The 56,233-nt window shown below is 73.2% G+C and carries 50 protein-coding genes and 1 pseudogene; 35 read left to right on the top strand and 16 right to left on the bottom strand.

What is annotated here, in order from left to right; genetic code table 11:
* Positions 1-168: 168 nt before the first annotated feature.
* Complete coding sequence (locus tag ACIBAI_RS27740; protein ID WP_399038427.1) at positions 169-1,848, bottom strand: fumarate hydratase; 1,680 nt, start codon at positions 1,846-1,848, stop codon at positions 169-171.
* Positions 1,849-1,982: 134 nt separating this feature from the next.
* On the opposite strand from ACIBAI_RS27740, the gene ACIBAI_RS27735 reads away from it, so the two are divergent.
* Both ACIBAI_RS27735 and ACIBAI_RS27730 read left to right on the top strand, forming a co-directional pair.
* On the top strand, positions 1,983-2,657 hold the full coding sequence (locus ACIBAI_RS27735; protein ID WP_399038425.1) for a DUF1707 domain-containing protein: 675 nt from the start codon (positions 1,983-1,985) through the stop codon (positions 2,655-2,657).
* A 173-nt stretch (positions 2,658-2,830) separates the two neighbouring features.
* Positions 2,831-3,208 (top strand): WhiB family transcriptional regulator, encoded by a 378-nt coding sequence (locus ACIBAI_RS27730; protein ID WP_344605735.1) that lies wholly within the window; start codon positions 2,831-2,833, stop codon positions 3,206-3,208.
* 69 nt (positions 3,209-3,277) lie between these two features.
* On the opposite strand, the gene glpX is transcribed toward ACIBAI_RS27730, so the two are convergent.
* Positions 3,278-4,312, bottom strand: a complete 1,035-nt coding sequence (glpX, locus tag ACIBAI_RS27725; protein ID WP_399038423.1) for a class II fructose-bisphosphatase — start codon at positions 4,310-4,312, stop codon at positions 3,278-3,280.
* Positions 4,313-4,439: 127 nt separating this feature from the next.
* Between glpX and ACIBAI_RS27720 the strand changes: the two genes are divergently transcribed.
* The gene (locus ACIBAI_RS27720; protein ID WP_399038421.1) at positions 4,440-4,964 is read left to right on the top strand and encodes a DUF4245 domain-containing protein; all 525 of its coding nucleotides are present in this window, start codon (positions 4,440-4,442) and stop codon (positions 4,962-4,964) included.
* A gap of 102 nt (positions 4,965-5,066) precedes the next feature.
* Here the strand turns inward: ACIBAI_RS27720 and ACIBAI_RS27715 are convergent, their stop codons facing one another.
* The 3 genes from ACIBAI_RS27715 to xseA form a co-directional block, all read right to left on the bottom strand.
* Positions 5,067-5,657 carry a malonic semialdehyde reductase gene (locus tag ACIBAI_RS27715; protein WP_399038419.1) on the bottom strand — a complete coding sequence of 197 codons (591 nt, stop codon included), beginning with the start codon at positions 5,655-5,657 and terminating at the stop codon, positions 5,067-5,069.
* 119 nt (positions 5,658-5,776) lie between these two features.
* A complete protein-coding gene (locus ACIBAI_RS27710; protein ID WP_399038417.1) occupies positions 5,777-6,031 on the bottom strand; it encodes an exodeoxyribonuclease VII small subunit in 255 nt (84 codons plus the stop codon).
* Between the two features lie 9 nt (positions 6,032-6,040).
* Positions 6,041-7,249, bottom strand: coding sequence for an exodeoxyribonuclease VII large subunit (gene xseA, locus ACIBAI_RS27705; protein ID WP_399038415.1), 1,209 nt, complete (start codon positions 7,247-7,249; stop codon positions 6,041-6,043).
* Positions 7,250-7,416: 167 nt separating this feature from the next.
* Between xseA and ACIBAI_RS27700 the strand changes: the two genes are divergently transcribed.
* Complete coding sequence (locus ACIBAI_RS27700) at positions 7,417-8,442, top strand: 4-hydroxy-3-methylbut-2-enyl diphosphate reductase (RefSeq protein ID WP_399038413.1); 1,026 nt, start codon at positions 7,417-7,419, stop codon at positions 8,440-8,442.
* Between the two features lie 29 nt (positions 8,443-8,471).
* Positions 8,472-9,218: a polyphosphate--glucose phosphotransferase gene (gene ppgK / locus ACIBAI_RS27695; protein ID WP_399038412.1), complete on the top strand. Its 747-nt coding sequence runs from the start codon at positions 8,472-8,474 to the stop codon at positions 9,216-9,218.
* A gap of 74 nt (positions 9,219-9,292) precedes the next feature.
* Here the strand turns inward: ppgK and ACIBAI_RS27690 are convergent, their stop codons facing one another.
* Positions 9,293-9,871, bottom strand: a complete 579-nt coding sequence (locus ACIBAI_RS27690) for a DUF6542 domain-containing protein (protein WP_399038410.1) — start codon at positions 9,869-9,871, stop codon at positions 9,293-9,295.
* 480 nt (positions 9,872-10,351) lie between these two features.
* Between ACIBAI_RS27690 and ychF the strand changes: the two genes are divergently transcribed.
* Positions 10,352-11,440 (top strand): redox-regulated ATPase YchF, encoded by a 1,089-nt coding sequence (ychF, locus tag ACIBAI_RS27685; RefSeq protein WP_399038408.1) that lies wholly within the window; start codon positions 10,352-10,354, stop codon positions 11,438-11,440.
* 444 nt (positions 11,441-11,884) lie between these two features.
* Here ychF and ACIBAI_RS27680 read toward each other — a convergent pair whose 3' ends face one another.
* Positions 11,885-12,646 (bottom strand): SDR family NAD(P)-dependent oxidoreductase, encoded by a 762-nt coding sequence (locus tag ACIBAI_RS27680; protein WP_399038406.1) that lies wholly within the window; start codon positions 12,644-12,646, stop codon positions 11,885-11,887.
* Entirely contained in the window at positions 12,643-13,065 is a 423-nt protein-coding gene (locus ACIBAI_RS27675; RefSeq protein WP_399038404.1) for a VOC family protein, read from the bottom strand. The genes ACIBAI_RS27680 and ACIBAI_RS27675 overlap by 4 nt, the downstream gene beginning before the upstream one ends.
* A 144-nt stretch (positions 13,066-13,209) precedes the next feature.
* On the opposite strand from ACIBAI_RS27675, the gene ACIBAI_RS27670 reads away from it, so the two are divergent.
* The 3 genes from ACIBAI_RS27670 (at position 13,210) to ACIBAI_RS27660 (ending at position 16,217) form a co-directional block, all read left to right on the top strand.
* A complete protein-coding gene (locus tag ACIBAI_RS27670) occupies positions 13,210-13,920 on the top strand; it encodes a GntR family transcriptional regulator (protein WP_399038402.1) in 711 nt (236 codons plus the stop codon).
* 268 nt (positions 13,921-14,188) lie between these two features.
* Complete coding sequence (locus tag ACIBAI_RS27665; protein ID WP_399038400.1) at positions 14,189-15,070, top strand: helix-turn-helix transcriptional regulator; 882 nt, start codon at positions 14,189-14,191, stop codon at positions 15,068-15,070.
* A 259-nt stretch (positions 15,071-15,329) separates the two neighbouring features.
* Positions 15,330-16,217, top strand: coding sequence for a helix-turn-helix transcriptional regulator (locus ACIBAI_RS27660; protein WP_399038399.1), 888 nt, complete (start codon positions 15,330-15,332; stop codon positions 16,215-16,217).
* Positions 16,218-16,674: 457 nt separating this feature from the next.
* Here ACIBAI_RS27660 and ACIBAI_RS27655 read toward each other — a convergent pair whose 3' ends face one another.
* Positions 16,675-16,974 carry an Atu4866 domain-containing protein gene (locus ACIBAI_RS27655; protein WP_399038397.1) on the bottom strand — a complete coding sequence of 100 codons (300 nt, stop codon included), beginning with the start codon at positions 16,972-16,974 and terminating at the stop codon, positions 16,675-16,677.
* Between the two features lie 451 nt (positions 16,975-17,425).
* Between ACIBAI_RS27655 and ACIBAI_RS27650 the strand changes: the two genes are divergently transcribed.
* The 3 genes from ACIBAI_RS27650 to ACIBAI_RS27640 all read left to right on the top strand — a co-directional run bounded on the left by ACIBAI_RS27650 (position 17,426) and on the right by ACIBAI_RS27640 (position 21,424).
* The gene (locus ACIBAI_RS27650) at positions 17,426-18,235 is read left to right on the top strand and encodes an Atu4866 domain-containing protein (RefSeq protein ID WP_399038395.1); all 810 of its coding nucleotides are present in this window, start codon (positions 17,426-17,428) and stop codon (positions 18,233-18,235) included.
* Positions 18,236-18,446: 211 nt separating this feature from the next.
* The gene (locus ACIBAI_RS27645; RefSeq protein ID WP_399038394.1) at positions 18,447-19,838 is read left to right on the top strand and encodes an amidohydrolase family protein; all 1,392 of its coding nucleotides are present in this window, start codon (positions 18,447-18,449) and stop codon (positions 19,836-19,838) included.
* 122 nt (positions 19,839-19,960) lie between these two features.
* Positions 19,961-21,424: an MFS transporter gene (locus ACIBAI_RS27640; protein ID WP_399038392.1), complete on the top strand. Its 1,464-nt coding sequence runs from the start codon at positions 19,961-19,963 to the stop codon at positions 21,422-21,424.
* On the opposite strand, the gene ACIBAI_RS27635 is transcribed toward ACIBAI_RS27640, so the two are convergent.
* Positions 21,363-21,674, bottom strand: a complete 312-nt coding sequence (locus tag ACIBAI_RS27635; protein WP_399038391.1) for a hypothetical protein — start codon at positions 21,672-21,674, stop codon at positions 21,363-21,365. The two genes, ACIBAI_RS27640 and ACIBAI_RS27635, sit on opposite strands and share 62 nt — an antisense overlap.
* A 389-nt stretch (positions 21,675-22,063) precedes the next feature.
* On the opposite strand from ACIBAI_RS27635, the gene ACIBAI_RS27630 reads away from it, so the two are divergent.
* The 7 genes from ACIBAI_RS27630 (at position 22,064) to ACIBAI_RS27600 (ending at position 29,219) form a co-directional block, all read left to right on the top strand.
* The gene (locus tag ACIBAI_RS27630) at positions 22,064-23,104 is read left to right on the top strand and encodes a GlxA family transcriptional regulator (RefSeq protein ID WP_399038389.1); all 1,041 of its coding nucleotides are present in this window, start codon (positions 22,064-22,066) and stop codon (positions 23,102-23,104) included.
* Positions 23,105-23,168: 64 nt separating this feature from the next.
* Positions 23,169-24,086 (top strand): aldo/keto reductase, encoded by a 918-nt coding sequence (locus tag ACIBAI_RS27625; RefSeq protein ID WP_399038388.1) that lies wholly within the window; start codon positions 23,169-23,171, stop codon positions 24,084-24,086.
* 379 nt (positions 24,087-24,465) lie between these two features.
* A complete protein-coding gene (locus tag ACIBAI_RS27620) occupies positions 24,466-24,933 on the top strand; it encodes a cupin domain-containing protein (protein WP_399038386.1) in 468 nt (155 codons plus the stop codon).
* Positions 24,934-25,181: 248 nt separating this feature from the next.
* Positions 25,182-25,430, top strand: coding sequence for a beta/gamma crystallin domain-containing protein (locus tag ACIBAI_RS27615; protein ID WP_399038384.1), 249 nt, complete (start codon positions 25,182-25,184; stop codon positions 25,428-25,430).
* Positions 25,431-25,920: 490 nt separating this feature from the next.
* On the top strand, positions 25,921-28,164 hold the full coding sequence (locus tag ACIBAI_RS27610) for a histidine kinase (RefSeq protein WP_399038382.1): 2,244 nt from the start codon (positions 25,921-25,923) through the stop codon (positions 28,162-28,164).
* Entirely contained in the window at positions 28,161-28,856 is a 696-nt protein-coding gene (locus ACIBAI_RS27605; protein ID WP_399038381.1) for a response regulator, read from the top strand. The genes ACIBAI_RS27610 and ACIBAI_RS27605 overlap by 4 nt, the downstream gene beginning before the upstream one ends.
* A 39-nt stretch (positions 28,857-28,895) precedes the next feature.
* Positions 28,896-29,219, top strand: a complete 324-nt coding sequence (locus ACIBAI_RS27600; protein WP_399038379.1) for an SCO4225 family membrane protein — start codon at positions 28,896-28,898, stop codon at positions 29,217-29,219.
* Between the two features lie 198 nt (positions 29,220-29,417).
* Here the strand turns inward: ACIBAI_RS27600 and ACIBAI_RS27595 are convergent, their stop codons facing one another.
* Positions 29,418-30,425 carry a ScbA/BarX family gamma-butyrolactone biosynthesis protein gene (locus tag ACIBAI_RS27595; protein WP_399038377.1) on the bottom strand — a complete coding sequence of 336 codons (1,008 nt, stop codon included), beginning with the start codon at positions 30,423-30,425 and terminating at the stop codon, positions 29,418-29,420.
* A 700-nt stretch (positions 30,426-31,125) separates the two neighbouring features.
* Between ACIBAI_RS27595 and ACIBAI_RS27590 the strand changes: the two genes are divergently transcribed.
* The 9 genes and pseudogenes from ACIBAI_RS27590 to ACIBAI_RS27550 all read left to right on the top strand — a co-directional run bounded on the left by ACIBAI_RS27590 (position 31,126) and on the right by ACIBAI_RS27550 (position 39,915).
* Positions 31,126-31,854, top strand: coding sequence for an HAD family phosphatase (locus tag ACIBAI_RS27590; protein ID WP_399038375.1), 729 nt, complete (start codon positions 31,126-31,128; stop codon positions 31,852-31,854).
* Entirely contained in the window at positions 31,844-32,614 is a 771-nt protein-coding gene (locus ACIBAI_RS27585; RefSeq protein WP_399038373.1) for an SDR family NAD(P)-dependent oxidoreductase, read from the top strand. The genes ACIBAI_RS27590 and ACIBAI_RS27585 overlap by 11 nt, the downstream gene beginning before the upstream one ends.
* Before the next feature lie 99 nt (positions 32,615-32,713).
* Positions 32,714-33,382, top strand: coding sequence for a ScbR family autoregulator-binding transcription factor (locus ACIBAI_RS27580; RefSeq protein WP_399038371.1), 669 nt, complete (start codon positions 32,714-32,716; stop codon positions 33,380-33,382).
* Between the two features lie 208 nt (positions 33,383-33,590).
* Positions 33,591-34,211, top strand: coding sequence for a ScbR family autoregulator-binding transcription factor (locus tag ACIBAI_RS27575; RefSeq protein ID WP_399038369.1), 621 nt, complete (start codon positions 33,591-33,593; stop codon positions 34,209-34,211).
* A 281-nt stretch (positions 34,212-34,492) separates the two neighbouring features.
* A complete protein-coding gene (locus ACIBAI_RS27570) occupies positions 34,493-35,245 on the top strand; it encodes a GntR family transcriptional regulator (RefSeq protein WP_399038367.1) in 753 nt (250 codons plus the stop codon).
* A gap of 280 nt (positions 35,246-35,525) precedes the next feature.
* A pseudogene (locus ACIBAI_RS27565) lies at positions 35,526-35,765 on the top strand (SPOR domain-containing protein); the annotation flags it as partial.
* A gap of 55 nt (positions 35,766-35,820) precedes the next feature.
* Positions 35,821-36,264 (top strand): (deoxy)nucleoside triphosphate pyrophosphohydrolase, encoded by a 444-nt coding sequence (locus ACIBAI_RS27560; protein ID WP_399038365.1) that lies wholly within the window; start codon positions 35,821-35,823, stop codon positions 36,262-36,264.
* 234 nt (positions 36,265-36,498) lie between these two features.
* On the top strand, positions 36,499-36,906 hold the full coding sequence (locus ACIBAI_RS27555; RefSeq protein WP_399038429.1) for an ATP-binding protein: 408 nt from the start codon (positions 36,499-36,501) through the stop codon (positions 36,904-36,906).
* Between the two features lie 369 nt (positions 36,907-37,275).
* Positions 37,276-39,915 (top strand): SpoIIE family protein phosphatase, encoded by a 2,640-nt coding sequence (locus ACIBAI_RS27550; RefSeq protein ID WP_399038364.1) that lies wholly within the window; start codon positions 37,276-37,278, stop codon positions 39,913-39,915.
* 53 nt (positions 39,916-39,968) lie between these two features.
* Here the strand turns inward: ACIBAI_RS27550 and ACIBAI_RS27545 are convergent, their stop codons facing one another.
* The 5 genes from ACIBAI_RS27545 to ACIBAI_RS27525 all read right to left on the bottom strand — a co-directional run bounded on the left by ACIBAI_RS27545 (position 39,969) and on the right by ACIBAI_RS27525 (position 45,550).
* The gene (locus tag ACIBAI_RS27545) at positions 39,969-41,546 is read right to left on the bottom strand and encodes a hypothetical protein (RefSeq protein WP_399038362.1); all 1,578 of its coding nucleotides are present in this window, start codon (positions 41,544-41,546) and stop codon (positions 39,969-39,971) included.
* A gap of 127 nt (positions 41,547-41,673) precedes the next feature.
* Positions 41,674-42,450: a succinate dehydrogenase/fumarate reductase iron-sulfur subunit gene (locus ACIBAI_RS27540; RefSeq protein ID WP_399038360.1), complete on the bottom strand. Its 777-nt coding sequence runs from the start codon at positions 42,448-42,450 to the stop codon at positions 41,674-41,676.
* A complete protein-coding gene (locus tag ACIBAI_RS27535) occupies positions 42,447-44,381 on the bottom strand; it encodes a fumarate reductase/succinate dehydrogenase flavoprotein subunit (protein ID WP_399038359.1) in 1,935 nt (644 codons plus the stop codon). The genes ACIBAI_RS27540 and ACIBAI_RS27535 overlap by 4 nt, the downstream gene beginning before the upstream one ends.
* 17 nt (positions 44,382-44,398) lie before the next feature.
* A complete protein-coding gene (locus tag ACIBAI_RS27530) occupies positions 44,399-45,235 on the bottom strand; it encodes a hypothetical protein (protein ID WP_399038357.1) in 837 nt (278 codons plus the stop codon).
* Positions 45,236-45,259: 24 nt separating this feature from the next.
* On the bottom strand, positions 45,260-45,550 hold the full coding sequence (locus tag ACIBAI_RS27525; protein WP_399038355.1) for a hypothetical protein: 291 nt from the start codon (positions 45,548-45,550) through the stop codon (positions 45,260-45,262).
* 288 nt (positions 45,551-45,838) lie between these two features.
* Between ACIBAI_RS27525 and ACIBAI_RS27520 the strand changes: the two genes are divergently transcribed.
* From ACIBAI_RS27520 to ACIBAI_RS27490, 7 genes are all read left to right on the top strand, one after another.
* Entirely contained in the window at positions 45,839-48,016 is a 2,178-nt protein-coding gene (locus ACIBAI_RS27520) for an ABC transporter substrate-binding protein (RefSeq protein ID WP_399038354.1), read from the top strand.
* A gap of 267 nt (positions 48,017-48,283) precedes the next feature.
* Positions 48,284-50,191, top strand: coding sequence for a translational GTPase TypA (gene typA, locus ACIBAI_RS27515; RefSeq protein ID WP_399038428.1), 1,908 nt, complete (start codon positions 48,284-48,286; stop codon positions 50,189-50,191).
* 769 nt (positions 50,192-50,960) lie between these two features.
* On the top strand, positions 50,961-52,583 hold the full coding sequence (locus ACIBAI_RS27510) for an ABC transporter substrate-binding protein (RefSeq protein ID WP_399038353.1): 1,623 nt from the start codon (positions 50,961-50,963) through the stop codon (positions 52,581-52,583).
* Positions 52,584-52,746: 163 nt separating this feature from the next.
* The gene (locus ACIBAI_RS27505; RefSeq protein WP_344605810.1) at positions 52,747-53,679 is read left to right on the top strand and encodes an ABC transporter permease; all 933 of its coding nucleotides are present in this window, start codon (positions 52,747-52,749) and stop codon (positions 53,677-53,679) included.
* Positions 53,672-54,607: an ABC transporter permease gene (locus tag ACIBAI_RS27500; protein WP_399038351.1), complete on the top strand. Its 936-nt coding sequence runs from the start codon at positions 53,672-53,674 to the stop codon at positions 54,605-54,607. The genes ACIBAI_RS27505 and ACIBAI_RS27500 overlap by 8 nt, the downstream gene beginning before the upstream one ends.
* Positions 54,608-54,618: 11 nt before the next feature.
* A complete protein-coding gene (locus ACIBAI_RS27495; protein ID WP_344605814.1) occupies positions 54,619-55,677 on the top strand; it encodes an ABC transporter ATP-binding protein in 1,059 nt (352 codons plus the stop codon).
* On the top strand, positions 55,670-56,233 hold a 564-nt coding region (locus ACIBAI_RS27490; RefSeq protein WP_399038349.1), incomplete at its 3' end, for an ATP-binding cassette domain-containing protein. The genes ACIBAI_RS27495 and ACIBAI_RS27490, both read left to right, overlap by 8 nt.

Below are 56,233 nucleotides of genomic sequence, written 5' to 3'. Positions count from 1 at the left end.
CCCGGCCTCACCCCCCCGCCCCGGCCCCCCCCCCCCCCCCCGGGGGCTTGCCGGGCGGGCCGGGGCGGCCCCGGCGGCGCGCCCCCCCCCGCGGGGGCGGGGGGCCGGGGGGGCGGGGGCCCCCGGCCGGTGCCTCCGGCCGGGGCCCCGCCGGGCCGGGAGCGCCGCTCACGCGAGCCCGGGACCGCGCACCGGGATCGAGGTGAAGGTCGGCTGCGGGGCGGGGTCCTGGAAGAAGTCGTTGCCCTTGTCGTCCACGACGATGAACGCCGGGAAGTCCTCGACCTCGATCTTCCAGACGGCCTCCATGCCGAGCTCCTCGTACTCGACGACCTCGACCTTCTTGATGCAGTCCTGGGCGAGGCGGGCGGCCGGGCCGCCGATGGAGCCGAGGTAGAAGCCGCCGTGCCGGGCGCAGGCCTCGGTGACCTGCTTGCTGCGGTTGCCCTTGGCGAGCATCACCTTGGAGCCGCCCGCCGCCTGGAACTGCTCGACGTAGGAGTCCATGCGGCCGGCCGTGGTGGGCCCGAAGGAACCGGAGGCGTAGCCCTCGGGGGTCTTGGCCGGGCCGGCGTAGTACACCGGGTGGTCCTTCAGGTACTGCGGCATCTCCTCGCCGCGGTCCAGCCGCTCCTTGATCTTGGCGTGCGCGATGTCGCGGGCGACGACGAGCGGGCCGGTGAGCGACAGGCGGGTCTTGACCGGGTACTTGGTCAGCTCGGCGAGGATGGCGTCCATCGGCTGGTTGAGGTCGACGCGGACGACGTCGCCGTCCGACTCCAGCTGCTCGTCCGTGGTGTCCGGCAGGAAGCGCGCCGGGTCCTTCTCCAGCCGCTCCAGGAAGACGCCCTCGGCGGTGATCTTCGCGACGGCCTGGCGGTCGGCGGAGCAGGAGACGGCGAGGGCCACCGGGCAGGACGCGCCGTGCCGGGGCAGGCGGATCACGCGCACGTCGTGGCAGAAGTACTTGCCGCCGAACTGCGCGCCGATGCCGATCCTCTGGGTGAGCTCGAAGACCTTCTCCTCCAGCTCCTTGTCCCGGAAGCCGTGGCCGAGCGGCGAGCCCTCGGTCGGCATGTTGTCCAGGTAGTGCGCGGAGGCGTACTTGGCGGTCTTCAGCGCGTACTCGGCGCTGGTGCCGCCGACGACGATCGCCAGGTGGTACGGCGGGCAGGCGGCCGTGCCCAGCGAGCGGATCTTCTCCTCCAGGAACCTCATCATGGAGGCCTCGTTCAGGACGGCCTTCGTCTCCTGGTAGAGGAAGCTCTTGTTGGCGCTGCCGCCGCCCTTGGCCATGAACAGGAACTTGTAGGCGTCGCCGTCGGTCGCGTACAGCTCGATCTGGGCGGGGAGGTTGGAGCCGGTGTTCCTCTCCTCCCACATGGTCAGGGGAGCCATCTGCGAGTAGCGCAGGTTGAGCTTGGTGTATGCGTCGTAGATGCCGCGGGACAGGGCCTCCTCGTCGCGGCCGGCGGTCAGCACGTTCTGCCCGCGCTTGCCCATGACGATCGCGGTGCCGGTGTCCTGGCACATGGGGAGCACGCCCGCCGCCGCGATGTTCGCGTTCTTCAGCAGGTCCAGCGCGACGAACTTGTCGTTGGCGCTCGCCTCCGGGTCGTCGACGATGCGCCGCAGCTGCGCCAGGTGCGCGGGGCGCAGGTAGTGCTGGATGTCGTGGATGGCCTCCTCGGCCAGCTTGCGCAGCGCCTCCGGCTCCACCTTCAGGAACGTCCGCCCGTCCGGCCCCTCGACCGTGGAGACACCCTCGGAGGTCACCAGCCGGTACGGGGTGGTGTCCTCTCCCGTGGGGAGCAGATCGGTGTACGCGAACTCAGGCATCTCGCCCATTCCTCACTCGACAGACGGCGACCGCCTCCTCCGGCGGGCGCCCACCAGCGTAGAACCTGCCCGCGGCGGCGTATTTGTGAGGTTGTCCTCAGTGGGTCTGGTCGCGATCTATCGCGTTTCGGTACGCTGCCGTCGTGGACCTTCAGAAGCAGACTCCGCCCGCCGCCTCCGAGCTGCGCGCCTCCGACGCCGACCGCGACCGCGTCGCCGACATCCTGCGCGAGGCCCTCGCCGAGGGCCGGCTGACCGCCGAGGAGCACGCCGAGCGGGTCGAGGGGGTGCTGAGCGCCAAGACCGTCGGCGAGCTGGACGTCCACATACGGGACCTGCCCGCCGCGCACGCCCCGCGCCCCGCCCCGGCCCCCGGCCGCCCCCCGGCCGGCGTGATCCCCGCGGACCCCGACGACACCGTGGTGGCGGTCCTCAGCAACGCCGTCCGCAGGGGCCGCTGGCGCCCGGGGCGCCGGATCCACGTGTACGCGGTCTTCGGCAGTGTGGAGATCGACCTCAGCGAGGCGCTCTTCGAGCACCGGCAGGTCGTCGTCAAGGTGTTCTCGGTCCTCGGCAACGTTGAGGTCCGCGTCCCGGAGAACGTCTCGCTGCGCGGCATGGGCGGCGGCGTGCTCGGCAACTTCGAGGTGCACACGCTGGATTCGGCCGAACCCGAGGCCCCCGTCGTCTACATCGACGGCTGGGCGGTGCTGGGCAACGTGGAGGCGCGGCCCCGGCGGGGCCGGATCGTCGCGGACATCCTCGACCGGGTCCAGCGCACGGTCGACAGGGGTTTGCGCAAGCGCCTCGACCGTTGACGGTTGTTAATTCGATCATTTACGGAAACATCCGGTGGTGATCCGGTCAGCCGATGGGGGTGCCCGGCGGCCGCCGGGACCGGCGGTCGGAAACTCAGTGCATAGGCGCGCGTACAGCGGGTAGGGCTTGCTGCATCGTCTCTCGCTCGCGAAGCCGTCGTCAGGAGTAGACCGTGCTGCAACCGCCGCATTCGTCCCTGCAGGTAGCTGCCGTTCCGGCCCAGCGGGTGCCAGCGCGAGACCGGGACCAGGACGCCCCGTGGCACACCGAGGCGGTGTGCCGGCGCGACGAGGCCGGCCTGTTCTTCGCGCCCTCCAAAGAACCCACCGCCGCCCGGCTCTCGCGCGAGGAGGCGGCCAAGCGCGTCTGCGCGCGCTGTCCGGTGATGGTCGAGTGCCGCGAGCACGCCCTCCTGCAGCCCGAGCCGTACGGCGTCTGGGGCGGCCTCACCGCCGCCGAACGCCGCGTGGTCCTCGCCCGGCGCCGTCGCCGCGACGTGGAACTGAAGAAGGCGGCCCGGGCGGCGGGCCGCATAGCCGCGGCGGGCTGATCCGCCCCGGCCCGAGGCGGGGCGCCCCCGTTGCACCGCAGGCGCCCCGTCGCCGCGCGGCCGCCGGCGCTACTTGGCCCGGTCGAAGTCGATCGCGCTGTACGCCCGCAGCTTGCTCAGGCGGTGCTCGGAGTCGATCCGCCGCACCGTCCCCGACTTGGACCGCATCACGATGGACGAGGTCGTGGCGGTCTCCGACCGGTACCGCACCCCGCGCAGCAGCTCACCGTCGGTGATGCCGGTCGCGGCGAAGAAGACGTTGTCGCCGGAGACCAGGTCGTCGGTGGTCAGCACCCGGTCCAGGTCGTGCCCGGCGTCGATCGCCCGCTGCCGCTCCGCGTCGTCCTTGGGCCACAGCTTGCCCTGGATGGTGCCGCCCAGGCACTTCACGGCGCAGGCCGAGATGATGCCCTCCGGCGTGCCGCCGATGCCCAGCAGCAGGTCGATGCCGGTGTCCTCGCGCAGCGCCAGGATGGAGCCGGCCACGTCGCCGTCGGAGATCAGCTTGATCCGGGCGCCGGTCTCCCGGACCTCCTCGATGAGGCCCTCGTGGCGCGGCCGGTCGAGGATGCAGACCGTGACGCCCTCGGGCGTGGACCGCTTGGCCTTGGCGACCCGGCGGATGTTCACGGACACCGGCGCGTCGATGTCCACGAAGTCGGCCGCCTCCGGCCCGGTCACCAGCTTGTCCATGTAGAACACGGCCGACGGGTCGAACATCGACCCGCGCTCCGCGGCGGCCAGCACCGCGATCGCGTTCGGCATGCCCTTGGCGGTCAGCGTGGTGCCGTCGATCGGGTCGACGGCGATGTCGCACTCGGCTCCGGTCCCGTCGCCGACGCGCTCCCCGTTGAAGAGCATCGGGGCCTCGTCCTTCTCCCCCTCGCCGATGACGACGACGCCGTTCATCGAGACGGTCGAGACGAGGGTCCGCATGGCGCGCACCGCGGCACCGTCGGCGCCGTTCTTGTCGCCGCGCCCGACCCAGCGGCCCGCGGCCATCGCCGCGGCTTCGGTCACCCGGACGAGTTCGAGGGCGAGGTTGCGGTCGGGAGCCTCGGAGGGGACGTCGAGCTCGGACGGCAAGTGGTGGTGCTCGGTCATCGGAGCGCACCTTTCTGTACGACGACGGCCGGATGAGGGTGTTGTCGTCCGACTCTATCGCCGGGCAGACAAAATGAGCAGGGGACCCCACGGATGAGCGCTCCGGCGACCTGCGACGATAGAGAGCGTGGCAGGCACGAACGGCAAGCAGAAGACGGCGCGGGACATGGTCCTCTCCATGGTGGTCATCGTGCTCGTGGGGCTGGTGATGTACCTCTTCATCCCGCACGACGACCGGGCCCCCGACCTCAAGCGGGTCGACTACCGCGTCGAGCTGCTCACCGCGCGCCGCGCCGCCCCCTACCCGGTGGCCGCGCCCGAGGGCCTGGCCCGGGACTGGAAGGCGACCTCCGTCCGCTTCCGCGGCGACGAGCACGACGCCTGGCACCTGGGCTTCCACGCCCCCGACGGCGAGTACGTGGCGGTCGAGCAGTCCACGCAGAAGCCGGCCGCGTTCATCGAGGAGGCGAGCCAGGGCGCCCGGGAGACCGACGTCACCCAGGAGCTCGGCGGCCGCACGTGGAAGCGGTACGAGGGCGGCCGCTACGACGCCCTGGTGCTGCAGGACACGGACGACTCCACGACGGTGGTGACGGGCACGGCGTCGTTCGACCGGCTGGCGGCGATGGCGGCGGCGCTGAAGCTGGAGTGAGCGCGCCCCGCCCCCGGCGCACGGACACGACGAAGGCCTCCGGCGATGTGCCGGAGGCCTTCGTCGTGCGCGGGGCCCGGGGCGTCCCGGGCCCGGGGCGTCTCAGACGGTGGTGACGACCTGCTCGTAGGCCAGGCGCGGGGAGCGCGGGTACCAGGCGTCCGGGCCCGGCTTGCCGATGTTGACGATCATCAGCGGGGTGTGGTCGTCGTCCAGGAACTCCTTGCGGACGCCCTCGAAGTCGAAGCCGGTCATCGGCCCGGCGGCGAGGCCGGCGGCGCGGACGCCGACGATGAAGTACGCGGCCTGGAGCGCGGCGTTCAGCGTGGCGGCGCTCTCCCGGGCCGGGCGCTCGGCGAAGAAGGCGTCCTTGGCCTCGGGGAAGTGCGGGAAGAGGTGCGGCAGCTCCTCGTGGAACTCGTTGTCCGCGGACAGGATCGCGACCAGCGGGGCGGCGGCGGTCTTCGCCCGGTTGCCCTCGGCCAGGTGCCCGACCAGGCGCTCGCGGGCCTCGGGGGAGCGGACCAGCGTGATGCGCAGCGGGGACTGGTTGAAGGCGGTGGGGCCGTACTTGACCAGGTCGTAGATCGCCTGCACCTGCTCGTCGGTCACCGGCTCGTCGGTGAAGGTGTTCGCGGTGCGCGCCTCGCGGAACAGCAGGTCCTGGGCGGCGGGGTCAAGAACGAGGGACATGGAGCAACCTTCGTCAGGGATCGACTTTGCGTTCCCGACGATACGCCGAAGAAGTTCAAGCTTCAATCAAAAGGGGGGTGTGGTGATCCGCTTCACAGCCCGCGCGGCCGGACCGCGGCCTACTCCCCGTCCTCGTCCCCGGCGTCCGCCGTCTCCTCCTCGGCCAGCGCCGCGTCCAGCCGGGCCCGCGCCCCGTCCAGCCGGCGCCGGCAGATCCGGGCCAGCTCCTCGCCCCGCTCCCACAGCGCGAGCGCCTCCTCCAGCGTCGTACCGCCGGCCTCCAGCCGCCGCACGACCTCGATCAGCTCGTCCCGCGCCTGCTCGTACCCGAGCGCCTCGGCCACGGCCGCCGTCTGCTCCACCTCGCTGGTCATCCCCTCACCCTATGCGTCGACTCGTACGGAGAACTCGCCCTCGGCGACCCGGGCGCGCAGCGCCTCGCCGGCCGCCACCTCGCCGGGGGCGCGGACCGCCTGGCCGTCGGCCCGCTGCAGCACGGCGTACCCCCGCCGCAGGGTCGCGGCCGGAGAGAGGGCCACCACGCGCGCGTGCGTGTGCGTCAGCTCGGAGTCGGCGCGGTCGAGCGCGTGCCGCAGGGAGCGCCGGCCCCGGTCGAGCAGGGACGCCACCTGCTCGGCCCGCTCGTCGACCATCCGGTGCGGGTCCTCCATCGAGGGCCGGGCGAGCGCGTGGGCCAGGCCCCGCTCCTCCCGCTCGACCAGCGCCTCCACGCAGCGCCGCGCGCGGTCCCGCAGCAGCCGTACCCGCTCGTACTCCTCGCCGACGTCCGGCACGACCTTCTTGGCGGCGTCGGTGGGCGTCGAGGCGCGCAGGTCGGCCACGTGGTCCAGCAGCGGGTTGTCCGGCTCGTGCCCGATCGCGGACACCACGGGCGTACGGCAGGCCGCCACGGCCCGCACGAGCTGCTCGTCGGAGAACGGCAGCAGGTCCTCCACGCTGCCGCCGCCGCGCGCCACGATGATCACGTCCACGGCGTCGAGCTCGTCGAGCTCCTTGACGGCCTGCACGACCTGCGGCACGGCGTGCACGCCCTGCACGGCGACGTTGCGCACCTCGAAGCGGACGGCGGGCCAGCGGCGCCGGGCGTTCTCCAGCACGTCCCGCTCGGCGGCCGAGGCGCGACCGCAGACCAGGCCGATCAGCCGCGGCAGGAAGGGCAGCGGCTTCTTGCGCTCCGGCGCGAACAGCCCCTCGCGCGCGAGGGCCTTCTTCAGCTGTTCCAGCCGCGCGAGGAGCTCCCCGACGCCCACGGGCTTGATCTCGGCGGCCCGCAGCGACAGCTGCCCGCGCGGGGCGTACCACTCCGGCTTGGCGTGGACGACGACCCGGGTGCCCTCGCCGACGACGTCGGCCACCGCGTCGAACACCTGCCGGTAGCAGGTGACGCTGACGGAGACGTCGTACGACGGGTCCCGCAGCGTCAGGAACACCACCCCGGCGCCCGGCCGCCGCGACAGCTGCGTGATCTGCCCCTCGACCCAGACCGCGCCGAGCCGGTCGATCCACCCGCCGATCAGCCGCGACACCTCGCCGACGGGCAGCGGGGACTCGGGGGACGTGTTGACAGCCATGCGCCCGAGCGTAACGGCCGCCGCCGACAACGGGACCCGCGCCGGCCCGCCCCGCGCGGCGCGGATCATCCGCCCCGCGCGGGCCGGCACCCGTGCGGGGCGGCCCGCCGCCCGCCTCCCCGGAGCGCCGCGGCACGCGATCTTCGACCCCCCGACGCGGCCTTACGATGGGTGCCATGACCGCTTCGTCTGGCCGCCGTGTCCTGCTCGCCGCCCCCCGGGGCTACTGCGCGGGTGTGGACCGCGCCGTGATCGCCGTCGAGAAAGCCCTGGAGCAGTACGGGGCTCCCGTCTACGTCCGGCACGAGATCGTCCACAACAAGTACGTCGTGCAGACCCTGGAGAAGAAGGGCGCCGTCTTCGTCGAGCGGACGGAGGAGGTGCCGCCGGGCAACATCGTGATGTTCTCGGCGCACGGCGTGGCCCCCGTCGTCCACGAGGAGGCCAGGCGCGGCCGGCTCGCCACCATCGACGCGACCTGCCCCCTGGTCACCAAGGTCCACAAGGAGGCCGTCCGCTTCGCCAAGGAGGACTACGACATCCTCCTGATCGGCCACGAGGGCCACGAGGAGGTCATCGGCACCTCCGGCGAGGCCCCCGACCACATCCAGCTGGTCGACGGCCCCGAGGACGTCGCCAAGGTGGAGGTGCGCGACCCCTCCAAGGTGGTCTGGCTCTCCCAGACCACCCTCTCCGTCGACGAGACCATGGAGACCGTCGACGCCCTGAAGGAGAAGTTCCCGCAGCTGGTCTCCCCGCCCAGCGACGACATCTGCTACGCCACGCAGAACCGCCAGCTCGCGGTGAAGCAGATGGGTGCCGAGGCCGACCTGGTCATCGTCGTCGGCTCCCGGAACTCCTCCAACTCCAAGCGGCTGGTCGAGGTCGCCAAGCTCGCGGGCGCCCGCGCGGCGTATCTCGTGGACTTCGCCGACGAGATCGACGAGGCCTGGCTGGAGGGCGTGGCCACGGTCGGCGTCACCTCGGGCGCCTCGGTGCCGGAGGTCCTGGTCGAGCAGGTGCTGGAGTGGCTCGCGCAGCGCGGCTTCGAGGACGTCGAGATCGTGAAGGCCGCCGAGGAGTCGATCACCTTCTCGCTGCCCAAGGAACTGCGCCGCGACCTGCGCGAGGAGGCGGCGGCCCTGGTGGCGGAGCGCGGCGGAAGCGGCTCCGGGCCGGCATCCGCGGAGTGACCGCCGAGCGTACGTCGTACCGTGGGGCCATGCAGATCTTCGGCGTGGACATCGGCGGATCCGGGATCAAGGGCGCTCCCGTGGACCTGGACAGGGGCGACCTCGCGCAGGAGCGCCACAAGGTGCTCACCCCGCACCCGGCCACGCCGGACGCGGTGGCCGACGGCGTGCGCGAGGTCGTCGGGCACTTCGGCTGGACGGGGCCGGTCGGGCTGACGTTCCCGGGCGTGGTGACCGGCGGCGCCCTGATCCGTACGGCGGCGAACGTCGACAAGAGCTGGGTCGACAAGGACGCGCGGGCGCTGTTCGCCGAGCGCCTGGGCGGCCTGCCGGTCACGGTGGTCAACGACGCGGACGCGGCGGGCGTCGCCGAGATGCACTTCGGCGCGGGACGCGGCAGGCGGGGCACGGTCGTCGTCCTCACCTTCGGCACCGGCATCGGCAGCGCCGTCTTCGTCGACGGCACCCTCGTCCCCAACACCGAGCTGGGCCACCTGGAGCTGGACGGGCACGAGGCGGAGAAGCGCGCCTCCAGCAAGGTCAAGGAGGACCGCGACCTGACGTGGGAGCAGTGGGCGCACCGCGTCCAGCGGTACCTCGCCCACGTCGAGATGCTCTTCTCCCCGGAGCTGTTCATCATCGGCGGCGGCGTCAGCCGCAAGGCCCACAAGTTCCTGCCCCACATCGAGGGCATCGAGGCGGAGATCGTCCCGGCGCAGCTGCAGAACAACGCGGGGATCGTGGGGGCGGCCATGCGGGCGGCCGAGAGGGAGTAGGAGGCCGGGGCCCGGGGCCGGGGCGGGACCGCCGGCCCGGGAGCCCGGGGGGACACGGGCGGCGCGGGCGGGGCTCAGGCCGCCGGGCGCTTCCCGGCGGCCCGGCGCCTGACCAGCCGGATCCTGCGGACGAGCACGATCGCGCCCGTGACCAGGGTTCCCCCGTACAGCCATCCGGCCTCGGTGGCCAGCGCGGTGACGAACCCCATCAGCCGGCCGCCGGCCCCGTCCCCGCTCCCGGCCACGGGCAGCAGCCCCACGGCGAAGGCGATCGGCGCCACCACGGGCGCGGCCGCCAGGTCCCCCCGGCGCACCCACACCGCGGTCAGCACGCACACCGGCAGGAACAGCACCCCGTACGCCGTCGGCGACGCCCCGAACAGCACCCGGTCGAGCACACCGAGCACGCACATCGCCACCGCGCAGAACAGAGCCGCGCCCAGCCCGGTCAGCCGCGGGCCGGGCATCCGCCGTCCGGCCCGCGCCACGGACGGCCCGGACCGCCGCCGCACCACCGGCAGACGGGACGCCGCGCCCTCACGCGCCGCACCGCCGCGCGCCGCGCCCTCACGCGCCGCACCGCCGGGCGACGCCTCGCCGCGGGTCACCGGCCCGGCCGCCCGCGCGGACCGCTCGGGGCGCGGGGGCCGCACGAGCCGCCCGGCTCCGCGTCCGGCGGCACCGCCTCCGCCCCCACGCCCGGTCACACCGCCGCTCACGCCCCCGGCCCCGGCGCTCCTCCGCACGGCCGAGCCGCCCGCGCCCTTCCCCGGCGAGCCGTCTCCCCCGGCGCCCCGCCCCGCCGGGCCGCTCCCCGCCGGGCCGCTCCCCGCCGGGGGACCGCCCGTCCCCCTTCCGGCGCCGCCGGTGTCCGTCCGCCGCCCCTGCGGAGGCAGCGGGGGCCTGCCACGTCGCGGTCCGTACTGTGCGGGTCGCGTCCTGTGCTGTTGCTCCATCGGACCAACTTAGGTCGGTCAATATGCCCAATCGGCTCTCGGACACGCCGTCGCGCGAAGCTCGCGGAGCCCGTCCCGGCATCCGGCACCGTGCCGGGCCGGGCGCGGGCACCCCGTAGACTGGTGGATCGGCCCCCGTCCGGGCCCTCCGCATCCTCACGTACGGGAAGTCGCAACGTGTCGCTCACGATCGGAATCGTCGGTCTGCCGAATGTCGGCAAGTCGACCCTGTTCAACGCCCTGACCAAGAACGACGTGCTGGCGGCCAACTACCCGTTCGCCACCATCGAGCCGAACGTCGGCGTGGTCGGCGTCCCCGACGCCCGGCTCGCCAAGCTGGCCGAGATCTTCAAGTCGGAGCGGATCCTCCCCGCGACGGTCGACTTCGTCGACATCGCGGGCATCGTCCGCGGCGCGTCCGAGGGCGAGGGCCTGGGCAACAAGTTCCTGGCGAACATCCGCGAGTCCGACGCGATCTGCCAGGTCATCCGCGCCTTCAAGGACGAGAACGTCGTCCACGTCGACGGCAAGGTCTCGCCCAAGGACGACATCGAGACGATCAACACCGAGCTGATCCTCGCCGACCTCCAGACGATCGAGAAGGTCCTGCCCCGGCTCCAGAAGGAGTCGCGGATCAAGAAGGACGTGGCACCGAAGGTCAAGGCCGTCGAGGAGGCCAAGGAGATCCTGGAGAAGGGCGACACCCTCTTCGCCCACGGCGTCGTCCAGGGCAGCGAGCGCGCCGAGCTCCTGCACGACCTGCACCTGCTGACCACCAAGCCGTTCCTCTACGTCTTCAACGTCGACGAGGACGAACTCGTCGACGAGGACTTCAAGAACGAGCAGCGCGCCCTGGTCGCCCCCGCCGAGGCGATCTTCCTCAACGCCAAGCTGGAGGCCGACCTCGCCGAGCTCGACGAGGACGAGGCCCTGGAGCTGCTGCAGTCCGTCGGCCAGGACGAGCCGGGCCTGGCGACCCTGGCCCGCGTCGGCTTCGACACCCTCGGCCTGCAGACCTACCTGACGGCCGGCCCCAAGGAGTCCCGCGCCTGGACCATCAAGAAGGGCGCCACCGCCCCCGAGGCCGCCGGTGTCATCCACACCGACTTCCAGAAGGGCTTCATCAAGGCCGAGGTCATCTCCTTCGACGACCTGGTGGAGGCCGGCTCGGTCGCCGAGGCCCGCGCCAAGGGCAAGGCGCGCATGGAGGGCAAGGACTACGTGATGCAGGACGGGGACGTGGTGGAGTTCCGCTTCAACGTGTAGCGGGTGACGTGGCGCCACGTCGCTGACCCGGCAGACACGCAGCTCGCAAGGGGTCTGACTCTTCGGGGGCAGACCCCTTGATCTTTACCGTGCTGGACAGGTGCGGGATTCTCCGACCTCCCGTCATCCGTCGTCGCCCCCCCTCTCCGTACCGTGCCGGATTCGTGCCGGATGCCGACGGACCGAGCGGACACACGAGCCCGCGTGCCGTGCGCCGGGGAGCCGACCCGGCCGGCCGGGCATCCGGCGCGCGTTCCTCACCTGGCCTCCGCCCGTTGCGGAAACGAATCTCCGCCCGCCCGGCGTTGTCGGTCCCCGATGCGTCGGCGGGAGGCCGCCGAGCCGGCGCGGAGCGCGGTGCCGGCGGTGTCGCCGATGCGTTCCTCCGGGTCCCCGGCCGAACCCGGCGTGCGGCTTCCACCGCACCGGGACCGGGCCCTCGGGTCAGGTGCGCAGGTGGGACGCGCCGTTGAGGTCGACGACGGTTCCCGAGGCCCACGCCGCGGCCGGGGACGCGAGGAAACGCACAGCGGCGGCGATCTCCTCCGGGGTGCCGACCCGCCCGAACGGGCTTTCCGCGCGCAGGCGCTCGCCCTCGGGGCCGGACAGTTTCGCCGTCTGCCGTTCGGTGGCCACGAATCCGGGCGCGACGGAGGTGACCGCGATGCCGTGCGGGGCCAGTGCCACGGCCAGCGACTGGCCGAGGGCGTGCAGCGCCGCCTTGGTCGCCCCGTAGGCGGGGAAATCCGGTTCGCCCCGGAACGCGCCGCGCGAGCCGATGTTCACGATCGCACCGCCGGCGCCCCGGCCGACGAGGTGGCGGGCCGTGGCCCAGCTCAAGTCGGCCGCGCCCAGGAGGTTGACGTCCACCATCCGCCGCCAGACCTGCTGCCAGTGCGCCAGGGGAGTCTGCGCGATCGGATGCCGGGTGTCCGCCGCGGGCGCCACGGCGGCGTTGTTCACCAGCACGTCCACCGCGCCGAGCGCGGCCACCGCCTCGGCCACGACCCGCTCGGCCGCGCCGGGTTCGCCCAGGTCGGCCTGGATCAGCGTGTGTCCGGTGCCGGGCAGTTCCCGCAGCGTCCGTTCGGCGTCCGCGCGGCGGCCCGCGTACTGCACCGCGACCCGGTCGCCGTCGGCGGCGAAGGCCTTCGCGACGGCGCGGCCGATGCCCCGCGATCCGCCGGTGACCAGTACGCCCCTCATCGGGCGAACACCATCGACTCGTCACGGAAGGACTTGAACTCCAGAGCGTTGCCCGCGGGATCACGGAAGAACATGGTCCACTGCTCACCGGGCTCACCGGGAAAGCGAAGATGCGGCTCGATGTCGAATCGCACCCCGGCGGCTCGCAACCGCTCGGCGAACCGGTGGAAGTGCCGCTCGTCCAGCAGCAGACCGAAGTGCGGGATCGGCACCTGGTGCTGCCCCACCGAGCTCGTGCCGGCCGGCCGCGGCGCCGTCGGCACGAGGTGGGTCACCAGCTGGTGGCCCTCGAGGTTCCAGTCCACCCAGTGGTCGGTGCTGCGTCCCTCGGGCAGGCCCAGCACCTGTCCGTAGAAGCCGCGGGCGGCGACCAGGTCGTCGACCGGGATGGCCAGGTGGACGGCGGGTCGGTGCGACATCGGGGGTCCCCTCCCGTGGGCTGCGGTGACCGCAGCAGCGTGACCGAGGCGATGTCCCAATGTCAACATTAGGATATGTATCCCGACGGGCTCCGGACGGTGCGGGCTGGCGCCGACGATTGTCCGGATGTCAACCTTGGTTCCATGTCATCCGCACTGCCGAGGGCAGCCAGACGCGGGCTGGCCGACGAAGCCGCCGACCTGGTGCGCGCGGCCATCTTCGCCGGCCATTTCCCGCCCGGCGCCGCACTGCGCGAAGTGGAGCTGGCCGAACACCTCCAGGTCAGCCGTGGTTCGGTCCGGGAAGGGCTGGCCCGGCTGGAGCGCGAGGGGCTGGTGCGCGGCGGCTGGCACCGCAGCACCACCGTCATCGAGGTGACGGCCGAGGACGTCCAGGAGGTCTACGCGCTGCGGGCCGCGCTGGACCGCCTGGCCGCGACCACCGCGCGGCGGGCCGCGAGCGCGGAGCACCTGTCCGAGCTGGATCGGCTGGTGGCGGAGATGACGGCCGAGATCGCCGACGGCGGCGACGCCCACCGGCTGGTGGCGCTGGACATCGCCTTCCACGACCAGATCTACCGCGCCGCCGGGAACGGCAGGCTCATCACCGCCTGGGAGGCGATCCGCTCCCAGGTGCACCTGTTCCAGCTGCGCCGCGTCGACGCCGCCTACGACCACTACCGCGCGCGCGTCGTCGGCGAGCACCGCGAACTGGCCGCTCTCCTGCGCTCCGGCGACAGCCGGACACTCGCCCGCCGGGCCGAGGAGCACGTGGACTGCGCACGACGCAGCCTGCTGGCCGGCTTGCCGGCCCGCGCGGTGACGGAGCGGGCCGAGGCGTCCGGCCACCGCTGAGGGCGCCGTGCACTCGCGCAGCTGTCGGCGCAGACGGGCCGCCCGCGCGCCCGCGACACGGCCGAGGAGGACCCTTCCGGCCCGGCCCGTGCGCCCGGGAGCGACCACGGTCCGAGGGCGATCCGGGTCGTGCCGGCCGACCGGCCCAGGGGGCGGAACCAGTCCCGGACCGACCGGGCCGCGGTTGTCCAGGGTGCGCTGTTCCCAGGTGAAACGCGCCCCCTTTCACCCGTAGGACAGGGCGGTGCGCGGCTCTAGCCTCACACGCATGGACACCGACAAGGATCTCGCCGTCGAGAACGCGCTGGGGGGTTTCCTCCGTGCGCGGCGTGCCCGCCTGCGCCCCGAGGACGTGGGCATTCCCGTATCCGGCCGCCGCAGGGTGCCCGGTCTGCGCCGCGAAGAGGTGGCCGCGCTCGCGGGGGTGAGTTCCGACTACTACACGCGTCTGGAACAGGGCCGCGAACGCCACCCCTCCCAGCAGCTGCTCGAGGCCGTGGCGCGGGCGCTGCGGCTGGACGACGAAGCGGTGGCCCACCTGTACCGGGTGGCCGGCCCCACCACCCGCCGGACGCGCCGCGCCGCGCGCGTCGAACGCGTCGCCCCGCACCTGCGGCGGCTGCTCGGCACGTGGAGCGACACGCCCGCCCTCGTCCTGAGCCCCGCATTGGACCTCCTGGCCCGCAACCGGCTCGCGAGCGCCCTCTACGCCGATTTCGCCCAAGCCGACAATCTGCTGCGCATGACGTTCCTGGACCCGGTCGCGCGGCGCTTCCACCGGGACTGGGACCGGGCCGCCCGGTCGGCCGTGGCCACACTGCGGCGGGCGGCCGGCATCGACCCCGACGACCCGCGGCTGAGCGAGATCGTCGGCGAACTGTCCCTGAAGAGCGACGACTTCTGCGCGCTGTGGGCGCGCCACGACGTGCGCACCAAGACGAGGGAGGCCAAGCTCTTCCACCACTCCCAGGTCGGCGACCTGGAACTGCACTACGAGTCCTTCACCGTCAACAGTGCCCGCACCCAGCAGCTCGTCGTCTACCAGGCCGAGCCGGGCACCCCCTCCGCCGACGCCCTCGCCCTGCTCGGCTCCCTCAGCGCCGGTCCCGTGTCCGCACGGGACGCGGCGTCGGGCGCCGTCTCCGGCTGAGGGAGGGCCGGCAGGGTGGTCGAGCGGCGCAGCCCCTGCTGGACGCGGCGGTCGCACCAACCCGCGTGGGCGCCGGCGCGCCGTCCCCGACGGACCCGGCCTCCTTCCGGATCCGGCGGGCCGGTGAGACCGCCGGCAAGGGGGCCCGGTGACCGGGGACCGCGGCGGGCCGAGGGCTTCGAGCCGTGGGACCGCCCTCCGTGCCAGGGCGGGGCAGCGCCCGCTGCGCCGGTGACGGGACAACGTCTAGGTTGGGGTCATGAGCGACAGCACTCCCTTGGGTGAATACCTCAGGGCACGGCGTGAAGCCCTCAAACCGCAGGACGTGGGCCTGCCGGCGTACGGGCGCAGGCGGGTGCCGGGGCTGCGCCGCGAGGAGGTCGCCATGCTCGCGGGCGTGAGCTCCGACTACTACATGCGCCTGGAGCAGGGCCGGGAGGCCGGCCCGTCGCCCCAGACGATCGACGCGATCGCCGCCGCCCTCCGCCTCGACGACGAGGCACACGACCACCTGCGCAGACTCACCCGGACATCCCGGGAGCGCCGCAGCGCTCCCGCCGGTCACGACAGGATCCATCCCCAGCTTCTGCAGCTGATCGACAGCTGGCCCGGCACCCCCGCCTTCATCCTGGGACCGGCCCTGGACGTCCTGGCGCACAACGCGCTCGCCGCGGCCCTGCACAGCGGATTCCAGCGGTTCGACAACCTGGCCCGCATGGTCTTCCTGGACCCGGCCGGGCGTACCTTCTACCGGGACTGGGACAAGGCCGCCGGCTCGTGCGCGGCCGAGCTGCGCGCGGCCTACGGGCACGACCCCGACTCCCCGCGGATCACCGAGGTCGTCGACACGCTCTGCGCGAAGAGCGCGGAGTTCGCCGGGCTGTGGGCACGACACGAGGTGCGGGGCAAGACCCAGCAGGCGAAGCACCTCGCACATCCCGAAGTGGGCGCTCTGGAGATCCAGTTCTCGGCCTTCACCGTCGGCGGTGCCCCGCATCAGCAGCTGGTCGTCTACCAGGCCGAGCCGGCGAGCCCCACCGCGGCCGCCTTCGCCGAACTCCGGTCCGGCGTCCGAGCAGGGGAATCCGCACAGATGGTGCGGGAGGAGTCCGGTCCGGCTCCCGGCGGCACCCGACCTGCCGTGTGACCCGCCCGTGGAAGCGGCACGCGGGCGCCCGGGGGAGCGTCCCGCTGTCCGCGCGGGCCGATGGCACCGCCCGGTGCGGGAGGAGGCGGGGACGGCGAGCGGCTCGGGCACGGCCGGCGGCCGAACGCACGACGACCCCGCGGACGTCGATGCCGGCGGGGGGAGCGACGGCCGAGGGCGGCCGGCGTCGCGACGGCCGAGGCCGCGGCCGTGATCCTGCCGCGCGGACCGGCGGCGCGCGGACCGGGGAGCTCGGGAACGGCCCGGCCGAGGGGGCCCGGCGGCAGACGACTCCGGCCGGCGCCGCGGCTTCGCCCCGTGTTCTCCCGCCCCTGCCCACGGGCATCCTCGTGATGGCCCATCCCGCGGGACGGGCGCGCTCACCGCGACGTCGGCCGCCCGCTCCGGGCACCGGTGCCCGGAGCGGGCGGCCTCGACGGGGAGTCCGTGCGCCCTGTCAGCCGCGCGACACCATGCCTTTCCGGCGGACGCGCGGGTCGCCCTCGCGGTAGAGCACCAGGTGCTCGTGGAAGAGAACGCCGTCGCGGATGTCGCCGGTGGCGGTGAAGCCGGTGTCGTCGACGTAGTCGATGTGGCTGCCGGTGACGGTGTACCGGCCGGTGTAGGCGCTCCGGCGCTCTCCGCGGGCCTCGTCGTAGCGGCCGTCCGGCAGCAGTTCCTGGCGGATGAAGCCGTCCGCGGTCACCCACACGCCGACGTACGGGTGCGGGTCGCGGGGCATGTCGTTGCTGGTCATGGCTCCACTCTTGGACCCGCGACGGGAGGAAGCCAGGCCGTCCCCTCCCCAGGTGCGGGCTTCCCGGGGGCCGTGCACCCACGATCGCGAGCGGGACGGCGCGGCGGCACGAGGGGACCGGCCGGACGGGCCCCCGGACGCGGTGAACCCGGAACGTGCCAGGGCCGCGGCCGTGGACCGCCGGGACCTCGCCACCGCCGAGCGCCGGCTCCCGCTCGTCGCTCCCGCGCCGGCAGGGCCGTTCCGCGGGGGCCGCCGCGGGCAGCGGGGCCGACCATGGGTGCCGCGCACCCGGGAACGCAGCGGCCTGGTTCCGGTTCCGCGGGGCGACGAGTCTGGTGGTCGTGCAGTTGCCGCGACCGCCGAGCAGCTGCCCCGCTCGCATCGCCGCCCGCCCGGTTCGCCGGGCCGGCCGACGAGCCGTACCCCCGGACTCCCCTCGAGGAACACCATGACCATCACCGACACCGACACCGACACCGACACCGACACCGGCACCGGCACCGGCACCGACACCGGCACCGGCACCGTGAGCTGGAACCGCAAGGCCCTCGACGAGATCGTCTCGAACGACGGCGGCCGTCCGGTCCTGTTCACCAACGCCCGGATCATGACGATGGACCCGCTGATCGGGACCATGACCGGTGCCGACATCCTGTTCGTCGGTTCCCTGATCGTGGGCGTCGGCCCCGCCATCGTCACCGCGGCACAGGACGACAACGCCATCGTCGTCGACTGCACGGGCACGACCGTCGTGCCCGCCGTCGTGGACACTGTCGCCCTGGCCGGCGGACGCGGCCGACGCTCGGACCACGTCGCGACGCTCACCCCGGGCAACACCGCCGACTTCCTGGTGGTGCCCGACGAACTCGCCGCCGATGTGCCCGGCGCGGTGGCCACCCTCCTGTCCCGCCCGGAGCAGGTCCGCGCCCTGGTCGCGGCCGGCCGGCCCGTCCTGTGGGCGGGCACCGACGCCCCCGGCCGGGTCACCGCCCCCGAGACGGGCATCCCCGCCGCACCGGACCTGACCGGCAGCCCCCGGCTCGGCGTCTGGATCGACCGGGAGGACTTCCTGCACCAGGAACTCACCGCCGACGGCCGCTACGACGAGACACGGGGCGGTCGCCGCCACGCCTACCAGGGCCGGTTCTGGATCGACGGCGACCGCATCGACTACCTGGACGACCTCGGCTTCTGGGCCTACGGGGAGTTCAGGGGCGACGAACTGCACCACGCGGGCTACGTCATGAAGCTGGGCTGACCGCCGGCCCGCACGGCGCCCGGCCGCCGTGCGGGCCACGGACGACCGGCTCGAAGACCGTGCCCGTACCCGCCCCGACCCCGGATGCGCGGCACCCGGGGAACGGCGCCCTGGTTGCCGTGGCCGGGCCGGCCGGGACCGGGAACCGAGCAGCGCCGGCGCCGCCGGCAGCCCGCCACCTCCTCCCCGACGCACGGAAAGCGGATCCCCCATGAACGTCAACGACACCACCGACGCGGCCGTCCTCGACCAGCTCCGGCGCCGCCCCGCGGCCGAGCGGCGCATCCTGTTCACCGGCGCGACCATCGTCACCATGGACCCCGGCCTCGGCGTCCTGCACAACGCCGACCTGCTCGTCGAGGGCGACACCATCACCGCCGTCGGCCCCCGCCTCGACGCCGGCGACGCCGTGGCCGTCGACGCCACCGGCACCGTCCTCAGCCCGGGCTTCGTCGACACCCACCGGCACGCCTGGGAGACCCAGCTGCGCCGGATCATGCCGGACGTCGACGACCTCGGCGCCTACGTCATGTCCACCCTGGCCGGCTACGCCACCGTCTACCGGCCCCAGGACATGTACACCGGCACCAGGCTGGCCGCCCTCACCGCGCTCGACAGCGGCATCACGACCATGCTCGACTTCTCCCACAACTCCCGCACCCCCGAGCACTCCGACGCCGCCGTCGAGGCTCTGCGCGACACCGGCATCCGGGGCGTGCACGCCTCCATGGGCCCGCACTTCGGCGACTGGGACAAGCAGTGGCCCGGCGACCTGGCCCGCCTCAAGGAGCGGTACTTCAGCAGCGACGACCAGCTGCTGACCCTGCGCCTGGCGACGCTCGCCACCGACGAGATCGCCGGACCGGCGCTCGCCTACGGCCCCGAACTCGCCCGCGTCGCCAGGGACCTGGGCATCGGAGTGAGCGTGGACGCGGTCTTCGGCACGGCCTCCTCCGAGGCGGTCCTGCGCTGGGCCGAGGACGGCCTCCTCGGCCCCGACGTCACCCTCATCCACGCCACCGGACTCACCCGCGAGGCGTGGAAGGCGATGGGGGAGACCGGCACCACCGTGGCGCTCGCCCCCACCTCCGACGCCCAGATCGGGCTGGAGACCGCGATCCCCGCCGTCGACGAGGCCCTGTCCGTCGGCATCCGCCCCGGCCTGAGCATCGACGTCGAGGTGGCGCTGGCCAGCGACATGTTCACGCAGATGCGCTCCCTGCACGCCATCCAGCGGATGCGGGCCGTCAACGCCGCCCACGGCACCGACCGGCAGCCCCGCCGCATCACCACCCACGACGTCCTCGACTTCGCCACCCTCCAGGGCGCCCGCACCAACGGCCTGGACGCCGTCACCGGCTCGCTCACCCCGGGCAAGAAGGCCGACCTGCTGGTCGTCCAGGCCGAGGACCTCAACAACATGCCGCTCAACGACCCCATCGGCACCGTCGTGCTGGGCTCCGACGCCCGCAACATCAGCGCCGTCCTCGTGGGCGGCGAGCCCCGCAAGTGGAACGGCCACGTCCTCGACGTCGACCTGCCCGCCCTGCGCCGCGAGGTCCACGCCTCGCGCGAGTACGTGCTGAACACCCCGGCCGCCTGAGCACCACCCACCGCCGCCCCCGGCCGGCCTCCCCCCGGCCGGGGGCGTTCCCGTCCCCGGCACGTGCCATCGGCCGATCACGCCGCGCACACGGGGCCACCAGACGTCCTCTCGGAGTTCCCATGTCCCACCCCACCGCCACGCCCGGGCACACAACGGGCAGCAGCACGCCCGACCGGCCGCCGGGCTGGGCTCCGGCCGTGCCGGCCACCGTCCTGCTGACCGCGCTCGGCGTCCTGATGGTCGGCCAGATGTACACCGTTCTGGCACTGCTGCACCCCATGGCCGCCGCGCTCGGCACCACACCCGGGCAGGCCACCTGGACGGCGACCGCGTTCGGCCTCGCCTACGCCGCCGGATTCCTCCTCGCCGGCCCGCTCTGCGACCGCTACGGACCACGCGCCGTGATCACCGCAGGGCTCGTGGCCGCCACGGCGGCCACCGCCGCGGTCGGCGCCGCCCCCGACCTCCCCACGGCCATCACTCTGCGCGGCCTGCAGGGACTGACCGCCGCGACCTTCGCCCCCTCCGCGCTCTCCTACGTCGCCCGGCACATCGCGCCACAGCGCCGCGGCACTTCCCTCACCTGCATCACCAGCGGCATGCTCGCCGCCGCCGTCCTCATGCAGATCGGCGCCCAGGCCGTCGCGGCCGGCATCGGCTGGCGCGCGGTCTTCTGGCTCGGCGCCGCCCTGATGGCCCTGAGCCTGATCCCGGTGCGCCGGATACTGCTGCCCACCCCGCGTCACGGCGCCGACGGCGGACTGCTGCAGGCGTTCGCGGCGATGCCACGACTGCTGCGCCGCCCCCAGACGGGCGCCCTGTGCCTGGCCACCGTCGCCCTGATGGCCGCCTTCGTCGCCCTCTACACGGCGGTGGCCATCGCCGGCCCACCGGGTATCGCCGGCCACGCCACCGCCATCCTCGCCCTGCGAGCCGGCGCACTGCCCGCCCTGATCGCCGTCCCCCTGCTCGCCCCCGTGCTCCAACGGCTCCGCGCGCCCCTGCGCGCGCTCCTCGCCTTCGCCCTGGCCGCGCTCACCGTCGCCGCCGGCTCCTTCCTCGGCGGCCACACGGCGGCGCTGGCCGTCGCCCTGCTGCTGTTCGTGGCCGCCGTCGCCGCGGCGGCACCCGCCGTCGTCGAGACCATCAACGCCACCGCCCCCCACGCGCGCGGCGCGGCGGTCGCCCTCTACGGATGCAGCATGTTCATCGGCGCCAGCCTGGGCCCGCAGCTCACCGGTGCTCTCACCCGGACCGGCTTCGGCGGCATCCTGCTCGTCATCGCCGTGATGCTCGCCCTGGGCGCCCTCCTGACCCTGCCGGCCCTGCGCCACCAGCGCGAGCCCGCACCCCCGCCCGCGACCCGGCACCCGGCGCACAGGCCGCCGGAGCCGCAGGCCGCGACCGGGGCCGGTGCCGGTACGGCGACGCCGGGACGAGGGCCCGGGAGACGCGGTGACGCGCGGGCTGCTCCCACCGGTCTGACGGGGCCGCAGGTGGTGCGGTGGAGCGGACGGACGCTCACACGTCGAAGTCCTGGTGGTAGGAGTGCCGGTCGGCGCGGGTGCCCTGGAAGGTCCTGACCCGCCGGAGGGCCGACGCGGCGAGCGCGGCGAACAGGAGGCCGATGCTCATCAGGAAGGCCCACTCGGCCCACACGGCGCCGGCCCCGGCCGGCTCGAGCACCGAGAACAGCTTCGCGCCCACCGGGTAGGAGACCGCGCACACGACGACGAGGTGCCAGAACGACAGGGTCTTGAGCGGCTTGGACCATGCGGTGACGGCGAGGGCCAGAGCGGCGGTCAGGGCGACTGCGGCATCGATTCGTTCCATGCGCCGATCCTTTCGCGCGGAACCCGCCGTGATGTCGGCCACCAGGAGGAACCTCGTCTGGACCGCAAGTTGCAGACCGACGGTACGACGCCGGGACCGGCCCCGGGCGGACGCCCGGACCCGTCCGCCCGTCGGTGACATCGGCTCCCCGGAAGCGGTCACCGGGATCCGCCCGTCCGCCCGCAGCGGTCCGCGCCGCCGAACGTGGTCCCACGCGGCGGCCACCACCGGATCCGCCGTCTCTCCTTCGTGCGCCGCGATCCGCGGCCGGGCCGAGCGGGCCCGCGGGCCGCCGTACGGAGCGCCTGCCGGGCACGGGACGTCTCCGGCCCGGGCGGGGCACGGCGCCCGCGGGGCCCACCGCCCTCCGTCGACGGGAGGAATTCCAGTTGCAGAAGAATGACCTGATGCTTCATCCCCCGCTCACCTCCACCAACCAGGCGAGCCCGCATCGCGTGGCAGTCCTCGGTCATGACGGTGTCGGAGCGTTCGAGGTCGCTCTGGCCGTGCAGGCGTTCGCAGCGGCGAACGATCACGCGCGTGACGCGCTGTACGAAGTCGCTGTGGTCGGACCTGAACGTGCCCTTGTCACGCGTACGGGATACGCCACGAGTTTCCGTCTCGTCCCCGACCGGCCCCTGTCCTGGGCGGAGTCGGCGCACACCCTGGTCGTGCCCGCCTACCCCGAGCAACCGCACACGCCGGCCGCACTCATCGAGACGATCCGACGCGCACACGCCGGGGGTACGCGCGTCGTGTCCCTGTGCCTGGGAACCTTCCTCGTCGCGGCTGCGGGCCTGCTCGACGGTTTCAGGGCCACGACGCACTGGCACTGGGCCGACGAACTCGCGGCGCTGCACCCGAGGGTACGGGTGGAGCCGGAGAGCCTGTTCGTCGAGGACGGCGGCCTCTTCACCTCGGGAGGCGGAACAGCGGCCCTGGACCTGGTGCTGCACCTGATCGAGCAGGACCACGGGTCGGCGCTCGCAGCGGAGATCGCACGGTTCATGGTCGTCCCGCTCCGCCGCGATGGTGATCAGACGCAGTACGCGAGATGGCAGGTGCCCGGCCGGACGCGCTCCCTGCAGGACACCCTGCGGTGGGCGGAGGAGCATCTCGACGAGGCGTCCACGGTCGCCGCACTCGCGGAGCACGCATGCATGAGTACGCGCACGTTCACACGTCGATTCCGCGATGTGGTCGGCATCTCGCCGATGGAATGGCTGCAACGCGCCAAGGTGCGCCGGGCACAGGAGCTGCTGCAGCGCACCACCTGGACCGTGGACCGGATCGCCGAAGCCAGCGGCTTCGGTTCGGAGGCGGCGCTCCGCTACCACTTCACCCGGCTCACGGAGATGCCGCCCGGCCGCTACCGCCGCACGTTCGGCACCGCGCGCGGCCGGCGCCCCGAAACGGCCGGAGTGGCGTGATGTTCAACTTTTGCGTCCGTCGTTGCGTAGCCCGTGCCGGACCAGCGCGTTGATCATGAACAACATGAACGACGTACAGAAGCGGGCCGAGCGGTCCGGCACCGTCCGGATCGGCGACCGTACGGTTCACCGCATGTCCTTCGGCGCGATGCGTCTCGCCGGCAGGGACGTCTGGGGACCGCCCGCCGACCGCGCGAACGCGGTTCGCGTCGCGCGTCGTGCGGTCGAACTCGGCGTCGACCACATCGACACCGCGGACTCCTACGCCTTCGGCGTGACCGAGGAGATCCTGCGTGAGGCCCTGCACCCCTATCCCGACGATCTGCTGATCGCGACCAAGGCGGGCCAGGCTCAGGTGCGGCCGGGGGTGTGGGAGCCCCTCGGACGCCCCGCGTACCTGCGCCAGCAGTGCGAGGCGAGCCTGCGGCGCCTCGGTCGGGAGCGGATAGATCTCTTCTACCTGCACCGTGTCGATCCGCGGGTGCCGTTCGACGAGCAGGTGGGGACGATGCGGGAACTCCAGGACGAGGGGAAGATCGCGCACTTCGGACTGTCGAGTGTCACCGTCGACCAGATCGAGTCCGCACGGAAGATCATCGATGTGGCGGCCGTGCAGAACATGTTCAACGTGGTGGCCCGTGCGGGCGAGGACGTGCTCGAACACTGCGAACGGGAACGGATCCCGTTCGTCGCGTGGTTTCCGATCATGAGCGGTGACCTGGCCCGCGCCGACCACCTCGTCGCCGAGGTGGCGGCAGACCTGGACGCGACGCCCGCACAGGTCGCTCTCGCCTGGTTGCTGGCCCGGTCACCTGTGATCTGCCCCATTCCCGGCACCTCCTCGATCGCGCATCTCGAGGAGAACGTCGCCGCGTCCACGCTGCGACTCTCCGCTGAGCACCTCTCCCGCCTCGCCTCGTCGCAGTTGACCGACGACGAGCTCGCGGCGCTTGCCGCAGTCGGCTCCGCCCCGAAGAGCTGAGCGCGGACGCCCGCTCCGGCCGCTTCGCCATGCCGCCCGACGGGTTCACCGGAGCGGAGAACCCCGCCACCGAGTTCGTCACCTCCGCCGGCGCGGCACGCCGGCGGGGCCGGGGCAGCGCCGGTACGCGCCTCACCGTCGGGAGCACCGGTCACGCCATGCCGTCCCGCACCGTCCTGCGGTGCACAGGCACGGCGAGCCCTCGAAGCGGCCGGATGCGGAACGCCGCCCCCTTGCCCCGGTGACGGCCGGGACCGACCCGGCCACGGGGGCTCGGCCGCGCGGTGACGGGCCCGCCGTCCGCACGCCGGCCGCACCCTCGTCCCATCAGCCGGGCGGAGCACAGCACTACCAGCCACCCGACAGGAAAGAACGGTTCATGTCCTTACCTCCCCTGTACGTACCGCCGGAGGGCGGGTCGTCGGTGTTCCTCGTCGGAGACACCTACACCACGCTGCTCGGCGCCGCCGACACCGGCGGAGAGCTCTCCCTGGCCGAGGCCGTCGTTCCGGCCGACGCCGGCCCCCCGCCGCACACGCACCACGGTGAGTCCGAGACGTTCGTCCTCCTCGACGGCACCCTCCGCGTGACCGCCGGGGACGAGGAGTTCGACGTCGAGCCCGGAGGGGTCGTCCACGTCCCCAAGGGTGTTCGCCACTCCTTCCGCAACACCAGCCCGGGCCACCCCGCCCGCATGTACTTCCTCTACGTCCCCGGCGGCATGGACGGCATGTTCCAGGAGATCGGCCGCCCCGGTGTCCGGGGCCGAGTCGGTCCTCCCCCCGACCCGGCCGATGTGGCCGCCATGGCGGAGGTGGCCGGGAAGTACGGCTACACCCTCGGCTGACCAACGGCCCCCGCCGGGGCGCCCGGTCCCGCTCCCGACCCGGCCCGTTCCATCACCCGGCACACCCGGTCGATGCCGGTCCCTGCCTGCCGCGGGGAGCGAGGTCCGTGATTCGGGCACTGCGGTGCAGTGCTTTTCCATCGATGCGAAGGAGCTTCGTCATGAAGCGCGTCACTCTGCGTATGTCGCTCGCCGTGGTCACCGCGGGGGTGCTGGCGGCTCTTGTGCCTGCGGGTCCCGCCGCCGCAATGAACAGGACCGACTGCGGGAACCGAGACGATTTCGTGAAGATCTGGTACAACCACGGCAGCCAGGTCGCCTGCTTCGCCAATGCGGGTGTCCAGGACGTCCACTTCCCCAACACCGTCAAGGTCTCGTCCGGCAACAACAGCATCCGCATGGTTCTGGGCGGGGAGGTCCTCACCATGCCCAAGTGGGCGACCAAGCGGGATGTCGACGGCTCCGCCAAGCTGCTGAGCCGTCTGCGCATCTTCTGATCGAAGAGCCCAGGACGGTGCGCCGACCTGCCCGGCCGCAGCCCGTCCCGCTTCACCCCGCCGGCTTGACGCGCGTTGTGCAGGGCAGGGGGAGCGGGACCGGCCGGTGACCGACGGTGCTGTCGTCGCGATTCGGGAAAGGTCCCCGGCCTGGAAGAAACGGGCCAGGGGCCTCTACCGGTACGGAGCGAGAAGAACCGGCGGCGAGGACGGCCGGCTCGTGCGAAGCCGACCGCGGATTCATGACCGGCCCGCGTCTGCAACCCGGGTCAGAGATCCGCAATCCAGGCCAGAGATCTGCAACCCGGGTTGGAGAACGGATTCCGCCCTGAGCCGGAGTCAGGCCGCAGCAATGGGGCCATAGCCTCGACGTGTCATGAAACAAATCGATGACCGGACGATTCCGGCCCTGTTGATATGCGTCCAGGCCGCAGTGTGGCCCGGGGCAGCGCTCGTGTACGGGAAGGTCCCGTCCGGGTCCGACCTTCTCGTGGCCGCTCTGGTGGCCGGGCCGGTGGCGGCCGTCCTCGCCCTGCGACGCGCCCGCCCGGTGACCGCGCTCGTCGTCGTCGCCGCCGCCTGCGCCATGGGCGCCGGGCCGCTTCCCGCCGGGGCGATGGCAGTGCTCGGGACCGCGGGCGTCGCTCTCGCCCTGTTCACCGTGGCGGCCGAACGGGACGCCTTCACCGCCCTGCTGTGCGTGCTGGCTCTGGCCGCCTGGCAGTCCCTGCACGACCTGAGCCTGCACGGGCTGCGTCAGGACGACGGACTCGACATGGTCCTCACCGCGGTGGTGTACGCCGCCGCCTGCGTCAGCGGTCTGCTGGCACGGCGAACGCGTCGTGCCCGGCGAGCGGCCGAGCAGCGCCTGAAACTGGCCGAGTCCGAGCGCCGCCGGCTGCCGGCGGCCGAGCGGCGCCGCATGGAGCGCGAACTGCACGACGTCAGCGCCCACCACCTGACGGCCGTGGTCGTCACCGTGGGCGCGGCACTCGGGCTGCGCGGACGCCGCCCCGAACTCGGCGAGGAGGCGGCCCGGTTCGCCGTCGAGGCCGGTCACGAGGTCACCCGGGCGCTCGGCGCCGTCCGGGCACCGGCTCCTTCCCCCGCACGCCGGCCCACGCCGGAGGAGCGGCTGCTCGAGCTGGTGGCCGGGTTCCGCCGACTGGGCCGGCAGGTGGACTGCGAGATCGACGCCCTGCCCGAGGGCGGTGTCGCGGACGCCGCCTACGGCATCGTGCGCGAGGCGCTGACCAACGCCGCGCGCTACGCGCCCGGCGCACGCACGCGGGTGCTCTGCCGGTACGGCGACGCCCGCACGGAGGTGGTCGTCACCAGCGACGCGCCGGCCCCCGGCACGGTGACGCACGGCGCGGGACTCGGCGGGGGACGCGGTGAAGGCTTCCTCCGCTCCCGGGCACGGGAGGCCGGCGGCACCTTGGCCACCGGTCCGACAGCCGAGGGCGGCTGGGAGGTGCGCGCCGCCTTCCCCGGACGGACCGCCGCCCCGGTGGGGCGGCCCGCGCCGCGCAGCTACCGCCTGGCGCAGGTGACCGCGGCTGCCGGTCTCGTCGTGCAGCCCTTGCTGCCGGTGCTGGTCGTCCGGGCCGAGGCCCCGTCATCCGGTGAGCAGGTGTCCGCGGGCGTCCTCTTCGCCCTGCTGGCCGCTGCGCAAGCGGTCACGCTCCTGTGGCTGCGGCGGGCACACCGCGCCGCCCACTGCGTCCTGTGCGTCCTCGCCCTGCTGTGGCCGGTGGCGATGGCCGTGAGCGACTACGCCGGTCCGGCCGTTCTCCCGCCCGTGCTGGGCCTGCTCGCCACGTGTGCGGCGCTCGCCGCCGAGGCGGCCGGTACCGCCGGCCCCCGCTCCGCGGACGGACGCCCGCGCTCGCTCTTCCCGGTCGCGGCCGTCGCGGTGCACGCGGTCGCCGTGACCGTCGCCCTCCTGGAGAGGGACGCGCGGATTCCGCCCTGGGGCGTCATCGCCCTGTCGACGGCCGGAGTCTGGGCAGCCGTCCACACGGCTCGCCGGGCCGGGGTCGTGTGGGGCCGACGCGACCGGGCCACCCGCAGGGAACAGGAGGAACGCCTCGCCACCTGGACCGGGGAGGCGGTCCGGGAGGCTTGGGCCGAGCGCCGTCGCATGGCCGCCGGGCTGGAGACCACCGTGCTGGCACGCACCGCCGAAATGATCCGCGAAGCTCGGGCCGGTGAGCTCGAAGCGACCGCCGAACGCGCCCGTGAGGCCCTGGCCGCGATGCGTGCCCTGCTCGACACGGCCCGGGAGGAGGGCCCCGGGCAGCGACTGCGGCCCCAGCCCACCCTGCAAGCCCTGGACCTACTGGCCGGTCAGTGCCGTGCCACCGGCCGTGACGTGGAGATACGGGTGACCGACCGCGTGCCGGACCGTCTGCCCACCGCGGTCGACCTGGCCGCCTACCACGCCGCGGAGACGATACTCACCGCCGGCGGCGAGGTGCCCGCGGTGATCGAGATCGATGCCCGCAGCGGCACGTTGACGCTGACGGCCACAGGAGTGCCCCGCGCGGCCGGCCCCGCGGTGTGCGAGCGGCTGACCGCCCGGGTCTCGGCCCTCGGCGGCACGGTCACCACCCGGCCCCCCGGAACGGTCGGTCTGACCCTGCCCCTCGCGCGGACCAGGACACCCCGGACCGTCGCGAACACATCACCGGCCACCTGCGAACAGGGTGGGGAAGAGCAGAGGAACCCGTGACTATCAGAGTGCTGGTCGCCGACGACCAGGGCGTCGTGCGGGCGGGCTTCGCCGCCGTGATCGACAACGAGGAGGACATGACCGTCGTCGCGGAGGCCGCCGACGGGGCCGCAGCAGTACGGCTGGCCGAGGAACTGGCACCCGACGTGGTCGTCATGGACGTGCGCATGCCCGAACTGGACGGCATCGCCGCCACCCGGATCATCACCGGTCGCCAGGACGCGCCCAGGGTCCTGGTACTGACCACGTTCGACCTCGACGCCTACGTGTTCGACGCACTGCGTTCCGGCGCCTCCGGCTTCCTGCTCAAGGACGTGCACCCCTCCGAACTGCTGCAGGGCATCAGGGTGGTGGCCGCGGGCGAAAGCGTGCTCTCCCCGACCGCGACCCGCCGGCTCATCGGCCACTACGCCACCACATCCGTACCCGTCGCCGGCGTCGGCCCCGGAGCCGCGACCGCCATGCGCGAGCTGAACAGCCTGACCGGCCGCGAACGCAACGTCCTGACCCTGATCGCAGCCGGGCTCACCAACAGGGAGATCGCCGATCACCTCGGCATCGCCGTGGGCACGGTGAAGTCCCACGTGAACGCACTGCTGCGCAAGCTGGGACTGCGCGACCGGGTGCAGGCGACCATCCTCGCCTACGACCTCGGCCTTGCCCGCCCCGTCCCGCCCGACCCCTGCCTGTGACCAGTTCGACCCGCTCACACCAGCAAAGGACGCACCATCGTGACCGTTTCCGACCGACCTTCCGCCCGTCGCTCGAACATGTCTGCCGGCGCCATCATCGCCCTCGCCTATCTCGTGGTCTGTGCGGCCCTGCTCATATGGGCGTTCGCCGTGACCGCCGCCGACGACACGGGCGAGTCCATGGCGGCGGTCATACCGCTGCTCGCTGCCGCTCCGGTCAGCCTGGTGGCGTTGATGCTGCCCGGGGACGGCCCCGCGACGGTGGTCGTCGCAATCGCCCTCGGCGCGTCGGCCAACGCCGCGGCGATCTGGTGGTGTGCCCGCGCACTGCACCGCAGCGACGGCGCCGGCCCGGTGTCCTGAGTCCTCGTGGCGTGGCGCAGCTGTCCTGCTTGCCCGGCTCGGCGTCCGGTTCGGCGCGGATGGCGTCCCACCGCGCGGGTGCAGCCGGTCAAGTCGAAGCCGGCCGCCGGCGCCGGCGGATCAGCGGTCCGGCCCGGGGCGATCGCGCTCATCGCGGCCGGCGGTCGTCCCGCGGCCGGCTCCGGGACCGGCGGGCCCCTACCCCTGCGGCTCCCGCTGGAGCGGCAGCGCCGCCGCCGGCGGGACGCGGTCGTCGTTCCGCACCGCGTCGACCGGGCCCGTCACCGTCGAGGAGAACACCTCCCGCCCGCCCTGACGCCCCGTCACCCGCACCGTCACCGTGTCCGGTTCGCCCGACGGGACGAGTGCGGCCTCGATCCAGCACGGCTGGTCGAGTTCCGCGTACCGGTGGAAGGCGGTGGACATCGCCGACGGCCGCATCGTGCCGGGGGCCACGCAGTGGCAGGCCGCCTGGCGGGCCGCCTCCAGCAGGACCATCCCGGGCACGTGGTCGCAGTCGTGGTCGAACAGGATCGGGTGGGCCGGGTCCGGCGTGAGCAGCCAGGTGTCCGGCAGGGGGGTCGGGAAGAGCACCACGTCATCCGGTCTCGTCCGGCCCACCGCCGCCGGCGGCAGGGCGGTGTGCGCCGCCCGGGGCCGGACCGTGCCCGGGCCGGTCGGGCGTGCGCCGCGCAGCCTGCGGTAGACGGCCGGGCTGACGCAGGTGAAGCGGCCGCCGCCGGTGGCGACGGTCCCGCCGTCGCGCCGGATGGCCAGTTCCATGCGGAAGCCGCTGGTGGTACGGCCCCGCCGAATCACCTCGGGGCAGTCGACGGTCAGTTCGACGTCCGTCGGCGACGGCCCGATGCCCAGCCGGTCCAGCCGGGCGGTGAACGTCAGGTCCCGCATGACGAAGTGGTGACCGAGCGGCACCCCCAGTTCGGTGTGGGCGAGGAAGAGGCCGGCCTGCCGGAAGGTCTCCGCGGTCAGCAGCGGGTCGTGGTCCCGGCCGTCGGCGCTCTGGAAGAAGGTGTGGGCGCGCGGCCACTGGCCGGTGACCTCGAAACGGGTGTCGCCGTGCCGGGCGCCGCCGGTGAGGAAGACCTCGGCCACGCTCGCCCGGTGGACGTACTCCCGGGGGACGGTCGCGGTCAGCCGAGGTGGGGGCGCCGTCACAGCGCTGGGGCGGGGTGGGTCCGAGGCCATCGGCATCTCCACTGGTCGAGTGAAGGACGGATGAAGGCGCGCCCATGTAAGATACAGACCTGCCGGTTTTGTTTCCATGCCCTCCGGACGGGCGTCGGCGATTCTCCGTCACGAGCGGCTGGAGGGGAGCGGTCGGGCGACCGGTGTCCGCGGGCGTCGAGGCGGAGGGGGGACGTGTGCGGCCGTCGCAGCCACCGGCCCTGCCTCCCGGTCCCCTGGGCGGGCGTGTCCCGGCGGGCGTCCGAGGGGTGACGGAACCGGCCCCGCGACCCCGCGTCCGTGCAAAGGCGGCCGCCCGGAAGCCGCCCGGCTGCGCGCCGGCGGTCCGGCCGCACCGGTGCCGCTGCCCGGCGGGACCGGAGTCCGGGCCGTCACCCGGCGCGCCGCGGCCGAGCGGCCGCCGCCGGATCCCCGGGGCTCCCAGGACATCCGCCGGCGCCGGCCCGCCCGGATGCCGGACGGGCCGGACGGCTCCTGGCCCGCGGCCACGCGGTCCCGGCGCGGAACCCGCTCGCCGCCCGCGGCGCGGGCCGCCCCCGGGAGCGACGGCCGAGGCGGCCACGGCCCTGCCGGCCCTCTTCGCGCGGTCCCCGCGGACGCGTACCGCGGGAGCGTCCGCGCCCGGCCGGGTCGTTCACCTCCAGCGGCCCCGTGAACCGCCGGTGATCCCCACCCCACCCTCTGAAGGAGCAGGCGACCCGTGCCCACCGCCCTGCAGCATCTGCGTCTGGCCGCCGTCAACATCGACGGCGTCCTGCTCAACGACACCTTCAGCCCGGTCATCCGCGCCATGGTGACCGCCCACGGCGGCGACTACACCGAGGACGTGGAGTACGCGCTGTTCTCCCGGCCCCGGCTCGCCGCCGCCTCGGTGTTCGCCGAGGCCGTCGGCTCGCCCCTGTCGCCGCGCGAGCTGGTCGGCGAGTACCTCGCGCACCGGGAGAAGTACCTCGCCGAACACCCGGTCCGCGTCCTCGACGGCGCCGGCGACCTCCTGCGCCTGCTGCGCGCCCTCGGCCTGAGGACCGTCTGCTACGGCGGCCTGGACCGCTCCCACTTCGACCGCCACCTCGGCGCGCTCACCGCCCTCTTCGACGATCCCGGGTACATCTGCACGGACGGCTTCCGCCCCGGCGTCCACGAGATCGCCCGCGACGTCTTCGGACTCGACTACGACCGCGTCCTGTTCATCGACGACGTGGCCCGGGTGGCCGAGACCGCCCGCGCCCTCGGCGTCCCCTTCATCGGCCGCCCCAGCCCCGAATCCGCCCACCAGCGGCGCCTGATGGAACGGGCCGGCGTACGGCACCTGGTCCGCACCCTGCGCGACATCGACGAGGACCTCCTGCGGACCGTCGACCGCGAGGCGATGGCCGGTACCGTCTGGGGCGGCACCACGATCCCGTCAGGAGCAGCCCGTGAGCAGTGACCCGGCGCCGCTGAGCGGCAAGGCCGTCCTCATCACCGGGGCCAGCAGCGGCATCGGCGCCGCCGCGGCCCGTGTCTTCACCCGGCAGGGCGCCGCCGTCGTCCTCGCCGCCCGCCGCGCGGACCGCCTGCGCGAACTCGTCGACGACCTGCGGGCCGAGGGGGCGACGGCGAGCTGCGTCACCGCCGACGTGGCGAACCCGGCCGACGTCCGCGCCATGGTCGAGTTCGCCGTCTCCGAGCACGGCCGGCTCGACGCGGCCTTCAACAACGCGGGCGTCGGCATCGACAAGCGGCCCCTGCACCTCGTCGACGACGCCGACTACCGGCAGGTCATGGACGTCAACGTCACCGGGGTGTGGAACTGCCTGCGCCACGAGATCGCGGCCATGCTGGAAGGCGGCGGCGGCTCCATCGTCAACACCAGCAGCGTCGGCGGACTCGTGGCCTCCTCCACCGCGGCCCCGTACATCGCCTCCAAGCACGCCGTCATCGGCCTGACCAAGGCCGCCGCGGTCGAGTACGCCGAACACGGCATCCGGGTCAACGCCCTCGCGCCCGGACTGACCCGCTCCGAGATGACCGACCAGTGGTTCACCCTCCACCCCGGGGCCGAGCAGCGCGCCCTGCGCTCCGCCCCGCAGCGCCGCGCCGCCGACCCGGAGGAAGTGGCCGAGGCGGCGGCCTGGCTGTGCAGCGACCGCGCCTCGTTCGTCACCGGGACCACGCTGGCGGTGGACGGCGGACGCACGGCCTGGTGAGCCCACGGCCCGTACGCGGTACGGAACTCGGGCCCGGATGCGAGGGCGGCCGTGCGCTAAGGTACGTCCTGTTCGGTTTTGTTTTTCCAGGAGGGCCCCATGGCTCAGCAGGAGCGTGCGATCCGGACCCGCCGCGCCGTCGTGGAGGCCGCCGCCGCCGTCTTCGCCGAACGCGGGTACGCGGCAGCCACGATCGCCGAGATCCTGAGCCGTGCCCGGGTGACCAAGGGCGCCCTGTACTTCCACTTCGACTCCAAGGCGGCGCTCGCCCGGGGCGTGCTGGAGGCCCAGATAAGCCCCGAGTACCACGTGGCCCGCGGCCTCAAGCTCCAGGAGTGGGTGGACACGGGCATGACGCTCGCCGCCCGGCTCCCGCACGAGCCGCTGCTCCTGGCCGGCGTCCGGCTCTCCGCCGACCTCCAGGGCAGGGAGGAGTTCGGCAGCGCCTGGCCCGCCTGGTCGGCGCTCATGGTCGACTACCTCACCCAGGCCAAGGACCGCGGCGAGGTCCTGCCGCACGTCGTGCCGGAGGAGACCGCACAGGTCGTCCTCGGCTCCTGGATCGGCATCCAGTTCATCTCGCAGGCCGCGTCCAACTGGACCGACCTGGAGGAACGCGTGTCGTCCCTCTTCAACCACGTCCTCCCGGCCATCGCCGCCCCCGCGGTGCTCGTCCAGCTGGACACCGCGCCCGACCGGGGCCGGCGGGTCATCGCGGAGGTGCGGGGGACCTCGGCCGCGACCGGGGCCGGGGTGGCCGAGGGCTGAGCGGGCCCCGACCCCGCCGCGCACAACCGCCGATCGGCGCGCGAACCGTCTCGTCCGCGAAACCGCCGGGTCCGCGAGACGCTCTCTTCAAAACCGCTCGTGCGGTTCGTTAATCTCCCCCGGAGACACCGCCAGAGGCGCCGCGGGAGGGTGAGCGGACCGGCCCTCCCGCCGGCCGCGGGGGGAAGTCCGACGCTGGGAGGCATGGATGGCCAAGCAGGAGCGCGCGATCCGGACCCGGCAGGCGCTGCTGCGGATCGCCGCGGAGACCTTCGCCCGGGAGGGCTACGCCTGTGCGTCGCTCCCCGCGATCAGTGACGCCGCCGGTGTCAGCAGGGGAGCCCTGCACTTCCACTTCTCCAGCAAGGGCGCTCTGGCGGAGGCGGTCGAGGCCGAGGCCGGAGCCCGTCTGGACCTCATCCTCCAGCGGGCGCGGCACGGCGAGGACCGGCCGGCGCTGCACCTTCTGGCCGAGGCCACCCACGCCCTCGTGGAGGGCATCACGGCCGACGCCGTCGTACGGGCCGGCTTCCGGCTGGACGCGGACGTCACCCGCAAGGGCGGAGCCGGGCTGTGGAAGCGGTGGGAGGCGTGGGTGCGCGGCGTCCTGGCGGAGGCCGAACGGTCGGGCGAACTGCCGCCCGGTCTGTCACGGTCCGCGCTCGCCACGGTCGTCGTGGCCGCGACGGCCGGCTTCGAGGCCCTGGCCGCCCGCGACCCGAGGTGGCGCCTGCCGGACCTCCTGCCCCACCTCTGGAGCGTCCTGCTGCCCCACCCCGACGCAGGGCCGGACCGGACGGACGCGGGGGCGGAGCGGGCACGCGGCTGACCCGGAGCCGGGCGGCCGCGCGCGGGCCTCGTCGACCACCCGCGCCCCGCGCGCGCGGAGCGGGCCGGGACCGCCGGGGCCGCCGACATACGGGGGCGGCGGGCGGTACGGGGAGCGCGGAGGCCGGGGCGTGACGGCGGCGACGGCGCGGAGAAAGTGCCTGCGTAAAACCCCTCACCGGCACATGTCATCACATCGAGTGATTCTCTGGCCTTTACTTGCCCGGGACAACCCACGGTTGCGACTCTGTTGCTGTCTGTACAACCCGATGGGAGCGGCCAGTGACATTCGGTGAGCAGCCGGCGTACCTGCGTGTCGCGGGTGATCTCCGCAAGAAGATCGTCGACGGCCTGCTGCCCCCGCACACCCGCCTCCCCTCCCAGGCGAGGATCCGCGAGGAGTACGGCGTCTCGGACACCGTCGCGCTGGAGGCCCGCAAGGTGCTCATGGCCGAGGGGCTGGTCGAGGGCCGCTCCGGCTCGGGGACGTACGTGCGCGAGCGGCCCGTGCCGCGGCGCATCGCCCGCTCCGGGTACCGCCCGGCCGGGGGGGCCACGCCCTTCCGCCAGGAGCAGGCCGACGCCGCCGCGCGCGGCACCTGGGAGTCCAGCAGCGAGCAGACCGAGGCGAGCGGTGGCGTCGCCGAGCGGCTCGGCATCGAGCCCGGCGACCGGGTGATGCGCACCAGGTACGTCTTCCGGGACGGCGGCGAGGCGATGATGCTCTCCACCTCCTGGGAGCCGCTCGCCCTGACCGGCCGTACGCCGGTGATGCTGCCCGAGGAGGGGCCGCTCGGCGGCATGGGCGTCGTCGAGCGGATGGCGGCCATCGACGTCGTCGTGGACAACGTCACCGAGGAGGTCGGCGCCCGCCCCGGCCTCGCCGAGGAACTGCTCGCGCTCGGGGGCGTGCCCGGGCACGTCGTCCTGGTCGTCCAGCGCACCTTCTACGCCTCCGGGCGCGCGGTCGAGACGGCCGACGTGGTCATCCCGGCCGACCGCTACCGGGTCGCGTACCACCTCCCCGTGAGATAGCGCACACCTTCGCGCGCCTCCCACGCCCCCGGGGCGCGGCGGACCACCGGATCGGCTCCGCCGCGCCGCGCTCCGGCGCCGTTGCAATCCGGCCGTTCTCGCAGGTCGGCCCGGATGCGCTCGCCACGCCGCTGACCGGACACGTCGGCGTGCGCAGGCGGCGCGTTCCGCTTCGCGCGCCCCCTGCGTTCTGGCCGGTTGCGTACCTCTTGGTGAAAACCCGTATTCGCTGCGTAAAGGTTAGGCGTAGGCTCGGGCATATGCGGACTGCGGTTTCCTTACCGGGCGGGACGCGGCACAGGCCGTGGGCGGGAAGTGGAGGGGCGCGATGAACGACAGCACGGTCACACTTCCCTGGCTCGTCATCAGGCAGGACGACAACGGCAATCGCTACCGGGTGGGCAGATACGCCACCCGCGCCGAGGCCCAGAAGATCGCGGACAGTCTCGACGGCCGCGGGCCGAAACAGCTCTACTGGGTCGAGAGGATCGGCCAGAACGGAACGAGCGCCGCCGACTGACGGGCGGGACCCGCCCCTTCGCCGGGGTTCCCGACGCTCCCGTAGGCTCCGGCGCATGACGGTACCGATCGTGGTGGTGGGAGCCGCCCTGTTCGACGGCGGGCGCCTGCTCGCCGCACGCCGCAGCGCACCGGCCGACCTGGCCGGACGCTGGGAGCTGCCCGGCGGCAAGGTGGAACCCGGAGAGACGCCCGACGCGGCCCTCGTGCGCGAGCTGCGCGAGGAGCTCGGCGTCGACGCCGAGCCCGGCGAGCGCGTCCCGGGCGAGTGGCCGCTGCGGCCGCCGTACGTCCTGCACGTCTGGACCGCCCGTCTGCGCCCCGGGTCCGCCGCCCCCGAACCCCTCCAGGACCACGACGAACTGCGCTGGCTGACGCCCGAGGAGACCGGCGACGTCGACTGGCTCGACCAGGACGTCCCGGCGGTCCGGCGGACGCTGGCCCACCTGGGCCTGCCCGGCGGCCCGCTCGGGAGGGCCGAGGACCCGGCCGGACGCTGAGAGAGCGCGGGCCCGGCGCGGGAGACGTCCGGCGCGGCGCCCCCGGAACGCGCCGGGGCGCAGGGGACGCCCGGTGCGCGCCGGGGCGGAGGGCGGGTGCGTGGACCCGCGCGCGTGCCCCGTCCGTCGTCCGTGCCGCCCGGCGCCCTCGTCCGCGGTACCCCGCCCCGGATACCGGGTATGTGCCCATTGACCCCATGAGACCGGACATGGGCGGGTTCGTTGGCCTGGGAAGTGATCGGCGTGACCGACCCCGAGGACCACCACGCCGAGTGGTCCTTCCCCGCGGAACCCGGCGCCGTGCACAACGCCCGGTCCGCCGTCCGCGGCCGGCTCGGCGCCTGGGGCCTGGACAGCCTCGGCGACCTCGCCGCCCTGCTGGTCAGCGAGCTGGTCACCAACGCCCTGCGGTACGCCACCGGCCCCATCGGCCTCCGCCTGACCCACCCCTGCGAGCGGGACGGCGTCCTGCTCGTCGAGGTCTCCGACTCCCTTCCGGACCTGCCCCGCGAGCGCGTCGCCCGCCCCGAGGACGAGAGCGGCCGGGGCCTGCACCTGGTGGCCTCCTCCTCGCACCGCTGGGGCACCCGGCCGTGCCCGGCGGGCAAGACCGTGTGGTTCGAGCTCGCGGTACCCCGGTGACGCGCGGAGCCGGGCCCCCACCGCCGTCGGGAGTCCCGCGCGGCCGGACGGATTCCGTCCCCGGCGATCCGGAATCCGTCCCCCGCACGGTCCGGAATCCGTCCTGGTGCGCCCCGGAATCCGTCCCCCGGACGCTGTACGCGCACCCCCGCCCCGCCGACCGGCCGGTGGCGGAGGGCGGCGGACGTGGTTCGATGGCGTGTCTGCTGGTTAGAAGACTGGGAGTGTCGTCACAGATCGGTCCGGAAAGCATCGGGACCGTGCTGTGATCGTGAACACCGTGTCGAGTGGCGCCGTAGTGCTGGATACTGCGGGCAGCCGCACCCGGTGACCGGTGCCGGACGCGGTGAGCTGGAGGGGACGGTTCGCGTGAGCGAGATACCAGCGAAGGCCACGGAGTCCAAGGACCCGTCGGGCGGCGCGAGGGCAAAGGCCGCGAACGGCCTCGGGGCCGGTGAGGCGCTCCCCGGAGACGCCATGTGGCAGAGCAGTCCGCCCGGCTCGATCTACGACTACATCAAGGTCGCGTCCTTCTCCATCGGCCCCGACGGGCTGATCGACCAGTGGAGCCTGCGCGCCGAGCAGCTCTTCGGCATCCCCGCCGGGCGGGCCGTCGGCATGGACCCCATCGAGGCGCTCATCGACCCGGACCTGCGCGAGCGGGGCCACCGCAAGATGGCCGAGATCCTCGACGGCCGGGAGTGGACCGGCGTGGTCCCCTTCCGCACGCCCGGCGGCGCCGGCGGCGCACGCGGACGGCAGGGTCTCGCCGAGGTGTACGTCATGCCGACGCGCACCGAGGGCGGCGAGAAGGCCGCCGTCTGCATCGTCGTCGACGTGCGCATCCTGCGCAGCATCGAGACGGACCTCGCCGCCTCGCAGGCCATATTCGGCCAGTCCCCGTTCGGCTTTCTGCTGATCGACACCGACCTCCGGGTGCGCCGCGCCAACCAGCGGTTCGCCTCCACCTTCGGCGGCACGCCCGACGACCACCGCGGCCGCGGCGTCCACGACTACCTGCCGCGCCCGGAGGCCGAGCGGGTCGCCGCGACCCTGCGGCGCGTCCTGGAGACCGGCGACTCCATCACGGACATGCACGTCACCGGCTTCGTGCCCGGCTCCGACGAGCGCCGCCACTGGTCCGTCAACCTCTACCGCGTGCACAGCGGCCCCGGCCGCCCCATCGGCGTCGCCTGGCTCGGCACCGACATCACCGCCCGCCGCGCCGCCGCCCGCGAGGCCGCCGCCGCACGGCGCAATCTCGCCCTGCTGAACGAGGCCGGCGCCCGCATCGGCAACTCCCTCGACCTGGAGACCACCGCCCGCGAACTCCTCGACGTCGTCGTCCCCGGCTTCTGCGACCTCGCCACCGTCGACCTCTACCAGGGGCTGCTGGCCGGCGACGAGACCCCGCCCGGCCTCGCCGACGGCAGCGCCGAACTGCGCCGCGTCGCCTTCGCCAGCGCCGTCTCCGACGCGCCGTTCAGCGGCACCGGCGCGCCCGTCGAGGTCGGCGCCGTGCACCACTACCCCTTCAACTCGCCCTGCGCGGACGCCCTGCGCGCCGCCCGCCCGCGCCTGGTCCCCGGCGAGGAGGGCGGCCTGGTGCAGTCCACGCTCGCCGTGCCGATGGTCGCGCACGACACCGTCGTGGGACTCGCGCAGTTCGCCCGCACCAAGGGCAGCGAGCCGTTCGGGGACCGGGACCGCGACCTGGCCGTCGAACTCGCCGCCCGGGCCGCCGTCTGCATCGACAACGCCCGGCTGTACCGGCGGGAGCACGAGCGCGCGCTGATACTGCAGCGGTCCCTGCTGCCGCCCGGCGACCCGGAGGCCTCCGGCCTCGACATCGCCTGCCGCTACCTGCCCGGCAACGCGGCCACCGGCCGGCCCAGCGAGGTCGGCGGCGACTGGTTCGACGTCATCGAGCTCCCCGGCCACCGCACCGCGCTGGTCGTCGGCGACGTCATGGGCCGCGGCCTGCGCGCCGCCGTCGCCATGGGCGAACTGCGCACCGCCGTGCGGACGCTGGCGCTGCTCGACCTCGAACCGGCCGAGGTGCTGTCCCAGCTGGACGAGATCGCGCGGGGTCTCGGCGCGCCCGGCGGCGTGCAGCAGGCGACGCGCGCCGCCCGCCGCCCCCGCGAGGCGGACCTGTCGGAGGTGTACCTCGCGACCTGCATCTACGCGGTCTACGACTCGGTGACCAGGCGCTGCACCTTCGCCAACGCGGGCCATCTGCCGCCCGTCCTGGTCGAACCGGGCGAGTCGGCGCTGATGCTCGACGTGCCGCCGGGCATGCCGCTCGGCGTCGGCGGCGAGCCCTTCGAGGAGGTGGAGGTCGAGCTGCCCGAGGGCGCCCTGCTCGCGCTCTACACGGACGGACTCGTCGAATCCCGCGACCACCCCCTGGACGAGGGGCTCCAGGCCTTCGTGGGGGCGCTGACGGATCCCGCCCGCCCGGCCGTCGGCACCGGCGCCGTCCGGTCCCTGGAGGACGTCTGCGACCACGTCCTGCGCACCCTCGACACCCACCACGGCGAGGACGACATCGCGCTGCTGATGGCACGCGTCCAGGGCCTGCCCGCCGAGTCCGTCGGCGACTGGACCCTGCCGCGCGAGCCGCGCAGCGTGGGCCGGGCCCGCGAGTACGCGCGCGGCCAACTGCTCAGCTGGGACCTGGAGCCGCTGGTCGACACCACCGAGCTGCTGGTCAGCGAGCTGGTCACCAACGCGCTGCGCTACGGCGAGGGCGAGATCAGGCTCCGCCTGCTGCTGGACCGCACGCTGGTGTGCGAGGTGTGGGACGCCGGTCTGGTCCAGCCGCGCCGCCGGCGCGCCCGCGACACCGACGAGGGCGGCCGCGGACTGCAGCTGGTCGGCCTGCTCAGCGCGGCCTGGGGGTCACGCCGCACCCCGCACGGCAAGACGGTCTGGTTCGAGCTGCCCCTCCCGGGCGGCGACACCGGCCTGACGGATCCGGCGGAGGCGCTGCTGAGCCTGTTCTGACGCCGGAGGGCCGCACGGGCCCGGTCCCCGGGGCGCGTCGCCGGGGACCGTCCTCACGGCGGCGCCGCGCGGCGGGCCCGGGTGCGCGGCCCCCCGAAGCTCGGCGGCGGCCCGCCGTCCGGGGCCCCGCCCAGGAGGATCCCGCCGAGGACGGCGTCCGCCTCGGCGGCCGGGCGGCGGTGGCGGCGCACGTCGCGCTCGGCGAGTTCGCGGGCCCGGCGGGCCAGCGCGTCGGCGGCCAGGGGGCGCGGCGGATCCGCGGCGAGCAGCCGTTCGGCCTCCGCCAGCCGGGTGCGGGCCTCGGCGCCCACGGCGCCCCGGTGCGTGGTGACGAAGCCGGCCGCGGCGCCGGCCGCGGCGCGGGCGACGAGCAGGGCCGCCACCGGCAGCACCCCGGCCCGCCCGGCGGCGAGCGGCGCGACGGCCCGTACGATCCGGCGCAGCGCGCCCAGCGGATCGTACGGCCCGCCCGTCAGCTCCTCGCGTACGGCGGCCAGGGCCGCGTCGGCGTGCGGGATCCGGGTCCGCAGCTCATCGGCGGACACCCCCGAAGCGGCCGCGGGGGCGCGCGCCGGCCCCTCCCGCACCCCCGCCAGCTCCGCCTCCGCGCCGGTGAGGGCGGCCGGCACGAGCTCGGCGGCCGTGGCCAGGCCGGCGGCGAGCCGTTCGACGGCGGCCACGAGGACGGCGGCCTGGGCGACGGCGCCCTCGGCGGCGCGCAGCTGGCCGGCCGCCCGGGCGCGGTCGCCGGCGTCGGCCGCCTGGCGGGCCCGGTTGAGGCGGGCGGTGGCGAACACCAGCCGGTCCGTGGCCTGCTCGGCGTACCCGGCGACCGGGGCGATGGCGGACGGCGCGTACCGTCCGCCGAGATCCGCGAGCAGGGCCCGCGCGGCCCCCGTACGGCCGGTCAGCTCCCGGAACCGGGCCTCCGCCACCTCCAGCGCCGCCCCGGGGTCCGCCGCCAGGCCGCGCAGCCGGTCGAACGCGCCGGCCTCCGCGTCCAGCAGCCGTCCCGCCTCCCGGCACCGTCCGACGATCCCCGCGAGCGCGTGCCGGCGGGCCGCGGCCTCCCCGGGCACGCCGTCGTCGTACCGCTGCCGCATCCGGAACGCGGCCGACAGCTCGGCCTCGGCCTCCCGCACGGCCCGCGCGAAGACCGCGACGGCCGCCGCGCCGGACCGGGCCTCGGCGAAGTCCAGCTCCTCCCGGCTGGTGCGCACGCAGTCGTCGGCCTCGACCAGCGCCGCCCGGGCGGACCCGTCCAGGTCGGCCAGGGGCGGCACGGGCGGTTCGACGGCCGCCCCGCCGGGAGTGGTGCGGGTCCGGGCGCGCCGGATGCGGCGCAGCCGGCCGTAGCCCGCCAGGACGGCCACCGCGCCCGCGGTGACCAGCGGCAGCACCAGGTCGGCGGCCGACGGCCCGTCGCCCTCCCCGTTCCGCGCGTCCTGCGCGACGGCGCTCGCGGCGGGCCGGTCCGGCTCGACCGCGACCGGACCGTCGCCGTCCCGCGTCGCCGTCGGCAGCACCAGCCACACCACCCCGGCCGTACCGCCCAGCACGGCGTGCGCCACCCGCACGGACCGGTGCGACGTGGTGCCCCGCGGCCGCCCCCGTATCGAGGATCGCGTCACATTCCGGAGCGTAGGGGCAGGAATCCGGCTCCGCGACCGGGACGGGGGGCACCGGACGGGCGGCGCGAGGGGGAGGGGGCGCGGGAGGCGGGGACCGGGGCGCGCGAGGAGGGCCTGCGGCGGGCCGTCAGCGCGCCGGGGAACGCCTCCTGATCTTCGAGCCCAGCCACACCAGCGGGTCGTACTTGCGGTCCACGGCCCGCTCCTTCAGCGGGATCAGCGCGTTGTCGGTGATCTTGATGCCCTCGGGGCAGACCTCCGTGCAGCACTTGGTGATGTTGCAGTAGCCGAGGCCGTGCTCGTCCTGGGCCGTGCGCTTGCGGTCCAGGCCCGTCTCCTGGGCCGCGTCCAGCGGGTGCATGTCCAGCTCCGCGACCCGCATCAGCAGACGCGGGCCCGCGAACGCCTGCTTGTTCTCCTCGTGGTCGCGGACCACGTGGCAGGTGTTCTGGCACAGGAAGCACTCGATGCACTTGCGGAACTCCTGGGGGCGGTCCACGTCCTCCTGCATCATGCGGTACTCGCCGGGGCCGAGCCCGGCGGGCGGCACGAAGGCGGGCACCTGCCTGGCCTTGACGTAGTTGAAGCCGACGTCCGTGACCAGGTCGCGGATCACCGGGAACGCGCGCAGCGGCGTCACCGTGACCGTCTCCGCCCGGTCGAAGACCGACATGCGGGTCATGCACATCAGCCGGGGCCGCCCGTTGACCTCCGCCGAGCACGAGCCGCACTTGCCCGCCTTGCAGTTCCAGCGCACGGCCAGGTCCGGAGCCTGGGTGGCCTGGAGGCGGTGGATGATGTCGAGCACCACCTCGCCGTCGTTGACCTCGACCGCGAAGTCCTCCAGACCGCCGCCCGACGCGTCTCCCCGCCACACCTTGAAGCGGGCCCGGTAGCTGCTCACTCGTACAGCTCCTCTTCGGTGAGGTACTTGACCAGCTCCTCCTTGGCGAACAGGGCGAGCAGGTCCGGACGGATGGGGTCGGTGGTCTCCCGCTCCAGGGTGATCCGGCCGTGCGCCGGGTCGGTCACCGCCGGTCCGCCCGCGGGGTCGGTGAGCCGGCACAGCAGGGTGATCCGGCGCCACCTGCGGTCCATCGACGGGTGGTCCTCGCGGGTGTGCCCGCCGCGCGACTCGGTGCGCTCCAGCGCCGCCCGTGCCACGCACTCGCTGACCAGCAGCATGTTCCGCAGGTCGAGCGCGAGGTGCCAGCCCGGGTTGAACTGCCGGTGCCCCTCCACGCCGGCCCTGCGGGCGCGTGCCCGCAGCTCGGCGAGTTTCTCCAGGGCCTGCTTCATCTCCGTCTCGCGGCGGATGATGCCGACCAGGTCGTTCATCGTCTGCTGGAGCTCCTGGTGGAGGGCGTACGGGTTCTCCGGCGGGCCGCCGGCCGGCTCCGCGGCCCGGGCCGAGAACGGGCGCAGGGCCTCCTGCGCCGCCGCGTCGACCTGGACGTCGTCCACCCGGGGCCGCGCCCCGGCCGTGCCCGCCGCGTACTCGGCCGCGTACCGGCCCGCCCGGCGACCGAAGACCAGCAGGTCGGACAGGGAGTTCCCGCCGAGGCGGTTGGAGCCGTGCATACCGCCCGCCACCTCACCGGCCGCGTACAGGCCCGGCACCCCGCGCGCCGCCGCCGTGTCCGAGTCGACCGCGACGCCGCCCATCACGTAGTGGCAGGTGGGGCCGACCTCCATCGGCTCGGCCGTGATGTCGACGTCGGCCAGCTCCTTGAACTGGTGGTACATCGACGGCAGCCGGCGCTTGATCGCCTCGGCGGGCATCCGGGTCGACACGTCCAGGAACACGCCGCCGTGCGGGGAGCCCCGGCCCTCCTTCACCTCGGTGTTGATCGCCCGCGCCACCTCGTCGCGGGGCAGCAGCTCGGGGGGACGCCGGTGGTGGTCCGGGTCGTCGTACCAGCGGTCGGCCTCCTCCTCCGTCTCGGCGTACTTCTCCTTGAAGACGTCGGGGACGTAGTCGAACATGAACCGCCGGCCGTCGCGGTCGCGCAGCACCCCGCCGTCGCCGCGCACCGACTCGGTGACGAGGATGCCCTTCACCGACGGCGGCCAGACCATCCCCGTCGGGTGGAACTGCACGAACTCCATGTTGAGCAGGGGCGCCCCGGCCAGCAGGGCCAGCGCGTGGCCGTCGCCGGTGTACTCCCACGAGTTCGACGTCACCTTGAAGGACTTGCCGATGCCGCCGGTCGCGAGCACGACGGCGGGCGCCTCGAGGACGAGGAAGCGGCCCGTCTCGCGCTCGTAGCCGAAGACCCCCGAGACCCGGTCCCCGTCCTTGAGGATCTGCGTCACCGTGCACTCCTGGAAGACCCGCAGCCGGGACTCGTAGTCCCCGGTCTCCCGGTGGTCCTCCTGCTGGAGCGCGACGATCTTCTGCTGGAGCGTGCGGATCAGCTCCAGGCCCGTGCGGTCGCCGACGTGCGCCAGGCGCGGGTACTCGTGGCCGCCGAAGTTGCGCTGCGAGATCCGGCCGTCCTCCGTCCGGTCGAACAGCGCGCCCCAGGTCTCCAGCTCCCACACCCGCTCCGGGGCCTCCCGCGCGTGCAGCTCGGCCATCCGCCACTGGTTGAGGAACTTCCCGCCGCGCAGGGTGTCGCGGAAGTGGACCTGCCAGTTGTCGCCCGCGTTGACGTTGCCCATCGCGGCCGCGATGCCGCCCTCGGCCATCACCGTGTGCGCCTTGCCGAACAGCGACTTGCAGATCACCGCCGTACGGGCGCCCCGCTCCCGCGCCTCGACGGCGGCGCGCAGCCCGGCCCCGCCGGCGCCCACCACGACGACGTCCCATTCCTGCCGGTCGACCACGGACATCACAAGGCCCCACTCATCTAGAAGAAGCGCGGATCGTCGAAGACACCGGACGCGACGAGGTAGACGTAGAGGTCGGCGAGCGCCACGCTCAGCAGCGACGCCCAGGCGAGCTGCATGTGGCGGGCGTTCAGCTTCCCGGCCCACTGCCACATGCGGTAGCGCACCGGATGCTTCGAGAAGTGCTTGAGCTTGCCGCCGACGATGTGCCGGCAGGAGTGGCAGGAGAGGGTGTACGCCCAGATCAGCACGATGTTGACCAGGAACACCAGGGTGCCCAGCCCCATGTGGCCCCACGCGTAGCGCTCGTCGCGGAAGGCGAGCACGGTGTCGTAGGTCAGGATGCCCGCGACCGGGATCGCGGCGTAGAAGAAGTACCGGTGGAGGTTCTGGAGGACCAGCGGGAAGCGGGTCTCCCCGGTGTACCTGCGGTGCGGCTCGGCCACCGCGCAGGCCGGCGGGGACGCCCAGAAGCCCCGGTAGTAGGCCTTGCGGTAGTAGTAGCAGGTCAGGCGGAAGCCGAGCGGGAAGACCAGGATGATGATCGCGGGGGACAGGCCCCACCAGCTCCCGAAGATCTCCCAGTTCGGCCCGGCGCGCATCGGCTCGCACCGCTCGGCCAGGCAGGGCGAGTAGAACGGCGAGACGTACGGCGCCGCGTAGTAGTGCGCGCCGGCGAAGGCCCGCCACGTCGAGTAGACGACGAAGGCCAGCAGGCCGGCGGCCGTGGCGGCGGGCGCCAGCCACCAGCGGTCGGTCCGCAGGTGCGGGGCGTCGATCGCGGCGCGCGCCGGGGTGCGGACGCCGCCGCTAGGGGGACGGGGATCGGTGGCTGGGGGTTCCGTACCAGTGGCCAATTCCTGACTCCGGTCGGTGCGGGTTCACGGGGCGCGGCGGTCGCGGGCGCCGAGGCCCTCGTCGTCCGAGTCCGTCCACAGGGAGAAGTCGTACGGCGTGTCGGAGATGGTGACGAGGTCGGAGCGCTGCTGAGCGGTGGGAGCGGTGGTGGCCTCGCGCAGCAGCGCGACGCTCTCCCGCAGATGGTCGGCGTCGGTGCGCACCCGGCGTATCTCCAGGCTCCCGCCGCCGACGCGCTGTTCCAGGCGGCTCACCGACCGGGACAGGTCGTCGAGGCAGCGCTGGATCGCCGTCAGTTCGTCGTGCACGGACATGACTCGCCCTCGCTTCCACGGGTCCTTCGGGCCCAAGGCGGCAACGTTCATGCGCCTGAGAGTGTCGCGCGTCACACCACGCCCTGTGAAGGGATGTGCACCGATCGGCCGAGGCGCGTGGCGGCGCGCGCCGGATGCGTTGCGCCGCCCGGGTGGGCTTCCCGTCCGCAGTCGCCGTGTCGCCCTCCGTTCCCGAAGCCTTTCCTCTTCAGTGACCGCATACATCTGATGAGTTCATATATGCCCAAAGCTGACAATACGCCCGCGGCTTCCCGGAGGTAACCAGAGATGTCCCACGACGGCGTCGGACTGCGCGCGGTCATGCGCTCGGCCGCCTTCCTCACCGCGGGGACGCTCGCGGTGCCCGCGCTCACCGGCTGCGGCTCTGCGGACCCGGCCGGCAGGCCGCAGGCCGGACAGGACATCGCCGCCGCCGCCCGCGCCCGGGTGGCCGACGGCGGCACGCTGCGCTGGGCGGTGGACGCCGTGCCGGACACCCTGAACGCGTTCCAGTCCGACGCCGACGACACCACCACCCGCGTCGCCCAGGCCGTCCTGCCGTCGATGTTCCGGCTGAACGCCAGCGGCCGGCCCGAGCGCAACCCCGACTACCTGGAATCGGCCGAAGTCGTCGCGACCGAGCCCAAGCAGGTCGTCCTCTACAAGCTCAACCAGCAAGCCGTGTGGAGCGACGGCCGGGAGATCGGCGCCGCCGACTTCGCCGCCCAGTGGCGTGCCCTGTCCGGCCGGGACACCGCCTACTGGACCGCCCGCAACGCCGGCTACGACCGCATCGAGAAGATCCAGCGCGGCGCCGACGACCTGGAGGTCAAGGTCACGTTCAGCCGGCCCTACGCCGACTGGCGGTCGCTGTTCACACCGCTGTACCCGAAGGACGTCATGGGCACCCCGGACGCCTTCAACGACGGGGCGCGGCGGAGGCTGGAGGTCACCGCCGGCCCCTTCGCCGTCGAACGGGTCGTCCGCAGGTCCGGCGAGGTGGTCCTCACCCGCAGCCCGCGCTGGTGGGGCGAGCCGGCCAAGCTGGACCGGATCGAGCTGCGCGCCGTGCCGCGCGGGAAGCGGGCCGCCGCGCTGGCCGCCGGCCGGATCGACCTGGCCGAGATCGACCCGGCCACCGCCCGGCGCGTCACCGCCGCCGCCCGGGCCGCCGGCGCCCCCCGGCCGGGCTCCGGGCGCCCGGCCGCCGCCGACGCACCGGGCTCCCGGGCGGCCGCCCACGGCTTCGACGAGAAGGCCTCGGACGAGGGGAGCGGCGCCCGCGGACTCCGCCACGGGAGGGACCGGGCCCTGCGGGGCTTCGAGGTGCGCAAGTCGCTGGAGCCGGCCTACACGCAGCTCGCGCTGAACGGCGCCGACGGGCCGCTCGCCGACGAACGCGTCCGCCGGGCCGTCGCCCGCGCCCTCGACCGCGAGGCGCTGGCCGCGACGGTCCTGAAACCGCTCGGCCTGCCCGCCGCGCCGGTCGGCAGCCATCTCGCCCTCCCCGGCCAGGCCGCGTACGCCGACAACAGCGGCGCGCTCGGCGAACAGGACACCAAGGAGGCCAGGGCCCTGCTCGGGGACGCCGGGTGGGTGCCCGGCGGGCCGGCCGAAAAGCGCGGGAAGGGCGAGAAGGCGGCCGGCCCGGAGGGCGGCGCGGCCGAGGAGGAGTCCGACGGCGGCGCCGAGGGGACGTACATCGTCGGGGAGGACGACAAGAGGGAGGAGAAGCGCGGGAAGCGCGACGACGACCGCGGCGACGGCGGCGAGGGGGCCGACGGCAAGGCGCGCCGCGAGGCCGGCCGGGAGCGGGAGGACCCCCCGCGCGGCGACGAGCCGCGGGACGGCGAGCCCGGCGCGTACGCCCCCAAGGGCACCGCCGTCCCGGCGGGCGCCGCCGCGCCGCTCGCCAAGGACGGCAAGCGGCTCACCCTGCGCTTCGTGCTCCCCTCGGGCCCGGGCTCCGGGACGCTGCACACCGTGGCCGGCCGCATCTCCCGGATGCTGGCCCGGGTCGGCATCCGCACGGACATCTCCAAGGTCTCCGACGAGTCCTACTTCACGGACCACATCGCGTCCGGCGCGTACGACCTCGCCCTGTACTCCTGGCCCGCGTCCGCCTTCCCCGCCACCGACGCCCGCCCCGTCTACGCCAAGCCGGTCCCGGGCGCCGACGGCTCCCTGAACGTCGAGCAGAACTACACCCGCGTCGGCACCGACCAGGTCGACCAGCTCTTCGACCAGGCCGTCGCGACCCTGGACGAGGAGGAGGCCCGCTCCCTGATCCGCAAGGCGGACGCCCGCATCTGGGCGGTGGCCGGCTCGATCCCGCTCTACCAGCGTCCCCAGCTCACCGCCGCCCGGAAGAACCTCGCCAACGCGGGCGCCTTCGGCTTCGCCACACCGGTCTACGAGGACATGGGCTTCTTCGCGAAGGGCGCGAAGCGGGCGGCCGCCGGCTGACCCGCGGGGCGCGCTTCGGTGAGCGGCCCGGCGGGCGGCGGACAGCGGGCGGCGGACGGCGGCCCGGCGGTCCGGCAGGCGGCGGACGGCGGGCGACGGGCGGGAAAAGACCTTTTCACCTGCGTCGTTCCCCACCGGCTCACCTCAACGGGTGCGGCCCCGTACCATGGGGTGAGGCCGTGGCGTGTTCAGCCCGGCAGGGCCCGCGTACCGAGGACGTACGCGAGAGCCGTCCTCACCACTCCGGGAGTAAGCCGCAATATGGCTGTGTCCACTCGTCACGACATCCGCAACGTCGCCATCGTCGCCCACGTCGACCACGGCAAGACCACCATCGTCGACGGCATGCTCAAGCAGGCCGGCGCCTTCGCCGCCCACCAGCTCGACCAGGTCGACGACCGTGTCATGGACTCGAACGACCTGGAGCGTGAGAAGGGCATCACGATCCTCGCCAAGAACACGGCGGTGAAGTACCACCCCAAGGACGGCGGGGAGCCCATCACCATCAACATCATCGACACGCCCGGCCACGCCGACTTCGGCGGCGAGGTCGAGCGCGGCCTGTCGATGGTGGACGGCGTCGTCCTGCTCGTCGACGCCTCCGAGGGCCCGCTGCCGCAGACCCGGTTCGTGCTGCGCAAGGCGCTCCAGCAGCGGCTGCCGATCATCCTGTGCATCAACAAGACGGACCGGCCGGACGCCCGGATCGACGAGGTCGTCAACGAGACCTACGACCTCTTCCTCGACCTGGACGCCGACGAGGAGCAGATCGAGTTCCCGATCGTCTACGCCTGCGGCCGGGACGGCGTCGCCTCGCTGACCAAGCCGCAGGACGGCACGGTCCCGGCCGACTCCGACTCGCTGGAGCCGTTCTTCTCCACGATCCTGGAGCACATCCCCGCCCCCACCTACGAGGAGGGCGCCCCGCTCCAGGCGCACGTGACCAACCTGGACGCCGACAACTTCCTCGGCCGCATCGCGCTGCTCCGCGTCCACCAGGGCGAGCTGAAGAAGGGGCAGACCGTCGCCTGGATGAAGCGCGACGGGTCCGTGCAGAACGTGCGGATCAGCGAGCTGATGATGACCGAGGCGCTCACCCGCAAGCCCGCCGAGAAGGCCGGCCCCGGTGACATCTGCGCCGTCGCCGGCATCCCCGACATCATGATCGGCGAGACCCTGGCCGACCCGGAGAACCCGGTTCCGCTGCCGCTGATCACGGTCGACGAGCCCGCGATCTCGATGACCATCGGCACCAACACCTCCCCGCTGGTCGGCCGCGGTGCCACCGGCAAGGGCGCCGACAACAAGGCGGCCGTCAAGGACCGCAAGGTCACCGCCCGCCAGGTCAAGGACCGCCTCGACCGCGAGCTGATCGGCAACGTCTCGCTGCGCGTCCTGGACACCGACCGGCCCGACGCCTGGGAGGTGCAGGGCCGCGGCGAGCTGGCGCTGGCCATCCTGGTCGAGCAGATGCGCCGCGAGGGCTACGAGCTGACCGTCGGCAAGCCCCAGGTGGTCACCCGGGAGATCGACGGCAAGACGTACGAGCCCGTCGAGCGCATGACCGTCGACGTGCCCGAGGAGCACATGGGCGCGGTCACGCAGCTCATGGGCGTCCGCAAGGGCCGCATGGACAACATGTCCAACCACGGCTCCGGCTGGGTCCGCATGGAGTTCGTGGTGCCCTCGCGCGGCCTGATCGGCTTCCGCACCGAGTTCCTGACGCAGACCCGCGGCACGGGCATCGCCCACTCCATCCACGAGGGCTTCGAGCCCTGGTTCGGCCCGCTGCAGACCCGCAACAACGGCTCCCTGGTCGCCGACCGCGCCGGTGCGGTCACCGCGTTCGCGATGACCAACCTCCAGGAGCGCGGCGTGCTGTTCGTGGAGCCGGGCACCGAGGTGTACGAGGGCATGATCGTCGGCGAGAACTCCCGCTCCGACGACATGGACGTCAACATCACCAAGGAGAAGAAGCTCACCAACATGCGGTCGTCCACGGCCGACGTGACCGAGTCGATCGTCCCGCCGCGCAAGCTGTCGCTGGAGCAGTCCCTGGAGTTCTGCCGCGACGACGAGTGCGTCGAGGTCACCCCGGAGGCCGTCCGCATCCGCAAGGTCGTCCTCGACCAGCGCGAGCGCGCCCGCGCCGCGAGCCGCGCCAAGCACGGCTGACGCGCCGGGCGCGGCGACGCGCCGAGCGCAGCTGGAACGCCGTCGTACGGCACCACCGGGCATCCCGCGTCGCGGGGTGCCCGGTTCGCGTTTCGGCGGGCGCCCGGCCCGGGCGGGAAGGGGCAGCCGGGGACACAGGGCGAGAAATCAGGGGTGCAGAGGGAAAACCCTGCATTCCGGGGCGAGGGCCCCGCGCGCCCCGTTGCGCCCGTTAGGCTGCTGTGGGAATGGAGTCCGGCCGCTGTGCGCCTGCGCCGGCCGGCGGTTCCCGCGCGTCGGCCCGCTGCCGGGCCGGACGGGACCGGCGGGGCGAGGCGGCGGACCGGATCCGCGGTCCGGGCCGACGGCCCGGGCCGGTGAGTGAGACCCGCCGCACACCGCCCGCGCCGTGAAGGGGTGTGCCGACCGCGGCCCTTGGCACATCGGCCATGACGGCTGCAATCGGTTTTCCACGCCGCGTGTCCGGAATGCGGACACCTGCCGCCGATAGATGTGTAACAAGTCCGTTTCGCAGGGATCTTTCGGCAAACACTTTGTCCGGATTTTGGAAGATGTACGGGCGAGGTGTGATCGAACCGAGACCTCAGGGGTGTGGTTCGGCCAGGGCCCATGGCAGATAGTTAGGCGCGTAGAGCTCGGTTGAACGGGTCACGCGCTGCAGGCGCCGACTCACGAGCGAGGGGGCACCTGACCATCCCAGGCACCGGTGACGGCGCCGTGTCGCGTGCCCACCCATGCGGTGAACCATTGGACTCTTGAGGAGGAACCCATGCGCGGTGCGAAGAGCGCCAAGTGGGTCGCGATTGCCGCGGTTGTGGCGCTGGGCGCGACCGCCTGTGGTGGTGGCAGCGGCGACGAGGGCGACGGCAAGGCCGCGATCGACCCGAACGGCAAGTTCTCGGTCGAGGTCGGCGAGCCGCAGAACCCGCTGCAGCCGGCGAACACCATGGAGTCCAACGGCAGCATCGTCACGCGGGCGCTGTTCACCGGTCTCGTCGACTACGACTCGAGCGGCAAGCTCGTGATGATGAACGCCCAGTCCGTCGACACCACGGACAACAAGACCTACACGGTCAAGCTGAAGCCGGGCTGGACGTTCCACGACGGCACCCCGGTGACCGCCGAGTCCTACGTCAAGGCGTGGAACTGGGCCGCGAACCCGGAGAACAAGCAGACCAACAGCTTCTGGTTCTCCGACATCAAGGGCTACGCCGACGTCGCCCCCGCGAAGGGCAAGCCGAAGGCCACGGAGATGTCCGGCCTGAAGGTCGTCGACGACACCACCTTCACCATCGAGCTGGAGAAGGCGCTGCCCTACTTCACCTACAAGCTGGGCTACGAGGTCTTCTCGCCGCTGCCCGAGTCCTTCTACAAGGACCCGAAGGCCGCCGGTGAGAAGCCGGTCGGCAACGGCCCCTACAAGTTCGTCAGCTGGCAGCACAAGAAGCAGATCGAGGTCGCCAGGTACGCCGACTACAAGGGCCCGAACAAGGCCAAGAACGGCGGCGTGATCTTCAAGAACTACTCGAAGCTGGAGACGGCCTACCAGGACCTGAAGTCCGGCAACCTCGACGTGATGCGGCAGGTCGCCCCGCGTGACCTGCCGGTCTACAAGGCCGACCTCGGCGACCGCGCCGTGGACCAGCCGTACTCCTCGATCCAGACCATCGCGGTGGCCTTCTACACCAAGCAGTGGAAGGACATCGACCCCAAGGTCCTGCAGGGCCTGTCGATGGCGATCGACCGCGACACCATCACCAAGACGGTGCTCCAGGGCACCCGTGAGCCCGCCACCGGCTGGGTCGCCAAGGGCGTCCTCGGCTACCAGCCGAACGCCGCCGGCGACATCACCAAGTACGACCCGGCCAAGGCGAAGCAGCTCATCAAGGCGGGCGGCGGCGTCCCGGGCAACAAGATCTCCATCCAGTACAACGTGGACGGCGGCCACAAGGAGTGGGTGGAGGCGGTCTGCGGCTCCATCACCAAGGCGACCGGCGTCGAGTGCGTCGGCGACTCCAAGGCGGACTTCCAGGCGGAGCTCAACGCCCGTGACAACAAGGAAGTCAAGTCGCTCTACCGCTCCGGCTGGGTGCTCGACTACCCGTTCATCGCCAACTTCATCCGCGACCTGTTCGGCACCAACTCGGACGGCAACAAGGGCGGCTTCTCCAACAAGGAGATCGACCAGCTGATCGCCCGGGCCGACTCCGCCAAGACGCTGGAGGAGTCGGAGAAGCTGTACCAGGAGATCGAGAAGAAGCTCCCCGAGCACATGCCGAGCATCCCGCTCTGGTACTACAAGGTCAACGCGGGCTACTCGGAGAAGGTCACCGGAGTCAAGTACGCCCAGGACGGCGACCCGGTCCTGACCGGCGTTCAGGTCAAGAAGTAACCGCTGACGACAGCGTGTGCCGTGCCGCCCCCGCAGACGGGTGCGGCACGGCGCCGGCCGATCGGCCGGGGGGCCCTTTTCGCCGCGCATGTACGGAAACCCACGGGGAGTCCGTCCGTGCGCGGGGAAAAGGGCCTGCCGCTGTGACTGACATGGAGGCACCATGGGGCGCTATGTCGTGCGACGACTGCTCCAGATGATCCCGGTGTTCATCGGGACGACCCTGCTGATTTTCCTGATGGTCTACGCCCTGCCCGGTGACCCCGTGCGAGGGCTCTTCGGCGACAAGGGTGCGAGCCCCGCGGTCCTGAGATCGCTGCGGCACGAGTACGGCCTCGACAAGCCCGTCCTGGTCCAGTACTGGGACTACATGCGGAACATCGTTCTGCACTTCGACTTCGGCACGCAGATCGCCAGCGGACGCCCGGTCACCGACATCCTGGGCGAGGCGTTCCCGGTGACGCTGCGGCTGGCCGGTCTGGCGTTCGCCATCGAGGCCACCCTCGGCATCCTGCTCGGCGTGGTGGCGGGCCTGCGCGCGGGCAAGGCGGCCGACACCGCGATCCTGTTCCTGACGCTGCTGCTGATCTCGGTGCCCGTCTTCGTCCTCGGCTACATCTTCCAGGTGGTGTTCGCCTTCCAGCTGAACTGGCTGGAGCCGTCGGTCATCGACGACACCAACCTGAGCCAGCTGCTCATGCCGGCCCTCGTGCTGGCCTGCGCGTCGCTCGCCTACGTGGCCCGGCTGACCCGCACGTCGGTCGCGGAGAACCTGCGCGCCGACTACATGCGCACGGCCGTCGCCAAGGGCCTGCCCCGCCGCCGCATCGTCGGCGTGCACCTGATGCGCAACTCCCTCATCCCGGTCGTCACCTTCCTCGGCACCGACATCGGCGCCCTGATGGGCGGCGCCATCGTGACCGAGGGCATCTTCAACATCCACGGCGTCGGCGGCACCATCTACGAGTCGATCGTGCGCCGCGAGGGCACCACGCTCGTCGGCCTGGTCACCATCCTCGTTCTCGTCTACCTCCTCACCAGCCTGATCGTCGACCTGCTCTACGCGGTCCTGGACCCGAGGATCCGTTATGCCTGAGCTGACCAAGACCGCCGACGACGCAGTCGTCGCCACCGCCTCGCACGTGCCGGACAAGCCCAAGCCGGAGAAGACCCGCAGCCTGTGGGGCGACGCCTGGCGGGACCTGCGCACCAACTGGGTGTTCATCGTCTCGGCGGCGCTGATCCTGATCCTGCTGCTCATGGCCGCCTTCCCGGGCCTGTTCACCGACGCGGACCCGAACGACAAGGACCTGGCCAACCACTACCTGCAGCAGCCGAACTACGGCCACCTCTTCGCGGCCGACTGGCTGGGCTACGACGCCCAGGGCCGCAGCGTCTACGCCCGCACCATCCACGGCACGCGCGCCTCGCTCCTCGTCGGCGCGGGGACCGCCCTGGTCGTGACCGTGTTCGGCGGTCTGATCGGCATGCTCGCCGGTTACTTCGGCGGCTGGCTCGACGCCGTGCTGTCGCGCATCACGGACATGTTCTTCGGCATCCCGTTCCTGCTCGGCGCGATGGTGATGCTCAACTCCTTCACCGACCGCTCCCTCCCGGTCGTCATCGGAGCCCTGGCCTTCCTCGGCTGGACGCAGACGGCCCGCGTGATGCGCGGATCGGTCATCACCGTCAAACAGGCGGACTACGTGCAGGCGGCCAAGGCCCTGGGCGCCGGGACCAGCCGCATCCTCCTCCGCCACGTGCTGCCCAACGCGGTGGCCCCGGTGATCGTCGTCGCCACCATCTCGCTCGGCGTCTACATCGGAGCCGAGGCCACGCTGTCCTTCCTGGGCCTGGGCCTGGACGGCGTATCGTGGGGCAACGACATCTCCGACGGCGGCAACCAGATCCGCGTCGCGCGGTACATCATGCTCTACCCGTCGATCATGCTCAGCATCACGGTGCTGGCGTTCATCATGCTCGGTGAGGCGGTCCGCAACGCCCTCGACCCGAAGATGCGCTGAGGGAGGCGTACGTGACCACCATCGAAGAAACCACCCCCGCGCCCTCGCCTCGTGCGGGCGGGGCGGACGGCGGCCCGCTCCTCGAAGTGCGCGACCTGCACGTGGAGTTCCACACCCGGGACGGCGTCGTCAAGGCCGTCAACGGCGTCAACTACAGCGTCGGCGCGGGCGAGACCCTCGCCGTGCTCGGCGAGTCCGGCTCCGGCAAGTCGGTGACCGCGCAGGCCGTCATGGGCATCCTCGACATGCCGCCGGCGAAGATCCCCCAGGGCGAGATCCTCTTCCGCGGGCAGGACATGCTGAAGATGTCCGCGGAGGAGCGGCGCACCATCCGCGGCCGGCGGATCGCCATGATCTTCCAGGACGCGCTCAGCTCGCTGAACCCGGTGCTGAGCGTCGGCTACCAGCTCGGCGAGATGTTCCGCGTCCACCAGGGCCTGTCCAAGAAGGACGCCAAGGCCAAGGCGATCGAGCTGATGGACCGGGTGAAGATCCCGGCCGCGGCGGCCCGCGTCGACGACTACCCGCACCAGTTCTCCGGCGGTATGCGCCAGCGCATCATGATCGCCATGGCGCTGGCCCTGGAGCCGGACCTGATCATCGCCGACGAGCCGACCACCGCCCTCGACGTCACCGTCCAGGCCCAGGTGATGGACCTGCTCGCGGAGCTCCAGCGCGAGTACCACATGGGCCTGATCCTGATCACCCACGACCTCGGCGTGGTTGCCGACGTCGCGGACAAGATCGCGGTGATGTACGCGGGCCGGATCGTGGAGCGGGCCCCGGTCCACGAGCTGTACAAGCGTCCCGCGCACCCCTACACCAAGGGCCTGCTGGACTCGATCCCGCGCCTGGACCACAAGGGCCAGGAGCTGTACGCGATCAAGGGCCTGCCGCCCAACCTGCTGCGCATCCCGACCGGTTGCGCCTTCAACCCGCGCTGCCCGCAGGCCCGGGACGTGTGCCGGACCGACATCCCGGACCTGTTCCCGGTCACCGAGCGGGACGGCACGGAGCTGGCCGGCCGCGCTTCCGCCTGCCACTTCTGGAAGGAGACGCTCCATGGCTGAGCTCAGCAAGACCGACGAGCCGCAGGACGGCACGCCGAACGTCTCCGAGGTGGAGGTCGTGGACGCCGCGTCGGAGACCGAGGCGGTCGCGGCGATCGAGGCGCCCGTCGGCCGGGGCGAGCCGATCCTCCAGGTGCGCAACCTGAAGAAGCACTTCCCGCTCACCCAGGGCATCCTGTTCAAGAAGCAGATCGGCGCGGTCAAGGCCGTCGACGGGGTCTCCTTCGACCTGTACCAGGGCGAGACGCTGGGCATCGTGGGCGAGTCCGGCTGCGGCAAGTCCACCGTCGCCAAGCTCCTGATGAACCTGGAGCGGGCCACCGCCGGCGAGATCTTCTACAAGGGCCAGGACATCACCCGGTTGTCCGGGCGGGCGTTGAAGGCGGTCCGCCGCAACATCCAGATGGTGTTCCAGGACCCGTACACCTCGCTCAATCCGCGGATGACGGTGGGCGACATCATCGGCGAGCCCTTCGACATCCACCCGGAGGCGGCTCCGAAGGGCGACCGGCGCAAGCGGGTGCAGGAGCTGCTGGACGTGGTCGGGCTGAACCCG

Source organism: Streptomyces sp. NPDC051041, assembly GCF_044456065.1.
Classification (GTDB): domain Bacteria; phylum Actinomycetota; class Actinomycetes; order Streptomycetales; family Streptomycetaceae; genus Streptomyces; species Streptomyces glaucus.
This window is presented reverse-complemented; position numbering and strand designations above follow the sequence as displayed.

Excerpts from the sequence above, each read along its gene's own strand:
- ACIBAI_RS27740 (WP_399038427.1), bottom strand. The coding sequence starts at position 1,848 with ATGGGCGAGATGCCTGAGTTCGCGTACACCGATCTGCTCCCCACGGGA.
- glpX (WP_399038423.1), bottom strand. The coding sequence starts at position 4,312 with ATGACCGAGCACCACCACTTGCCGTCCGAGCTCGACGTCCCCTCCGAG.
- ACIBAI_RS27715 (WP_399038419.1), bottom strand. The coding sequence starts at position 5,657 with ATGTCCCTCGTTCTTGACCCCGCCGCCCAGGACCTGCTGTTCCGCGAG.
- ACIBAI_RS27710 (WP_399038417.1), bottom strand. The coding sequence starts at position 6,031 with ATGACCAGCGAGGTGGAGCAGACGGCGGCCGTGGCCGAGGCGCTCGGG.
- xseA (WP_399038415.1), bottom strand. The coding sequence starts at position 7,249 with ATGGCTGTCAACACGTCCCCCGAGTCCCCGCTGCCCGTCGGCGAGGTG.
- ACIBAI_RS27700 (WP_399038413.1), top strand. The coding sequence starts at position 7,417 with ATGGGTGCCATGACCGCTTCGTCTGGCCGCCGTGTCCTGCTCGCCGCC.
- ppgK (WP_399038412.1), top strand. The coding sequence starts at position 8,472 with ATGCAGATCTTCGGCGTGGACATCGGCGGATCCGGGATCAAGGGCGCT.
- ACIBAI_RS27680 (WP_399038406.1), bottom strand. The coding sequence starts at position 12,646 with ATGAGGGGCGTACTGGTCACCGGCGGATCGCGGGGCATCGGCCGCGCC.
- ACIBAI_RS27675 (WP_399038404.1), bottom strand. The coding sequence starts at position 13,065 with ATGTCGCACCGACCCGCCGTCCACCTGGCCATCCCGGTCGACGACCTG.
- ACIBAI_RS27670 (WP_399038402.1), top strand. The coding sequence starts at position 13,210 with ATGTCATCCGCACTGCCGAGGGCAGCCAGACGCGGGCTGGCCGACGAA.
- ACIBAI_RS27665 (WP_399038400.1), top strand. The coding sequence starts at position 14,189 with ATGGACACCGACAAGGATCTCGCCGTCGAGAACGCGCTGGGGGGTTTC.
- ACIBAI_RS27660 (WP_399038399.1), top strand. The coding sequence starts at position 15,330 with ATGAGCGACAGCACTCCCTTGGGTGAATACCTCAGGGCACGGCGTGAA.
- ACIBAI_RS27655 (WP_399038397.1), bottom strand. The coding sequence starts at position 16,974 with ATGACCAGCAACGACATGCCCCGCGACCCGCACCCGTACGTCGGCGTG.
- ACIBAI_RS27650 (WP_399038395.1), top strand. The coding sequence starts at position 17,426 with ATGACCATCACCGACACCGACACCGACACCGACACCGACACCGGCACC.
- ACIBAI_RS27645 (WP_399038394.1), top strand. The coding sequence starts at position 18,447 with ATGAACGTCAACGACACCACCGACGCGGCCGTCCTCGACCAGCTCCGG.
- ACIBAI_RS27640 (WP_399038392.1), top strand. The coding sequence starts at position 19,961 with ATGTCCCACCCCACCGCCACGCCCGGGCACACAACGGGCAGCAGCACG.
- ACIBAI_RS27635 (WP_399038391.1), bottom strand. The coding sequence starts at position 21,674 with ATGGAACGAATCGATGCCGCAGTCGCCCTGACCGCCGCTCTGGCCCTC.
- ACIBAI_RS27625 (WP_399038388.1), top strand. The coding sequence starts at position 23,169 with ATGAACGACGTACAGAAGCGGGCCGAGCGGTCCGGCACCGTCCGGATC.
- ACIBAI_RS27620 (WP_399038386.1), top strand. The coding sequence starts at position 24,466 with ATGTCCTTACCTCCCCTGTACGTACCGCCGGAGGGCGGGTCGTCGGTG.
- ACIBAI_RS27615 (WP_399038384.1), top strand. The coding sequence starts at position 25,182 with ATGAACAGGACCGACTGCGGGAACCGAGACGATTTCGTGAAGATCTGG.
- ACIBAI_RS27595 (WP_399038377.1), bottom strand. The coding sequence starts at position 30,425 with ATGGCCTCGGACCCACCCCGCCCCAGCGCTGTGACGGCGCCCCCACCT.
- ACIBAI_RS27580 (WP_399038371.1), top strand. The coding sequence starts at position 32,714 with ATGGCTCAGCAGGAGCGTGCGATCCGGACCCGCCGCGCCGTCGTGGAG.
- ACIBAI_RS27575 (WP_399038369.1), top strand. The coding sequence starts at position 33,591 with ATGGCCAAGCAGGAGCGCGCGATCCGGACCCGGCAGGCGCTGCTGCGG.
- ACIBAI_RS27560 (WP_399038365.1), top strand. The coding sequence starts at position 35,821 with ATGACGGTACCGATCGTGGTGGTGGGAGCCGCCCTGTTCGACGGCGGG.
- ACIBAI_RS27535 (WP_399038359.1), bottom strand. The coding sequence starts at position 44,381 with ATGTCCGTGGTCGACCGGCAGGAATGGGACGTCGTCGTGGTGGGCGCC.
- ACIBAI_RS27525 (WP_399038355.1), bottom strand. The coding sequence starts at position 45,550 with ATGTCCGTGCACGACGAACTGACGGCGATCCAGCGCTGCCTCGACGAC.
- ACIBAI_RS27520 (WP_399038354.1), top strand. The coding sequence starts at position 45,839 with ATGTCCCACGACGGCGTCGGACTGCGCGCGGTCATGCGCTCGGCCGCC.
- ACIBAI_RS27510 (WP_399038353.1), top strand. The coding sequence starts at position 50,961 with ATGCGCGGTGCGAAGAGCGCCAAGTGGGTCGCGATTGCCGCGGTTGTG.
- ACIBAI_RS27505 (WP_344605810.1), top strand. The coding sequence starts at position 52,747 with ATGGGGCGCTATGTCGTGCGACGACTGCTCCAGATGATCCCGGTGTTC.
- ACIBAI_RS27500 (WP_399038351.1), top strand. The coding sequence starts at position 53,672 with ATGCCTGAGCTGACCAAGACCGCCGACGACGCAGTCGTCGCCACCGCC.